Source organism: Peribacillus sp. FSL E2-0159 (genome assembly GCF_038643155.1).
GTDB classification, from domain to species: Bacteria; Bacillota; Bacilli; order Bacillales; family DSM-1321; genus Peribacillus; species Peribacillus simplex.
In genome coordinates, this window is sequence record NZ_CP152053.1 from 609216 (window position 1) to 666886 (window position 57671).

The window sequence follows — 57671 nt, forward strand, 5'->3', positions numbered from 1 at the left end:
TGGATCTTTTGATTGACTTGATCAATCAAATGAACGGTATTGGTTGTATCGGTTTGCATGGCTTGAATGATTTCAGAGATTTCTTTCAGTGAGTTTTCCGTCTGTTGGGCCAACCTTCAATGCGGATTGATACCAATCCCTTTGTCTTGGGTCGAAGTCAGCCGGTAATTCAGCTTTTGGGAATAATAATGTTTTTCCATCTTTCTCTGTGCTAAGGTATAAGCCATTTATTTCAGAATTGCTCGACTGTGTATGGGAAAACTCATCCATTATGGATTCGGGGTTTTTATCATAAGTACTCATGATAGGATACTTACCGATCCTATCCAATTGATTTTCCGTTTTTTAAAAGAAGATTTCGAAAGAATCGTTCATTGACTTGACTTGCTCTTCCGTCGTTCCGGTAAGTTCCTGGGTCGTCAACTCGATACTATTTTTATAGCTCAAGTAAGAGATGGCCATTCCGCTTATCATGATCAAAGCTAAAAAATGAATCAATATTTGTTTTTTTAGCGAATTAAAATAACAGTCTGTCAGTCTTTTCATATGGACAATTCTCCTTATATACGCCAAATTAATTTAAGCTTCAATAGATATTTCGGTCTGCTTTGACTTTTTTGAAGTTTCAAGTTAGAAAATTCCCAATATTAATTTTGACGTGAGTCGACGACATATGTTCTAGGTATGAGGGGGGGATATATAGTTGATAAAAAAAGAGCTGACTGCGATGGTCAACTCTTTCATTCATTCATTCATTCATTGATTACTATTCGACTTGGATATTTTTTGTCCTGCCCATATACCATGTGTAAAACTCGTCAGCATATTCAACGGATACATCTTGGAGCCTTGTGTGGTGTACAGGCTTGGAGCGGTTGGTTGTTTCAATTGTGGCAAGCCCGAAAAGCTTTTGCAGCTTCGAACGTTCCACCTCAATTTGAATGACCTTGCTTCTTTTGGTAATGAATAGTGATGTTTCCAAACTTCCGGATTTGAACTGAATGAACTCATCATTTAACAAGTAACGGCTATTTTTGTAATCCATTATTCTCAATGTATAAATGAGGACGAGTAGAATCAGCGAGATATACCATAGGGAGGGTTTGAAATAATAGATTGCCAATGTTGTAAGAATCCAGAAAAAGCTGGGCCGCAGCATTCTGATTTTGAAGGCCTGTTTCGATAATGACTCCATTGACCGTTTCACTTTGTATGCGGGTAAAATCTCTTCTACCATCCCATATGCCCGATCAATTGATAAAAAAGGATAGAGGGTATTTGTTTCCAGCTCTTCATCACCCGTGCTTCCTGCACTGATCAGTTTCACTTCTGCCAGCCCAATCAATCTTTTAATGATTGATTGGGTTATTTCGACTGCTTGTACTTTTTCTTTCTGAATGGAAAAAGCAGATTCATCCAGTACGCCTTTCTTGATATATATACGCTCGTGATCGGATGAAATTTCATATTTTCCATATTTAACGAAGGTGGAAACGATTCCGAAGGTAACGGCGACACAAATGAGGCCCGCAATAACGATGGTTATGATCCACCACGTATCCAATAACTTGGCAAGGAACCCTTCGGCATTCTCCAAATCGATAAAGTCATCGATTGTATTATATAACGTAGCCAATATCGGGATAAGAGCCAGGAAGCTGAGTGATGTAAAAGAAGCTTTCAGCACATCTTGTTTGCTTGGCGTGAAATGGATCGTTGTTTCATTGATTGGTTCCATATCCTCAGCTATTCGTTCTTCGGGAATATCCACTTCGATAAGCGGAAGTTCCTCTTTTGAAGCATATTCCCCCTCAAGCCGTTCGGCCTCTTTTCGGGAAATCATCTCAAAAGGTACGGTACCCTGATCACCAGTCATCCCCGTTTCGAATGTTAAAGAGGTTAATCTGAAAATCTTATGAAATAACGTCGTGCGTTGCTGCACATTCTGAACCTTATGAAGCGGGACAGTTCGATACGATTTCGTGATAAGCCCTGAAGTAATATATAGGGTACCTTCATTGATTTTGTATGTATACGTATACCATTTAAGGATGACATATATGACTTTCCAAATCAGATAAACCAGAAAACCGATTTGGAGTACCTTCATGTACATCTTTTCAGAACCGAAATTTAGGACATATAGCATGATTATGAAAAACACATTTCCTTTCAGCAATTTCCAAAATTCGTAAGGGATTTTGAAAGGGTGTAATCGTTTTGCTTGTTCTTCCATCGTTAATCCACTTCCTTAATTTTTGCGAAATGGGCAATTTTATCTCTTAATTCATACGCCTCTTTCTCGGGGATGGCAGGTATGTCATGAGAGTCGCCCATTGTTCCGATGCTTAGGGAATAAAGGTTATATTTTCGCAAAAACGGTCCTTGGTTCAATTTGACGGATTGAACCTTCGTCATCGGAATGAGTTCATGCGTTTCACTCCAGGCTCCACGCTTTGTTTGAATGAACTCTTCGTTCACGTCGTAACGCCAATACTTTTGCAATAAAATCGGTTCAATGAAGATGGACCAGATTGCATTTAAAAAAGATAATACGATAAGTCCGTTTAAAATCCATCCAATCCATTCTTTCCAAGTGAAATAATCATCAACAAATAATAGGATGCCAAGGACGGCGAGGATAATAAGATTGGTAATGGCTTCAGTCATCCGCCAAACCTTGACTGATTCTTTGGAAATTTTCTTCGTTGGCGCCTGTATCTTGGAATACATATATTCACTCCTTACTATGTCTTTATACTTATACGGATTATCTTACAAAAAAGTTCCCTATTATCCGTACATGTAAAAGCAAAGTCTGGAACACTGATGGATTCCATGGAGTAGCGGCCGAATAATCCTGCGGTCACCTGAGTATGTATAAACTAGTGGATCTTTTCTTTTTATATGACCGTAAAATGGACAAGATAGAAGTGGTGAGTTTTTAGAGTGGGAGTGATAGGTTTGACATATAAAAGGAAGTTGAGTTTTATATTCTTCCTGTTTTGGATTTGTTTTTTTGATGGAGAATCGATGAAGGCTGCTAATGAGGAAGGAAACCTTGGGCAGAAAATTCAACAAATATTGAGTGATTCGCCGGGATTGGCTGGGGCGTTGACGGGAATTTCCATCCGTTCAGCTGAAACGGGGGAAATGATTTATGAAGCGGGGGCGCAAACGAGATTGCGGCCTGCTTCGAACCTTAAGCTATTGACTGCAGCAGCTGCGCTGGATACTTTAGGGGAAGATCATGCTTTTCAAACGGAACTATACATAAAAGGAGTGCAGGGTGGCCATGTTCTGCAAGGGAATGTATACCTGAAGGGAAAAGGCGATCCCACCTTATTGGAAAAGGATTTTGATGAGCTGGCAGCTTCACTGAAGCATAGGCAAGTTAAGTTGGTTCATGGGGATCTTATAGGCGATGATTCTTGGTATGATGATGTTCGCTATTCCCAAGATTTAGTTTGGAGCGATGAACAGGAATATTACGGAGCAGCCGTTTCAGCTTTAACCGCTTCCCCAAATGAAGACTATGATACCGGTACCATCATCTTGGAGATAACCCCTGGGGAAAAGGCTGGTAAAAGGGCAACGGTGAAGCTGAAGCCGGAAACGGATTACGTGAAGGTCATCAACAAAACGAAAACTGAATCGGAAGACGGCGAAAAGAAAATTGAAGTCGAACGGTCTCATGGCACACAAGTCATTACGGTGACCGGGACCATTCCGGAGCATGCCGGTGTGACCAAAGAGTGGATCTCGGTGAAAGATCCAACAGAATATGCTCTGAGCCTATTTGAAAAATCAATGAAGAAACATGGAATTAAAGTGTTGGGAAAAAGGAAAAAAGGGAAAACGCCAGTAGGAGCGGAAATGATTGCGACTCATCAGTCCTTGCCGCTTTCACAACTGCTTATTCCTTTCATGAAATTGAGCAATAACAGCCATGCCGAGGTTTTGGTGAAAGAAATGGGCAAAGAGGCAGAAGGGGAGGGAAGCTGGAAAGATGGTTTGAAGGTTGCTCGAAATCAGCTGAAGAGTATGGGTCTCAATATGCAAACGATCATGATGCGTGATGGATCTGGCATTTCCCAAGTCAATATGATTCCAGCGAATGAAATAACGAAGCTGCTGTATGCCGTACAGGAAAAAACGTGGTTTCCTGCTTACTTGAATGCTTTGCCGATTGCAGGCAACGAAAATCGGATGGTGGGCGGTACGCTAAGAAAGAGGATGAAAGGGACATATGCAGCTGGGAATGTTCGCGCAAAAACAGGGACGATTTCAGGAACGAGCTCCTTATCAGGTTATGTGACGACCAAAAGGGGGGAAAAAGTCATATTTTCGATCATCTTGAATAATTTTGTAGAAGAAAAAGGCATCACGGCAATCCAGGATAAGATAGCCGTAATGCTCGCAGAACAGGAAAACCTATTGGGGAATGGCCATTAGTACCCATAGAAAGCTAAGTTTGAAGTTCAGAAAAATCTGCGAGAAATAGATAGGCATCTGCCAATTCATTTTCTTCGGCAAATTCGAATTGGCAGCATACAGCCGATAAGCCATTTTTCTTTGCTGCCTTGATGTCGGGTTTCACTCGCTGGTCCGAATGGCGTATTCGAATCGATGGTCGTTGCAAATTGGATTTTATTCAATACCAGCACCTTCTTCTTAGTTTTTTTCATTTTATTCCCTCAAGGAAGGAATTTAAGGGAGGATGAATAGAAATAAGAAGTATAGGAGGAATGCTTATGAACTTTCCAACACTTAATGGACAGTATACGATTAGCAGTCTTATAGCTGAAATTCACGAAATTTCCAAAAAACGATTTCTCTATATAGTGGCCATAGATGGCCGGGGCGGATCTGGAAAAAGTACACTCGCTTCCCGTATTCAAGCAGAATGTCCAGGTAGCGCGGTCGTTCATATGGATGATTTTTATTTGCCATCATCGGATAGGATTCAACTGCCTCCATCCCAAAAGCAGGTTGGTGCGGATTATGATTGGGAACGGGTTTATAACCAAGTTCTGAAACCGCTTATAGAAGGGGAGGAAGCAAGGTATCAAAGGTATGATTGGGAAACGGACACTAAGGCTGAATGGCATGAGGTTCCTGCTAAAGGCCTTGTCATTATAGAAGGAACGTATTCTATCCGAAAAGAATTGGCAGGATACCATGATTTCACGATTTGGGTGGAATGTCCCCGTGATCAGCGTTTGAAAAGGGGCCTAGAGCGGGATGGTGAAGATGCGCGTCAAATGTGGGAGGATAATTGGATGGTTCAAGAAGATCTCTATGTGGTCGCGCAAAGGCCTCAAGAAAGAGCGAAACTTGTTGTGGACGGAACGAGCTGAATCCGGAGATATCTGGAACGCGCTTTTAATTGTAAGAGTTTACCTATAAAATATATTGTATGTCTAGATAAATTTCTGGGGAGCCGGAAACATGGGGGGAAACTATGTTTACTAATGAAGAACAAGCTGCCGTATATAAAGCCATTTATAACCGAAGGGATATCAGGAGTTTTTTGCCTAAGCCCATTTCAAAGGATATACTCCGCAGAATTTTGGATGCTGCACATCATGCGCCGTCTGTAGGATTCATGCAACCTTGGAGTTTCATCGTGATTTCATCTCAGGAAACCAAGAACAGTTTGGCATGGGCAGCTGATAAAGAAAGAAGGGCACTCGCAATTCATTATGAAGGAGGTAAAGAAAATAAGTTTCTTAGTTTGAAAGTGGAAGGGTTAAAAGAAGCACCATACACCATTTGTGTTACATGCGACCCGACACGGGGCGGCTCCCATGTTTTAGGGAGGAACTCCATTCCAGAAACCGATATCCTATCCACAGCCTGCGCGATTCAAAATATGTGGCTGGCTGCCTGTGCGGAAGGATTGGCAATGGGATGGGTAAGCTTTTATAAGAAAAATGATATTCGCGATATTTTGGAGATTCCGCCGCATATAGAACCCGTCGCACTCCTGTCGATTGGCTATACGGATCAATATCCGGATAAACCCATTCTTGAACTTGCTAATTGGGAAAAAAGAAGGCCGATGGATGAACTTATTTTCAAGGATAAATGGGGGAATAAATAAAACTATATATTATGATTCAAAACTCGTTTATTAAGCCCCTGGTTCAGGGGTTTTTTGTTGTGAGGAAATGATTTTAAAAAAAAATGAAATGAAGCAGTGAAAATATAGAAGACTCTTACGATAGATACATCCTTAGTAAGAGTCTTTTAAATACGTTATTCCGTAATGTTGGCACAACATAAAAAAACAAAATTTGGTTTGATTTTAATATCTGCGCCGTTGTGAAGATCCTGGTATACCGAGATCTTCACGGTATTTTGCAATAGTACGGCGGGAGATCTTCGTCCCTTCATTTTCGAATATTTGACAAAGTTTCTGATCTGAAAAAGGCTTTATTTTATCTTCATCGGCAATCAAGACCTTTATTTTTTCTTTGATGGTGGTCGTTGAATCGGTTGCTTGGCTGTTCACGCGGTTTAACCCTCTAGTAAAGAAGTTCCTTAGTTTAAAGAGGCCATGAGGAGTCTGGATATATTTATTGCTCGTCGCCCTGCTGATTGTTGATTCATGAAGCTGAAGTTTTTCCGAAATGTCCTTCAATGTCATAGGTTTTAATCCCCTAATTCCCTTCATGAAAAACTCTTGCTGTTCGTCCACGATTGATGCTGTCACTTTGTAAAGTGTCATTTGCCTTTGTTCGAGCCCTTTTAAAAGTAATCTGGCATCATTTATGTGCCCTTTTATATAATCTTTAGCTGGATTAACAGGATTCATAGCGATTTGGTTCTTGTAGTAAGGGTTGATGGACAGTTTAGGTGTGCAGCTATCGTTGACCGTTATCAGAAAACCTTCTTTTTCTTTTTCCACGTAAACGTCCGGAACGATGTAATGAGTCATATCATTGGAAAAGCGACTGACGGGACGCGGGTTTAACGTACGGATTAAATCCGAGGCCTCTTGTACTTCCTGAATGGTCACTTGGTAAAGGGTGGCAATTTTCCTGAAGCGTTTTTCTGCTAAATCCGTTAAGTGCTTTTTAACGATCTTATACGCCAATTCATTGTGATCCTCATGCTCACGCAGCTGAATGAGTAAACAATCGGTCAGATCTTTAGCCCCGACTCCAATTGGGTCAAGGGATTGCAATACTTGAATCATATTTTCGATTTCTTCCACGGATACGGAAAAATACGAGGCAGCCCAATTGGCATCCAATTCAAGAAATCCATAATCATTTAAGTTCCCAATCAAAAATTGGAGTATCTGTTTTTCAAATGCTTTCAACGAACTTAGTAAACTCAATTGTTCCAGTAAATGGCTTTCCAGTGTTTCTGTGTTGATTGAATAATTGTTGATTGGATTGTAATCATTGTCTCCGTTGAAACCTTTACTTATAGAGGAGGATCCACGTATCTGAGAATTTATTTTTTGTGTCCGAATGCTAGATTCAGTAAGTGATGCGAGGGGTTCTTTAAAGCTAATTTCGAGAACGGGATTTTCGTGTGCCTGCCGGTTTAGGAAATCTAATAGTTCATGGGTGGAATATTGAAGGATATTGATCGATTGCTGTAATTCAGGGGTTAATGACAATTTCAAGGTTTGCTTTTGGTGCAGTTCAAATCCTACCTGCATATATATCAACTTCTTTCGTTTAGATTAACATAGCGGCTCAAACGGAATGAAAAAATATTAACATGATAATAATACAAATCTTCCGAAAATTCAACATTTCGCGTCAGGTTTTATAACATCATTTAGAAATTAAAGAGAGAGATTCGAAAAAATGCATGTGAATTAGTATTTAATCTAATGAATGGGAATTAAATGATTCGAATGCGAATCAAATGATTTATGTATGAATCAACACACGCTTCTATTGATTTATTTATGAATCACTTTAACTTGAATACCTTTAATATAAGGCTCATATAATTTGGCATGCATCTTGCTATATCTATATATATAAATATAAAAATAACTAGCTTGAAAAAAATCCATTACATGAGAAGGGTGTTTTTTACATGATTAAAGAGAAGACGGGTATACAGGAATTAATCGATTTGGATAAAAAGCATTTTATTCATCCGACTACGGCAATCGAACAACAGCAGGCAGATGGTCCAAGTTTCATCTTTAAGGAAGGGAAGGGAATATATCTTACGGATGTCACGGGCAGGACTGTCATTGATGGCATGGCTTCACTTTGGAATGTGAATATTGGACATGGACAAGAAGAGATGGCTGAAGTCGCGAAGGAACAAATGACGAAGTTAGCTTTCACCTCAAGTTTCGCCACTTTCAGCAATGAGCCGGCAATCCGTTTAGCGGCCAAGATCGCTTCCATCGCGCCTGGGGATTTGAATGCAGTTTTCTTCACTTCAGGTGGATCGGAGTCGAATGATACGGCCATCAAACTTGCTCGTCATTACTGGCTTTTGAAAGGGCAGCCTAATCGTCAAAAAATCATTTCACGCTCGAAATCTTATCATGGAGTGGCAATGGGAGCTACAAGTGCGACTGGCCTGAAGCCGTTCCGTGACTTCACGAATTCAATCGCACCGGATTTTTACCATGTTGACGGTTCCTCCATTGAGGAGTTGCGTAAGGTCATAGAACAGGAAGGACCGGAAACGATTGCGGCATTTATCGCTGAACCGATTCAAGGGGCCGGTGGCGTGAACCTTCCTCCTGAAGGCTATTTTAAGGAAGTAAGGGAGATTTGTAATGAATACGGCATTTTAATGGTGACGGATGAAGTCATTACAGGTTTCGGAAGAACAGGGACTTATTTTGGGATTGAACACTTTGGTGTTGTACCTGATATGATGTGCTTTGCAAAAGGTGTGACGAGCGGATATGCACAGTTAGGCGGGGTCGTCCTGAATGATAAGATGCATCAGGATTTCATTGCCCTTTCAAAAGGTACGCTTTTACACGGCTACACATACAGTGGCCATCCTATGGCTTGTGCGGTTGCTTTGAAAAATATTGAAATAATTGAACGTGAAAACCTTATAGAAAATTCGAAACAGCGTGGTGAAGAGTTGCTTGCCGGCTTTAAGAAGCTTCAAAGCAAACATCCGATTGTTGGTGATGTTAGGGCACTTGGACTAATTGGAGGCATCTCCATCGTAAAGGACAAACAAACAGGCGAAGGCTTTGAGACACAGCTTGCTCCAAGACTGGTTGCTGAAGCGGCGAAGAATGGTTTAATTTGCCGGTCTGTTACGTTTGATCAAGATACACTCGTATTCGCACCGCCTTTAATCATTACTAAATCGGAAGTCGAAAGAATAATTGAAATCCTTGATGAGACATTTACTGCTGTCGAAAAAGAAATTTTATAAGAGGTGAAAGTGATGGTCATGACGGAAACGCTGAAAAAGAAATTATTCATTAATGGTAAATGGCAAGAAGCTGAAAAGTTCACGACACTAAAGTCTCCCTATAGCGGGGAAGTTCTAGCGGAAATTCCTTCAGCAAGCCTTGAAGATGTCGAGTTGGCAATAGAATCAGCCTATCAAGCTAGAAAAACAATGGCAGCTTTACCTAGTCATAAACGGGCTGCCATCCTTGAAAAGCTCGCGAGTCTATTGGAAAGCCGCAAAGATGAGGCAGCTGAAATTATTGCTAAAGAGGCAGCGAAACCGATTAAAACGGCAATGGTTGAAGTATCTCGCACGATTGCCACATATAAATTTGCAGCAGAGGAAGCAAAAAGGATTCATGGAGAAACATTGACGATGGATGCTACAGCTGACGGAGAAGGAAGGATAGGATACACAGTCCGTGAGCCTCTAGGCGTTGTGGGTGCGATTACGCCTTTTAATTTTCCGATGAACCTGGTTGCCCATAAAGTAGGACCGGCCATTGCGGCGGGAAATACACTTGTCCTGAAACCTGCTAGCCAAACACCACTATCTTCACTATTTCTTGCTGAACTATTAGCCGAAACGGATTTGCCGGCAGGTGCGTTTAATTTAGTTACCGGAAGCGGTTCGGTAATTGGTGATAAATTAGTCACTGATTCACGGGTGAAGAGCATTTCATTTACTGGAAGTCCAGCTGTTGGAATCGGGATCCGTAATAAGGCCGGGTTAAAGAAAGTGAGTCTTGAACTAGGTTCGAATGCAGCTGTCATCGTCGATAAAGGGATCAATATCGATAAAATCATCCAACGCTGTGTATCGGCAGCATTCGCTTTTCAAGGGCAGGTCTGTATTTCCTTACAGCGCGCATATGTTCATGAAGAGGTATATGATGAGTTCGTCAAAAAATTCATAGAAGCAACGAATGGCTTGAAACTAGGAGATTCTTTGGACCCGTCGGTGGACATTTCGGCATTGATCAGCGCTGGTGATGTACAGCGAAGCCTGGATTGGATCGGTGAAGCTAAACAACACGGTGCAATTGTTGCAGCAGGAGGTAAATCTGAAGGAAATATCCTGCATCCCACTGTGTTGCTGGAAGTGGATGCAATGCTTAAAGTATCTTGTCAGGAAGTCTTCGCTCCCATTGTTTTGATCAATAAGGTTTCGTCTGTTGAGGAAGCGATTGATTTGGTCAATGATTCCGAATTTGGATTGCAGGCCGGGATATACACAGAAAATATCAATCTGGCTCTTTCTGCCGCAGAAAAATTGGAAGTCGGCGGTGTTATCATTAATGATATCCCAACTTACCGTGTCGACAACATGCCATATGGAGGAGTCAAAAAAAGCGGAACGGGCCGCGAAGGGCTAAAATATGCCATTGAAGAAATGACGGAAATGAAACTGGTCATTATTAACCGAAATTAATCAAAAAAAGAGTTGAGCAGCTGCTCATCTCTTTTTTTTTTGAGCTGCGGTTTTCATTTTTCTATGAATTTTGAAAGAGACTGAGATGAAGGATTGCCCAAATGTTATGCAAAAATGAATAGGTAATTCACGGTTGAATTTAAATGAGACAGGAAAGGGCAAAAAAACGAGAGTTACCTAATATTTCAAACTGGCATGAATCTTGCTCATATCTAATATATAGGTAGATAACTTAAAACCGAGGAGGAATTTACATGCAGGAAACTTTGCAAAATAATACGAAAAAAGAAGGAACGGGAGCACTGGACTTAAAGATGTTCATCAATGGGGAATGGGTGAATTCAACTTCAGGTGAGAAGAGGGATGTATTGAATCCGGCCACGGGGGAAGTTATTGCCAAAGCTGCGGAAGGAACACAGGAAGATGTGGATGCAGCGGTCGAGGCAGCAAAATATGCATTCTATGAAGGTGGTTGGTGGGGAACTCCTGCAGTGGAAAGAGCGCGCATTTTATTCAAAATAGCCGACAAAATAGAAGAAAAAGCTGAAGAACTAGCTGCGTTGGAAACATTGGATAATGGGAAACCATTACGTGAGGCTCGTTATGATATAGCGGATTCAGCAGCCTGTTTTAGATATTATGCAGGATTGGCTACAAAACCGACAGGTCAGACTTTTGAAGTTCCTGACGGTCAGCAAGCGATGGTCGTAAGGGAACCAATCGGTGTATGCGGGCAGATCGTTCCTTGGAATTTCCCTCTAATGATGTCAGCCTGGAAACTGGCTCCGGCACTTGCTGCAGGAAATTCCGTTGTGTTCAAACCATCTGAGGTCACTCCGGTGACAGCGGTCAAACTATTTGAAATCATGGATGAAGTCGGATTGCCAAAAGGTGTCGCAAACCTTGTTTTAGGAGCGGGGCCAGTTGTCGGACAAGCCATTGCCGAACATGAGGAAATCGATAAAGTAGCCTTTACAGGAGGAACGGCAACAGGACGTAAGATCATGGAGGCTTCACTGGGTAACCTAAAGAAAGTGACATTGGAGCTCGGCGGGAAATCGCCTAATATCGTATTTGCGGACTCTGACTTTGAGACTGCCGTTGATTATGCTCTATACGGGATTTTCTGTAATCAAGGACAAGTGTGTTCAGCAGGCTCCCGTTTATTGTTGGAAGAGTCTATTTACGATCAGTTCATTGCAAGTCTTACTGCGAAGGCGAAAAAGATCAAAGTAGGTTCAGGTTCTGATGAAAACAGCCAGATGGGACCTATCGTTTCAGAAGCCCATATGAACAAAATATTATCGTATATCCAAATCGGAAAAGAAGAAGGTGCCAAAATAATCGTCGGTGGAAATCGAATTAAAGAAGAAGGCTTGGATAAAGGTTACTTTGTCGAACCTACTATTTTTGTTGATACGACACCGGACATGCGGATTGTACAGGAAGAAATTTTTGGACCGGTGCTTGTCGTTCAAAAGTTCAAGGATGAAGCGGAAGCTCTTCGACTTGCCAATGATACGAAATATGGTTTAGCGGGAGCGGTGTTCACGAATGATATCGCAAAAGCGTACCGTGTCATTAAAAAAGTGCGTGCCGGCATCACGTGGATAAACTCATATCATCCGACTTATAACGAAGCTCCTTGGGGAGGGTTCAAGCAAAGTGGAAATGGACGCGAACTGGGAACTTTCGGTTACGAAGCTTATACGGAAGTGAAGCAAATCAATAACAACTTGGATATCCAGCCAACAGGTTGGTTTGATGAAGAGTAAGTAGCATGATGAAAAGGCTGTTCCTTGTGGAACAGCCTTTTTTGTGGAATCGGAGATATATTCTGATTTTCGCAGATAAAAAGCCGGAATCGGAGATAAATTCCGAAATTCGCAGATAAAAATGCCGGAACCGGAGATATAATCCTAAATTCGCAGATATATTAATAGATTGCTAAACATTGATTTACTTTTGTTGGACTTTTTCAAGATCCACCCGTCCTGAAAAGAAAACGGCGCCATTACCCATATCTGAGAGTCGATCTGGGGTAAGGGAATTGATGTGTTGTTTTGTTTCAGGTGTGTTCTGCCACAAGCCTTGGCTGACAAGAACGCCAGGTAACACATTTTCACCGGGAGCAGCGGTAAGTATACATTCACCGCGACCGTTCCAGATTTTAACCGTATCTCCGGGGGCTATCCCCATTGTTTTGGCATCAGCGGCATTCATGTGCAGTTTCGGTTCCTTTTCCAATGAGATATGTTTGGCATTATTTGAAAAGGTTGAATTCAAGAAATTGTGATTAGGAGCCGGAATGAATAAAAATGGCAGGTCGCTGTCTTTTATGATTGGCGTATATGTTGGCAAAGGCTCGTATCCATCCTGCTTCATCCGTTCGGAATAAAGTTCGATTTTACCGCTTGGTGTTGGGAGTTTTCCTGGGAACATCGGCTGCATCTTGGCTTTGACAAATTGATTCCTTGAAAGGGTGTCATAGGTGATGCCTTCTAAATGCGGGTTATCGGGAAAATTCAGTGCCTGCCGTATCATATCTTCCTCTGAATCTCTAAATGCTTGTTCCCCAAATCCCATTCCAACAGCTAACAGTTTGAACAATTCAACATTCGATTTCGACTCGCCATATTTTTCGACTACAGGTTTTTGTAGTTGGACGTAATTATGCCAGTATGAATTATAAAAATCCTCCGTTTCATAAGATGATGTGGCAGGAAGGACGAGGTCAGCAAACATGGCCGTTTCGGTTAAGAATAGATCATGTACAACTGTGAATAGATCTTCCCGCATTAGACCTTCCTGCACCTTATTTGCATTCGGAGCTACAAGTGCTGGGTTGGAGCCGTATACAAACATGGAGCGAATCGGGTTTTCTTTTTCCAGAAGAGCTTGACCGATTTGGTTCATATTAATGGTCCGAGTAGCTTTATTATGCAATAAATCAGGACGTCTTAAGGCATTTGTATTAAAAGCCAGATATCCTGAATTCCCTTTGATGGCTCCTCCGCCTTCCACCATCCATTGGCCGGTAAGTGCAGGCAGGCAGGCAATGGTACGTACAGCCATGCCGCCATTGTCATGGTGCTGCAGGCCATTTCCTATCCGAACGAATGATGGACTTGTGGTGCCGTACATCCTAGCCAATTCATATAAGTCATCAATCGGAACGCCAGTGATCACGGATACTGTCGCAGGATCATATTGGCGGACGTGTTCGCGCAATTCGGCTGCACCCACTGTGTATTCATCGAGAAAGGGCTGGTCGACTAGATTCTCGGCATATAGAATATGCATTAAACCGAGGGCGAGCGCACTATCGGTGCCAGGCAGAATTGGGATGAACCAATCAGCCCAATTGCCGGTTTGATTTTTATGTACGTCAATGACAACTACTTTGGCCCCGTTTTTTCGGGCTTGTTGGGCAAGCGTAACTTGGTGCATATTTGTGCTCACAGCGTTAATGCCCCACATGATGAAAAGCTTTGTATGAATCGTTTCTTCTGGGTCGGTGCCGAATGAACCACCCATTGTATAGTTGTATCCGACTGAGCCGGCCGCGTTACAAATGGAACGCTCGAGCATGCTTGCACCGAGTTTGTGGAAAAAACGGCGATCCATCCCCTCTGCGCTGAGGTTGCCCATGTTTCCGTAAAAGCTGTAGGGGAGTATGCTTTCCGGTCCGTGCATTTTGATCAGGTCTTTCCATTTGGAAGTGATTGTGTCAAGGGCCTCTTCCCAACTGATTGGAGCGAAATTCCCTTCTCCTTTCAGACCGATGCGTTTTAATGGCTGCTTTAAGCGCTTGGGGTCATATAGGCGGGCAGTCATGTTTCGGACTTTGTTGCAAATATTCCCTTTGGTGACTGGATGATCAGGGTCACCTTGAACTTTAATGATTTTCCCATCTTTTTTGTGCAGCAGTAAACCGCATTGATCAGGGCAGTCAAGAGAGCAAACAGAGGGAAAGACTCCATCTGGCTGATTGATATAGGATTGCATGGATTATTCCTCCTAATAATTTAATCTAATAAAATGAATTTTCTTAATTATATTGAAAGTGAAATTGTTGATAGGTGCAAGAACTTCTTAACATATGTTTTTTTTTCTGATAAGCTTACAAGATGAAAATTAACCTATAAATAGGAGGATTCATTTTTGGAATATGGAATTATAATATCAATTGGAATATACATGGCAGGCATGCTGTTAATTGGTTATTTGGCCTATCGGAGAACGGCCAACTTAACCGATTACATGCTTGGCGGCCGGAACTTGGGCCCAGCTGTAACTGCATTGAGTGCAGGTGCTTCCGATATGAGCGGCTGGCTGTTGATGGGTCTTCCCGGTGCAATGTACATAAGCGGATTAAGTGCTGGCTGGATTGTCGTCGGCCTGTGTGCAGGGTCATATTTAAACTGGTTATTCGTGGCACCAAGACTTCGGACATACACGGAAGTGGCCGGCAATTCGATTACGATTCCCGACTTCTTGGGAAATCGATTTAAAGATGGCTCCCGTGTCTTAAAAGTGGTATCAGCATCGGTCATTTTAATTTTCTTCACCTTTTACACCTCTTCAGGCATGGTAGCAGGCGGTGAGCTTTTCCGCTCGGCTTTCAATTTGGATTACCGGTGGGGCATCTGGCTGACGGCGAGCGTCGTTATTCTTTATACATTATTTGGTGGATTCCTGGCCGTTAGCTGGACGGACTTCGTACAAGGTACAATTATGTTCATTGCCTTAATTCTAGTACCAGTTGTCACGATTGTAAATATTGGTGGCTGGGATCCTACCTTCAATGAAATAAAATCGATTAACCCGAACTTATTGCATGCATTTGAAGGAACATCTACCATTGGCATCATATCTCTTCTAGCATGGGGGCTTGGTTATTTCGGGCAGCCTCATATAATCGTTCGATTCATGGCGGTTTCATCTGTTAAAGAATTGAAAAGTGCACGGCGAATCGGTATGGGCTGGATGATTTTTGCTATCGTCGGAGCGATGTTCACCGGATTGGTGGGAATAGCTTATTTTAACCTGACAAACAGTCCTTTAGGGGAAAAAAATGCTGAGTCCGTCTTCATCATTTTGGCAAAAGAACTATTTCCTTCTTTAATTACAGGCTTCTTGTTGGCTGCGATTTTAGCAGCGGTCATGAGTACGATTGCATCACAGCTGTTAGTATCGGCAAGTGCTCTGACCGATGATTTCTATAAGCAGTTCATTCGGCCAAATGCATCTGATAAGGAATTAGTGCTGGTAGGTCGGTTTGGTGTATTGGCGATATCCGCCATTGCCCTATTATTGGCTTTTAATCCAAGCGGTACGATCCTTAAATTGGTGGGTTATGCATGGGCTGGTTTTGGAGCGGCATTCGGTCCTGTCATTCTGTTAAGCCTGTACTGGAAACGGATGACGAAATGGGGAGCCCTGGCGGGAATGATTGTCGGTACGGCAACCGTGATCGTCTGGGATATGATCGATAAGTTCGCTGAAGTATACGAAATCATTCCTGGTTTCATCGCTGGTTCAATAGCGGTGGTCGTTTTCAGCTTATTATCGGCCAAGCCTACAAAAGATATAGAAGAAGAATTCAATCAAGCCATTAAAAACCTCTCTTGATCATTGAAGTTCCAGTTAAAATGCTGCTGGATTTTTTAGCGATATAAAACAATGAATGCAATATATATGGTACAATATCCATAGAGTCCTTATGTTGAAAACATGAGGGCTTTTTTTGAGTGATTTGGGAATAATAAACCAAAAACAATACAAAGGAAAAAACATGAACCAATCTCATAAAATTGCATGTAAAGTGGCTATTATATATATAATCATTGGCGTCTTATGGATTTTCGTTACGGATTACATCTCTATGACACAGGCAAGGGCAGATGTTCAGATATATGCAATGTTTCAGCATTCCAAAGGGTGGATGTTCATTTTCATAACCGGGCTTTTCCTATACTTCATAATCAGGTATTGGATGGGGAAAATGTTGAGGTCTCAGCAGGAATTCATTCTGAAGGATGAACAGTATCAGTCGTTGTTCAAGCATAACCCGGATTGTGTCCTTGAGCTGAATCTCGAAGGAAATGTCGTTTCGATAAACCCGGAAGCTGAAAAACTGTTAGGTCATAATAGTGACAATTTGAAAGGCAAGAATGCGAATCATCTCATCAACTGGAATGAAAGTGATAAAGTATCTGTATTCTTTATGCAGTCCCTTCAAGGGGAGGCTGTAAAATTCGAAACGACCATCCAGAATAGTAGTGATGAAAAAAGGATAATCCGTGTAACCTTTTTACCGATCATCGTTCAAGCGGAAGTGCTTGGAGTATATGCAATCGTTAGGGATATTACTGAATTGCGGCGCGAAGAGGAATTGATGATCATGTCTGAAAAGCTATCTGTAATCGGACATCTGGCTGCGGCCGTCGCACATGAGATAAGGAATCCGCTGACATCGTTAAAAGGATTTGTGCAGTTAATGGATATGACCCAGGAAGTAAACCCGCTGCATTCTGATATCATGTTGAAGGAAATTGACCGAATTAATATTATCTCAAGTGAACTTTTGGTACTCGGGAAGAAACAGGATGTCGCATTTTGCAGGATCGATCTGGCCGACAGTTTACAACAGGTATTCACGTTGATGAAAGCAGAAACGAATTTGAATAATATCGAAATGGGGTTCAGGGTTAAAACCGCCGAACCGATTTATATTATGGCTGATTCAATTGAACTTAAACAGTTGATAATCAATATCGTCAAGAACAGCATTGAAGCGATTGAGGATAATGGGGAGATTGACATATCGCTGCAAATCATCGATGGACAAGCTGTGGTCAGCGTGAGTGATAATGGCATGGGTATGGTGCCCGAGCGACTTGAACGGATTGGTGAGCCTTTTTATTCGACGAAGGAAAAGGGCACAGGGATCGGGCTTGCAATTTGCCGGAAGATCGTTCATCGCCTTCAGGGGGAAATGCATTTTGAAAGTGAGATAAACAAAGGGACGACGGTTACAATTCGTATTCCGTTGGCTACTGGACAAGAATAAATGGTACTATGAAAAGATAGGAAAAGTTTTATATTAAAGGAGAACGATATGAGCGAATTACCTGCATTAGTGAACGATAGAAAACCATATATACAAGAGGTCTGGAAAAAGTCCGGATTCGGACAACTTACCCCGATTCAAACGAAAGCGATTCCCGTGATTGTCGAGGGAAAAGATATCATGGCCGAATCACCGACTGGTACAGGAAAAACATTAGCATATTTACTGCCATTGCTGGAAAAGATAGATCCTGAAAAAAAATCGCCCCAAGCTTTGATTCTGGCATCATCACGAGAACTGGTCATGCAAATCAATGAAGAAATTCGCATTTGGTCAGAGGGAAGCGGCATAACGGGTGCAGCATTCATCGGCGGTGCTAATGTGAAAAGGCAGTTGGACAAACTGAAAAAGCATCCACAGGTGATTGCTGGAACACCGGGACGGATTTACGAATTGATTGCCCAAAAGAAATTGAAGATGCATGAAGTTAAGACGATAGTACTTGATGAAGGTGACCAATTGATCACTCCGGAGCATATGGGAACGATCAACAATATTATTAAAACTACGCTAAAAGACCGGCAAATCATGGTTTTTTCAGCTACCCTGCCAGAGGAAACGGAAAAAGCGGCCCGGGGATTCATGAATGAACCCGAAATGATCAAGGTCGATAAGCATGAAAAAATGGAATCAAAGGTGGACCATCTTTACTTTGTTGTTGAGAGACGGGAAAAGTCCAAGATTCTCGAGAAAATCACAAGACTTAAAGATGTGAAGGCCCTTGCCTTCCTGAATGATATAGCAGAGCTGAGCGTCTTACATGAAAAGTTGAGTTATAAAGGTATTGAAATGGGCGTGCTTCACGGTGAATCCAATAAAGTTGACAGGGAGAAAGCGCTGCGCAAGCTTCGTTCCGGAAAATCCCCAATGCTGATAGCAACGGATGTAGCGGCAAGGGGGCTTGATATTAAAGGTCTTACTGCGGTCGTTCATATTGATATGGCTGACAACGTTGAACAGTATATCCATAGATCTGGGAGAACTGGGCGTGCAGGTGCAGATGGCACTGTCATTTCAATCGTAACGGAAAGAGAAGAGCGAGAGTTGAAAAAAATGGCTCGTGAACTGGAGATTCCATTAACGAGAGTAACCTTCTATGGTGGAAACATCGTAGTCGATGAATGATTCGGAAAAAGGGACGGCCATGGCGGCTGTCTCTTTTTTTTTAAAATGCACGTTAAGATTAAAAATTAAAAAGTTGCTCATTTTGCAGAATCCACACCTACCAGTGAACAGGCTCATCCAGCAAGAGGTAGCCAGATAGGACACCGAAAAAGCGAGCTAGAAATAGGAAAGCGCTTGTTTTTGCTGGATCACCCTTTTGTAATAGGAAATACCAAACCGAAAATTGAACGATGGATGCCATGATGGCCAGCCAAGACAAAATAATGATGGATGCCTGGGTAATCTTGAAAAAGGGCAATTCAAAAAGAAATGATCCAATGAGCAGGAGAATACCCCCGCACCGCATTTGATAGGCTGTCATGACCCAAGTGTCGAAAGTATGTCCCAAATTTTTCATAATAGGGTTGATATGGACCAAGAAATGGCTTACATCAATCCAAGGAGGGGGCCGGTCTTCAAATCAAGATGTGCGCCCATTGTTATAAAGACGCCGATTAAGCCGAGCAGAACCCCGACCATTGTGTTAGGATGAAACGAATCGCTACAAGTAAATTGGGGAAGTATACGCTAAACCAATTTTTCCTATTGCGAATGATGACCCCATTAAAGCAGTCGTTAAAATGACCAGAAAACCAAAAATGAATTTGTTCATCTGTTGAACACCTAAAATCTTCCATTATAAATATTTGATTGTGAAATAGTATCACATTTACTAAATTCAAGAGTTCATTAATGGGGGATAATCATGAATGAAAACGCTTCCTTTATATGGTTTTTTGACATATGATAGCAATAGACATAGGTTAGGAGGAGACGGTATGACAGGAAAGTATAAACAGTTTGAAACTGCAGTCATCCATGAAGGATATGACTCGAAGAAACATTTAGGAAGCTTGGCAACACCCTTATTCCAAACCTCGACATTCACTTTCGAAAATGCCGAGCAAGGGGAACGGCGATTTGCTGGTTTGGAAGATGGATATATTTATTCTCGCCTTGGAAATCCAACGGTACAAGTGCTTGAAGAAAAGATTGCCGCTTTGGAAGGTGGGGAAGCTGGCCTTGCTTTCGGTTCAGGGATGGCTGCTGTTTCAGCAGTACTTTTTGCGTTAACAAAAACAGATGACCACATCCTGTGCTCACAGGGGTTATATGGTTGTACATTTGGCCTTCTGCAGCTAATGAAAAATAAATACCGCATCACTCATGATTTTTGTGAAATGGATACAGAAGAACAGGTAAGGAATATGATCCGGCCGGAAACGACCTGCATATATGTAGAAACCCCAATCAATCCGACGATGAAATTGATTGACTTACAGATGGTGGTGAGAGTTGCGAAGGAATATAATGTGACGGTCGTAGTCGATAATACGTTTTCGACGCCCTACCTACAGAGGCCGCTTGAATATGGCTGTGATATCGTCCTTCATAGCGCTACGAAATATCTTTGCGGGCATGGGGATGTCGTTGCGGGCCTTGTCGTCGGTAAAAAGGAATTCATGAATCATGTAGCTGGAACTACACAGAAAGATATCGGTGGAATCATTTCACCATTCGATGCTTGGTTACTATTGCGGGGGTTAAAGACCTTGCCTGTCAGGATGGACCGTCATTCGGACAATGCAATGGCAATCTTTCAAGAACTTAAGAAACATCCAAAGGTGAAAAAGGTATATTATCCAGGTGATGATGCTTCACCGAATCATTATATAATGCAAAAACAGATGAAACATGGCGGCGGCCTTATCTCTTTCGAATTGCATGGCACAAAACAGGATGCACAGGAATTCCTCAATAAATTGAAACTTATCAAAATTGCTGTAAGTTTGGGGGATGCCGAAACATTGATCCAGCATCCCGCTACCATGACGCATTCTGCCATTCCTAAAGATTCGCGTGAACAAATGGGCATCAGTGACCAACTGGTCCGTCTCTCAGTTGGCCTTGAAGCTTGGCAGGACGTCTGGGAAGATATTCAGCAAGCATTTTAACTACCATATTCCTTATTCAGTTCCTTCTATTTTTAATGAATATGGTGATGGATACGATAAAAGTGATGGCTGCCAGGATATAAGAAACGTCTGTGATTACCGGATAGGCGGCGCTATTTCGTATCCCGATCCCTATGAACGCCCAAACAAATACGAGAGGATAGCACCAATCCCGGTTTTTACCTGCAAAGACAAAGGCCAGGATTGTTGCTGCAATCAGCAGGATGATCGTCCAGGTTAAACTGGAAAGCCCAAAACTGTCCCATTTGATATAGGTGAGGTAATAAGAAATGTCAGCGATGGTTGCAACACTTACCCAGCCTGTATAAACGGAAAACGGAAATAGGTCGAAAGTAGTGTGCTCCACTTTTTTTATGTTTGTATAAATGACCATTAAAGTGGCCGACAGAGCAATGATAATGAATACGGATAATAAAAAGTGCTCATAGTGCCAAGCCAAAAGCCAAGCGCCATTTAGGACACAGCTTAAAGCGAACCAAGGGAAGGATGCCTTATAAGCAGGGCTGTTTTGATGTTTACTTAAAAACTGCCTGAATACCCAGATGGCGAGCAGAAAATAGATTAAGCCCCATATGGAAAATACATAACCGGCAGGAGTGAAAAGGACATCCAGTTTATCGGAAATCTCTCCTGATGTTTGGCCGTTCAATGGCAGGAAATTGGCTAAAAAATTCATCGTGACGACGAACAGATAGAAAATCAAGTTAATGATGGAAATAATCATGGGCTTCCTCCTTGTATGAATTGTGATCCTGCTAACCTTATTCCACATATTTAGCCTGGTTAACCTTTTTGGAGCACACCGGGGGTACTTGGGGGTCATTTTTTCATAAAGAGAGGAAGTTCCTGTAACAATTGAACCATTTAAGGTTAGAAATTTTACATCTTCACTTTATGGTGATAAAATATTCAAAGATTCATATTATTTTAGTCCTTCGGGGTCGGGTGAAAATCCCAACCGGCGGTGATGAAGAAATTCTAAGCCCGCGAGCCTGTTAAAGGCAGGATTTGGTGAGATTCCAAAGCCGACAGTACAGTCTGGATGGGAGAAGGACGTGTGGAACCCAAGTGTATACGTACGCCTAATTTTTCGAAATGAAAATATTAGGCTTTTTAGGTATACAATTTTTTTCACTCATTTCTCCTGCTAACTCCTTAGGTCATCCTAAGGGGTTTTTTATATTTTATAAAAGGGGGAAAAACATGTTTACGGGAATCATTGAGGATATCGGTACCGTACATTCCTTGAAAAAAGGAAAAAGCAGTATGGAGTTATCGATTCGTTCTGAAAAAATCCTTGAAGATGTGCATCTGGGGGATAGTATTTCAGTCAACGGAGTTTGCTTAACGGTAACGTCCTTCACTAAAAGTTTGTTTACGGTCGACGTGATGCCGGAAACGGTCAAGGTTTCCTCGATCCGGACGTTAAAATTGGGATCACCTGTTAATCTCGAACGAGCCATGAGTGCACAGGGAAGGTTTGGCGGTCATTTTGTTTCAGGTCATATCGACGGAACCGGAACAATCATAAAAAAAGAACGGAAAGAAAATGCCGTATATTATGTAATCCAATTGGAAGAAGGGCTTAGTACCTTTTGCATTCCAAAAGGTTCCGTGGCCATTGATGGAACGAGCTTGACGATATTTGGAATCGAAAGGAACCTTTTAACTGTATCATTGATTCCATTGACTCATCAGGACACCATATTGGGACAAAAAGCGGCTGGCGATATCGTTAACATCGAAAACGACATGATAGGGAAATATATAATACATCAAATGAAAAATGGCAATCCAAAACCAGGACTGAATTTAGAGTTTTTGGCAGAGCATGGATTCTAATAAAAGGGCGGTGTAATGATGTTCCATACAATAGAAGAGGCAATAGAAGATTTGAAGGCTGGCAAGGTAGTAATCGTATCCGATGATGAAGACCGTGAAAATGAAGGGGATTTTGTAGTGTTGGCCGAAAAGGCGACACCGGAAGCGATTAATTTCATGGCGACTCATGGACGTGGTTTGATTTGTACAACCATCACTGAAGAACTGGCAGAGAAATTGAAACTGCATCCTATGGTAGGAGAAAATACCGATCATCATGGCACTGCTTTTACGGTAAGTGTCGATCATAAAAGCACCTCTACAGGAATCAGTGCTTTTGAAAGGTCCTTGACCATCCTCGAGCTTCTTAATGAAGATTCGGTCGCTGAAGATTTCCAAAGGCCTGGTCACACTTTTCCGATAGTCGCTAAAGAAGGCGGCGTATTAAGGAGGGCAGGACATACGGAAGCATCGGTGGACTTGGCAAAGTTATGCGGTGCCGCTCCAGCTGGTGTCATTTGTGAGATCATGAATGAAGATGGGTCGATGGCCCGTGTATCCGATTTAGAAGTCATCGCTGATAAATTCAACCTGAAATTCATTACGATAGCCGATTTGATTCGGTATCTTCAACAAAATGATACAATCGGGAAACAGGAACTTGAACTAAACATCCCAAAAGCTTGAAGGATTTTAAGGAATTAAATCTTAACATGAAAAAAATGATATTGTTTTTAAAAATTAGGAGGAATTGGACATGGGGAAAACTATTGAAGCACAATTAATCGGATCAGGATTGAAAGTCGGTATCGTGGTAGGAAGATTTAATGAGTTTATCACAAGCAAGCTTTTAGGAGGGGCATTGGATGGCCTTAAGCGTCATGGTGTTGATGAGAATGATGTTGACATCGCGTGGGTCCCGGGTGCTTTTGAACTTCCGTTAATTGCTAAGAAACTTGTGAATACAGGTAAATATGATGCCGTAATCGGTCTTGGAACGGTAATCAGAGGTGCTACTTCACATTATGATTATGTCTGCAATGAAGCAGCTAAAGGCATGGCTTCCGTTTCATTGGAAACAGGTGTACCGGTTATCTTCGGTTTGCTGACAACTGAGAATATTGAACAAGCCATTGAACGTGCAGGAACAAAATCAGGTAACAAAGGCTATGAAGCTGCGGTTAGTGCCATTGAAATGGCCAACCTTGGAAAATTGATAGAACAGTGATTTCACATAAGGAAGTCGCAGGTTAACATTCCTGCGGCTTTTTTTTGTTGTTCCGGATCATGTCAACTTTCTTAAACCATTAAGCAATTCTTCATAGTTCGTAAAGTTCCTAGCTATTGATGATTAGCGAATGCTGATCTTCGGCACTCGCCGCAACTTCTACATGGGAAGCGGCATTCTCTTCTATGATGAAATCTACATTGGCTTCATTTGTTGCTGTGCACTTCCTCGGATTTTGCCATTATCAAACTGGTCTATTCTAATATTTGGTTGATCTCTTTTGTGACTTCCTCGATATTTTCCCTTCTAGTATGGACGTTTTTTTGAAGCCCGTTATAAAAGTCGGTCAATCCTTTAACGGACCGGGTGATTTCATTAAGCATGATCGATTGTTTGATTTCATCTGTCCTACTCTTTTCTAATTCTAACAACGAGACGTATATGGATGCGATTCCAATCAAACTTAGAAGTAGAGTGGTATAAATTATGGGAAATAAAGAATTATTAGGGGATTTTCGATAAAAAAACAGAACAAAAGCATCACGTAATGGAAGCATGATAAAATATGCGGATATGATTATGCTACAATTGTAAAGATTGCAATTGAAATTCATGTCTTTAGGGAAAAGTAAATTTATTAGTTATTAGGAGGGGTTTGTGTGTACCATCTCTTTACACATAATGATTTAGATGGAGTCGGCTGCGGCATTGTAGCTAAGCTGGCATTCGGGGAAGAAGTAGTGGTTAGTTATAATTCGATTGGTCGCCTTAATCAGAATGTAGGAGCATTTCTTGAACAGGCTAAGATTGAAGATACATTGATCGTAACTGATCTATCGGTTGATGAAGATAACGAAAAAATGATTACTCAGTTTGTGGAAGATGGAGGCAAGGCGCTGCTGATTGATCATCATAAGTCAGCACTTCATTTGAACGAACATGATTGGGCATCTGTAACTGTCGAACAGGAAGATGGTAAACAGACGGCAGCGACATCATTATTCTATCAGTATGCAGTTGAAAATAAATTGCTGGAACCTTCAAGCATTGTCGCTGAATTCGTTGAATTGGTCCGTCAATACGATACCTGGGAATGGGAAGTCAATAAAAATACAACGGCAAAACGATTGAATGACCTGTTTTTCATGATTCCGATAGAGGAATTCGAAATGAAAATCGCAAATAAGCTTTCGACAGCTGAAAGCTTTACTTTTGATGAAGTTGAGCAAACCCTTCTGAATGTTGAAGAGAGTCGGGTAGATCGGTACATAAACAGGAAAAAAAGGGAAGTCTATCAGGCTACGGTCGGACCCCATACAGCTGGTGTGGTACATGCAGAGTCATACCACTCAGAATTGGGTAATGAACTGTCGAAAGAGTTCTCACATCTGGATTATATAGCCATCTTGATGGTAGGAAGTAAAAGAATCAGCTTCCGGACAATCCACGATGATATAGATGTTTCTGAGGTTGCTGGCAAGTACGATGGGGGCGGCCACCAAAAAGCTGCTGGTTGTACCATGTCCGAAAAGGCATATAGCCAATATGTCGAAAAGACATTCCATGCCGAGCCACTTAAACGGGACGCACATAAGAATCAATTGAATGTAAAAGAATCCCCAGAGGGTTGCCTATATTCAACGAGAGACAAACAGGACATATTCATCTATGAGGATGAAGAAGAGGAATGGATTGTTGAAATCAACGGAAAACAACAGAAAAAAACATTCGATACATTTGCGGAAGCGGAAAAGTACATGAAGCGGAAATACTCTGCATGGCTGGCTCATGATGAAAGATATGAAGAGTTTGTCAATAAGGGATGAATAGGAAAGCGGCTGTCCGAATGGGACAGCCGCTTTTCAATCTTCCATTGTAATTCATGATTTACCTTTTAAGCGGGACAGGATGAACGATCGTGCGCGATGGTTTTTTTGGAATGGAGTTTTGACGATGAAGTATCGCATTAATTTCTCCGCCGATCACAAAGATCAAACCACTTAAATATAGCCATAGCATCAAGATGATGACGCCTCCTAAACTCCCGTAAGTGGAAGAGTAGTTGGCAAAGTTACTGACATAGAATGAAAATCCAAGTGATATTCCCAGCCAAAGTACAGTTGCGGTCAATGCCCCTGGGATGACATGTTTAATGGGAAAACTTTTATTCGGTGCAAAGCGATATAAAAAGGCCAGGACAAGTGAGATGACCACAACTGCGATAACCCACCGTAATAAGCTGAATAATATTTGCATTTCTTCAGGGATCGGAATGACTTGCTGTAATAAATCGATGATGACCTTTCCGAAGACGGGGAGACCCAACATGACGATGAATGCTACAACAAGGCTTAATGTCAATACAATGGAAATGATGCGGGCTTTGATGAAATTCCTTGTTTCTTCTACATCATAGGCAATATTCATGGAATGGATGAACGCATTCATTCCGTTGGAAGCCGACCAAATGGTGCCAAGGAAACCCAAAGTCAGTAAGCCGCCGTTCCGTTCAGATAATATGTTGATGATATTCTTCTCGATGACTTCCATCGTTTCCGCAGGCATGAAGGTTTTTATCGTGTTAAGGGCTGTCTGAATATCGATGTTCAGATAAGGTAATATGGACAGAAGTAAAATGAGCAAAGGGAATAGTGCCAGTAAATAGTAATAAGCTTGTTCTGCTGCCAGCCCGGTTACACGATCTTCCTTTATTTCTTTAATCAGTTTCTTTGAAAATTTTATCGACTTATTCATCTGGGCATCACTCCTGAATAGTTACTTAGGTTATCTGCTTCTTTTCCCTCTGTTCATGTATGTTAATCCTAAAAAGAAAAGAAATTGAAAGCTCTAATCCGCTCGCTTGTAGAAGCTTGTGAAAATTCATAACCTGCAACTGCTCCAGCGATCGATTGTAACGTGGTTGATCCATTTGTCCTTTATAACCAAAAACAAATTTGGAAAGAGGAACATTAAGGATGACCAACCTTAGCCAATTCACTTACCAATGCCCTTTATTAAAATTTTTAAGAATTAGGGGAATGGCGAGTATCATGCCTAGAAGAACCGGGAGTGAAGATTCGTACTGCAAGTATACCTAAATCACGAAAGTTTGACGATTAAATGTAAATAGGTGCTGTTGATACTTTAAGCCTATGAATAATTACGGCCAAACACTACTATTAGGAATGATTTTATGCCCTTTTTATAACAAGTATAATTATATTAGGAAAATCATGGAAGTGAGTTGTAATTGGTAAACAGAAAAGAGGCCAGACAGCAATGGATGTCTGGCCTTTTTTCACTATTGAACTTCTTTTCCTTGTTCCTTTTGAACCTTCGGAGGGGTCCATTTGAAGACTTTATTTAGGATATTATAGATGTGTTTGGATTCTTTTGTAAGGATCGGCCCAAGAATCGCTAAGGTCAAAACATAAAGTGCCGCAAACGGGGTTAGTATAGGCATTAAACCGCCAGCAATGCCTAAGTTGGCTAAAATGATGGAGAATTCGCCGCGTGAAACGATCGTTAAACCGATGTTTGCGGAAGCTCTGTGAGATAAACCGGATTTGCGTCCGGCAATCATACCAGCGGCAAAGTTACCGATTATGGTGATGATGACGGCTCCAAGAACCATCCAGACAGCTCCACCAAGGGTCGTCGGATCGATACTCAAGCCAAAGCTGAAGAAAAATATGGCCCCGAAGAAGTCTCTGAAGGGAATGACAAGTTTCTCAATCCTGTCGCTATGTTCCGTCTCAGAAAAGACTAGGCCGAGCAGTAATGCACCGATGGCTTCCGCAACATGAATCGTTTCCGAGAAACCGGCAATGAAGAATAGTAATGCGAACACAACGATGATAAAAATTTCATCGGAGGTTATATTGAATAATTTGTTAAGGACCCCAGATGCTTTCCGGGCGATAACGAAAAATATCAGCATATACCCAATCGCGATAAATGTAGAAAGTAATGTTCCCCAAACGGAACCAGAAGAGCTTAATACCAATCCGGATACGACTGATAAATAAACAGCGAGGAAGATATCTTCAAACATGATGATGCCAAGGATTAGCTCGGTTTCATTGTTACCGGTCCTTTTAAGGTCCACAAGTACCTTTGCCACAATGGCACTTGAAGAAAAACTGATGATCCCGGTTAATATCAGAACCTCTTTTAATGGAAGACCGAGCAGGAAACCGTACAGCAAGGCCATTCCCACGTTGATTAAAATGTAATAGGTTCCGCCTGTCACGATATTTTTCCCGGACTTCATAAGCTTTTTGACGGAAAATTCAAGCCCTAGGTAAAACAGAAGGAATAAAATACCGACACGACCGAGGAAAGCTATGATTTCATCACTTTCAATGAAACGCAGGTCAATTAATCCGAAGTGCGGGGCATGGGGTCCAACGAGCATCCCGATGATAATTAATAGTGGAACATTTGATATTTTGAATTTACCTGCAACGAGAGCAGCTAATGCTACTAGAAGTAGGGCAGTTCCTACTTCAAAGACTAAATGGTCCATATGAGCTTAGTCACTCCTTTCGTCGGTCAATAATTCTCTTATAAGGTTACGGATATCTTTTCTTTCACCGGATATCACAAGGGTATCGCCTGTTTCGATGATGGAGTCAGGACCAGGATTATTCAGTTGTTTTTTTCCTTTTTTAGAATGGGCGATGACGGTCACGTTATAATTGCTCCTGATATCAATCGATCCAATCGTTTGATTAATGGCCTTTGAACCCGGTTCGACTTTGAACCATTCAATCACCAAGTCACCCAATGACATTTCAATCGTTTCAAGTGCTTGTGGTTTATAAACCATGCCGCCTATGATGGAAGCCATTTGCCGGGATTCCTGATCGTTAAGGGTGATGCTCGATATGACGTCTTCATGTTCATTATCAAAATGGTATAATTCCCGACGGCCATCATCGTGAATGACGATTACTAACTTTTCATCATTTCTCGTTATGATTTCGAATTTTTGGCCAATACCAGGAAGTTCACTTTCTCTAATTTTCACTGGAATTCCTCCTTAAAATGTTGGTTAGAGTTAATAGAAGATAACAGAATGTTTATAAGTTAACGTCAATGTTCGTCTTGAATTTCTTCTCCTTTGATATGCCGATGTATTTTAATGTCTCCGATGGACTGGAATGATGGTAGTGCTTCTGTATCAAGGCCAGTGACACTCCTTGTTTATAGGCATGGTAGCCAAAAGTTTTACGCATCGAACTTGCTCCGAATTTGCCTGTCAGCCCTGCACCTTCCACAGCATCATGGATGATTCGATGCGCCTGTTGACGTGTAATCGGCTTTTTTGTCTTAGGGGAAAGAAATAAAAATTGACCTTCGATAACCTTCGAGCCTTTAAGGTATTCTTGTAAGGCGGTACGGACTTTCAGGTTCAAATAAATTTGGTTCACTTCGTCATTTTCCGTCCGTTGCTCATAGAACTCCTTGATTTTGCCCGTTTCATCCAGAACGCTGGCGACGGTGATTTCGAGCATTTCATTTATCTTCATACCTGTATTGATGCCGAGTACAAACAATAAATAATCCCGACTGGAGTGAGCGCGTAAGTATGTTTTTATTTTGCTGATTTGATTGATATCCTTAAAGGCTTCTACATATTCCATAAATCTTCTCCTCTTGCCAATGTAACATAATTACATTATAACACAAGTTATGTAACATTTCATGCGTTAAGTCCTATTAAGGCTTCTCCAAAAAGCAAAGTACTGTTGAACCAAAAAAAGCTTTTTCTTATTCTCTACACAATCAAGTGAAAATATATCAGTTTCTTTTAAAGCAAAAAGGGGTTTGTCTACATTTTTTTATGGCTTGTACAATGTGGGCGTGGGTTGTAACGAGAGGCACTAAGCTTTCCAGAGGCGGTCCGGGATCCCCCTCGGCTTTCAGCGAGGCTGTTGAAAAACTAACGTTTTTGAATTAGTTATTGTTTTTTCAACAAAAATAGATCACTTCCTGTACGATAATGAACAGGAAGTGATCTATTTCTTTCATATTTATTTACTTTTCTGCTTTTATTTTCGTGAGAATTCGTTTGAGGTTGACTGCGAAAGTGGCTGTTGCTCCTTGCATGCCAAATAGACCCGCTGATGATGCTTCATCATACCCGTGTCTGTGTAGTCGGATAACGATTTGAAATGGCGTTTATTCACAGGATAAATCGTTATGTATTATTGATATGTTTAACTATGGAATTAAACTTTATATTCCACTTTCTCACAAGGATATTAAACGTTAATTTAAATAATTTAAATAAAATGAAATATCCTAATAATGTCCCTGATATATTGAAGATTACATCATCAATATCAACAAATCTAAAAGTATATCCTGCATATAAAGCTGTTAGTAGTTGACCAGATTCGAGAATTATTCCAGTTAATACACCAGCTATTAAAATTTTCTTAAATGAGGCTCTAAATAAGGAGGGTAATCCAAAGCCTAGTGGGACAGTCATTAAAATATTAAAAAAGCTCAATTTAGTAAATTCATATTTAAATGGGATTAAATTCATTTCTTTCCAAACGTTTTGCCCCCCAAATGCTTCTCTTTGATCATCATCTACATAAATGGGAAATTGAGTGAGGTTTATAACATTACATAAATAAACATACATAATTGTATAGAATAAAAGATAGGTATAACTTTTTTTGAAACTTAATTTTAGTATTAGTGCCAAAATGATATATAAAATTATAAAACTGTAAAGAATCCAACCGCTGAAATGATAAACCATTTTAGAGACCCCCTATCGTAAAAATATTATATTAATAAAGAAAGAACTTATAAAGAATTATAAGCTCTTTCCAGTTGTTTTAATTTGATATTTTTCCTGAACCTTTTATATTTCTACCGTCATCAACTCTAAAAATTTGCAAATAATACTTAGTACCCCCACCTAGACCAGAATAGCTACCTGACAGACTAGAAGAAGTACCATTTTTATTAGGTGTAGCTTTTATTGTACCAAAACTGTTACCTGAAGTCTTATTCCATAATTGATAAGTTATGGGGTTAGGACCTACAGGGCTAGGGTCAGAGCTATATTGATAATGTGTACCACTTAATTTTGCAGTTCCTTTATTTAAATTAAAATATTGACCGTTTTTACTTCCATCAACTATTCGAAGATTCATTGTAAAGCTATAAGCGTTAGTTGCTGCAAAAGCAAAAGAGGGCATTGCTATAATAATTGATAATATACATATCACTGAAACTGAAAATAATTTAGTTTTCAATAATTACACCCTTTTTTATATGTGACCACATATTACCTATTTGTTAACAAGGACTATAGTATCGTAAATATCCACAATTTACGTCTCAATTTTGAAATGTTCTGTTTCAGAAAAGAACAATAGTAAACTGATGTTTGAATATTTAATTTTATCGAGTTGAGGTATAACCATGAAAAAACAATCTTTTACATAATCACAATGTTTTTTTTATCGCATGCGATTCTAGTAGTAAAGAAATTAAGGTGAAATTTAATGAAGATGAGTTAAAAAAACTATGTGTCTAATATCAGTATTTATGATAAGCCTAAAAAAAGTCGCAATTTTAGACAGCGTTATTAATGATCAGCAACCTGCATTAAATGGACAAATTGTTGCTAAATATGACGTAATTAATAAAAAAATTATACAAAAGATTTATATGGTCATGGAACTTCAATTGCAAGCATCATTGCCGCAAAGGAAAATGAAGAACGGTGCAAGGAATTAATCCTTTAGTAGAAGTATACGATGTAAAAGTAATTGATAACGAAGGGAGGGATAAGATGTTAAGCATTGAAAGAAATCCAAAAAATCGAGTATATTTAGAACTGCTTGTTTTATGCTTTGATGTGTGTGATGAATTTCATCTAGTTGTTAGAAACAATATGGGTTCGATACGAGGGTTAGAAGAAATTATAAATAAGTTAAAAGTGTCATTAATAGAAATGAGATGCGAGTCAACATGGGCTAGTACCACTCTTGGTGATAATCAGACAGCAAATGTTTATTATTTTCACGCTGACGAGAATGCAAAGAAAATTACAAAATCGATTTATCAGGGGGGAATGCCAAGTTTACCTGAAGATTTGTCATTTTTTAAACAAGGAAAGGTTTGGTTGGCTACTTCTTCGCATGAAAAACAATGATTATTTATCCTGATAATGATACCGAAGCTTCTAGGATTAAGGATATTGAAGGCTTAAGAATTCAAGAATTGGAAGATTAACAAATGGGAGTTTTCCTTGATAATAAAATAAGGGTGAATCCTATATACCTTTACAAAGCATGAAAGGGTCTCAACTTAAATGTTGAGGTCTTTTTTCTTTGTATTAGATACGCAAAAAAGGTTGCTGGAGGACGGCGCTATGGGGATAGGTGTATCATGTAACCAAGGTGCTCGCATCAAGTGTAATTTTGTATAGGATGAAACAAGTCCTTCCATTCCATGTTTCAGATAGTAACCCATCTTTTCAGAGGGGATAAACCTACATGTCTTTCTTGAGCAATGAATTTATATTTTTTTTCCTTCACAATTACTCTAAAACTGCATTTGATTTTTCGTCTATCGTATATTTAGTAAAAAAACTGCACCTCCAATTGTTAGATGTTGTCTAACAATTGGGGTGCAGTTCAAAGACAGCCCCTTATTTTTAGTACACGGCTTTTTGTAATTTGTGAATGACCTCAAGTGAAAGCCCGGTTCCGATGGCAACCGATTCAAGCGGGTTATCTGCAAGTTGGACTGGGACGACAATTTCATTCGTCAGCCATTCTTGTATCCCGTTGAGAAGTGCACCCCCGCCGGATAAGATTACACCTTGATCGACGATATCCCCGCTCAATTCAGGAGGACAATCTTCCAAAGTGGCCCTGATTGCTTCCAGTATATGAAGAAGCGATTCCTGAATGGCTTCCTGGATGTCAGTGGACGATATTGTAATCGGCTTTGGAAGACCCGTTACAAGATCGCGGCCCCTGACTTCCATGGTGATCACGGAATGTTTAACGAGTGCGTAGCCGATTTCTTTTTTTATTTCCTCGGCTGTTCTTTCACCAATCAGCACATTATGTTTTTTTCTAACATATTGGCTGATATCTTCATCCAATTGATCTCCGCCAATTCTGATTGAATTGCAAGAAACGACGCCGCCATAAGAGATGATTGCGACCTCAGTCGTTCCGCCGCCGATATCAACGATGACATTGGCAATGGGCTCTTCGACAGGCAGGCCCGCACCGATTGCTGCTGCTACTGGTTCCTCGATAAGGTGGACCTGTTTCGCTCCGCAGCTTTTGACTGCATCCTGAATGGCCCTTCTCTCAACTGATGTGGAACCTGATGGTGTACAGACCACTACACTAGGTTTGCGTATCGATAAACCTAGAGCCTTACTTGCTTTTTTCATGATTTCCCGAAGCATTTGCGCGGTTACATCAAAATCCGCAATGACACCATCCTTAAGCGGACGGATTGCCACAATATTTCCAGGTGTTTTCCCGATCATGTTTTTTGCATCCACACCGACTGCCAATACTTTATTAGTCTCTATATCAATGGCCACCACAGATGGCTCATTAAATACGATTCCTTTATTTTTACTGTAAACTAGCGTATTTGCAGTTCCTAAGTCAATGCCTATTTCTGTATTTGATAACATCTAGTCACCCCTCCATAAGAGTTTGACCCCTATATACTCATTCTACCTTTTATATCGAGTTTGTGGGGGTGGGAAATCTAGTAAATGGTGGAAGTGTTGAGATGTTCCTTTTCATAGAGCGAAAACATGATGAAATATAAAAGTGCACTGGTGATGGCAAGCACGCCAAAAACGAAAAATGTCCAATTGTAACCAATCCATCCTTACATCGGAATTTATTGGCGCCAATTGTAAAACGTAAACTGGATGCTGCAAAATATTGTTCCCTCATATGTGCCGTTTTTAATATATTTCACCACTGTCCCCCTCGCCCAAGTCGAAAACAAGTGTGGATGGCAGCTTTGAATCAGCTTATTTTATGTTAAGATATAGATGAAAATCCGCTTAGATAAAGAAGGTAATTTTGTGAGTGCAAATTTAATCGAGAGTAAGAGTTTTAGAGTCATCTTTACAGCTTTTTTAGCTTTCCTGGGTGGTTATGCGTTTGATAGCCTTGGAATATACCTGCCATGGATGCTTGGACCATTATTCGTCGTGATGATCGCGAAAGTGAAGTTAAGGAAGTACCTGTTATGGACTAAAACCTTTAGAAGTACTGGATTGGTCATTCTAGGTTTACAACTGGGCAGTTCATTCACGAAACAATCGTTAAATGAGATGGTTGAATATCTGCCTGTTATGCTTTTTACGACAATCGCAATTATTTCATTTACAGTGTTGACTGGCTGGTTTGTCGGAAAACGAATGAACTTATCCTTAGGCACATCCATGCTTGGTAGTTTTCCTGGAGGTCTTTCCCAGATGGTGGTCTTAAGTGAGGAAATGAAGGATAGTGATGAAACGGTTGTAGGTTTCATGCAAACACTTCGTGTCATCCTGGTAATATCCATTGTTCCTTGGATTGTAACACATGTAATGTCAGTTGAATCAGGTGCGGTAATGGCCATATCGGAGCGGCCGTTTTTCTTATTTGAATATGATTGGAAATTAGCCATCATGATGTTGTTAATCTTGCTATTATTCATCTTCATCACAAAGAAAGCGAATTTTCCACTCCCTTTTTTGCTAGGACCTCTCATGGCCGCAGCACTATTCAATTTAGTGGGCCCAGGTGCCCCGCAGATTCCTGACTTTTGGTTGAACTTGTCACAATTGTTGATCGGCGCACATTTAGGCTACACACTGAAGGTTGATAATCCCCGGCTTTTCAGAAAGATGTTCGGGGCCGTATTCGTCAGTAATGTTCTATTGATTGGATTTTGTTATTATCTTTCCATTCAGTTTGCCCCGATCCTATCTTTACAGGCGAACGAATTATTTTTGAGCATGGCGCCAGGCGGCGTCGCCGAAATGGCTGTCACAGCCATGTCTGTGCATGTGGATTTATCCGTTGTCACAAGCTTTCATTTATTCAGGATCTTATTCATTTTATTTTTTCTGTCACCCATCATAAAATGGTTGATAGGAAGAAAACAGGTAAAACAAGAACAGGGACAAAGCTGAGAGGCTTTGTCCTTTTTTCTTTTCGAAAAACAGAAGAGTGAAAAGAACATATGTCAGGTGTTATGCGGAATTCACGAGTAAAAGTGGAGAACTCACGAGTAAAATGCTGAAACTCACGAGTAAACCGCCAAAGCTCACGAGTAAAAAAACATATTCCAGACGTTATGAGAAAATTACGTACTAACATGCTTGTAATTCCATTCTCGAAAGAATATTGTGCCCGAACCATTGAAATGTGCTGTTTAATAAGCTCATGTAGGCAATGAAGTTGGTAGATTTTATGATGATTTAATGAAAATAGAAATCGAATAGTAAAATAATCCTCATTTTTTTTGAACTTCATCCGATATAAGGAGGAGACGAGACTTTAAATGAATGGGTGAGTATTATGGATATAACATCAGTTTTGGGCGTAGTCCTGGGTATTGTGGCCATCTTAGTCGGAATGGTGTTGAAAGGTGTTAGTGTAACGGCGTTGATTAACCCGGCGGCTATTTTGATCATTATTGTAGGAACGATAGCTGCTGTCGTAACGGCTTTCCCTTTGTCGGAATTAAAAAGACTACCAAAAATATTCAAGATTTTATTCTTTGAACAGAAATTGACAAAGCCTGAAGATTTAATAAAAACCTTTTCGGAATGGGCGGTCATTGCCAGGAAAGAAGGCTTATTGGCATTGGAAAGCATTTCGGATCAAGTGGATAATACCTTTTTGAAAAATGGCTTGAATCTTGCAGTCGAAGGTCAAAGTGCCGATTATATTCGTGATATTTTAGCAGAGGAAATTGACGCGATGGAAGAACGTCATTTAAGCGCGGCAGCGATTTTCAGTCAAGCCGGTACATACGCACCGACGCTTGGCGTATTGGGTGCGGTAATCGGGCTGATTGCTGCATTGGGTAATATGGCTGACACGGAGGCATTGGGACATGCCATATCTGCCGCGTTCGTCGCAACCTTGATGGGGATATACACGGGGTATGTGTTATGGCATCCATTTGCCAATAAGCTCAAACGGAAATCGCGGCAGGAGGTCCGAATCAAAGAAATGATGATAGAGGGTATTTTATCGATCATCGAAGGGGAAGCGCCAAGAACGATTGAACAGAAATTAACATCATATTTGCCTGCAGGAGATCGTAAAAAGTGGTTAGAAGGCGGTGTGAGAGAAGATGGCTAGGCGCAAAAAGAAACAAAGGCATGAAGAGCATATCGATGAATCATGGTTGGTTCCATATGCCGATATCTTAACATTGCTTCTCGCGCTTTTTATCGTCTTGTTTGCTTCAAGTTCGGTTGATGCAGTAAGGTTCCAGCAGTTGTCCAATGTATTTAACCAGGTTTTTACAAGCGGTACGGGTTTTATGGAGTTCCCAAGTGATTCCCCCAGCAATGAGCCGACGTCACCAGAACAAAGAACAGGTGCAGAAGATCTTGAGAAGCTAGGGAAAAACGAGCAAGAAGAACTTATGGAAGTTCAGGAGCGTGTAAATGCCTACATCCAAAAGAATGATTTAACGGATAAATTGGGAACGGACCTTACGGATGAAGGCATGCTGATTTCAATTAGGGAAAACGTGCTGTTCGAATCGGGTGTGGCGGAGGTGAGAAGTGAAAACCGAAAAATCGCTATGGAAATCTCGGACTTACTGGTCATGGACTTACCCAGAAACATTATCGTAAGCGGACATACCGATAATATTCCTATTAAAAATTACCAGTATGAATCCAACTGGGATCTGAGCGTGATGCGTTCCGTTAATTTTATGAAACTTCTCCTCGAAAATAAAGAGTTGGATCCCGAAATGTTCAGTGCTAAAGGACATGGGGAATTCAAGCCGGTTGCTTCTAATGGAACGAAAAAAGGAAGAGCGAAAAACCGGAGAGTTGAAATCCTAATTGTTCCACGGACAGAGATAAATGAGTGAAAACCTGTCAGGAATGGACGGGTTTTTCTTTTTGAAGGAGAATATATGGAAAGAGAATATACAAATGTGATGGAAGAGATCGTTGTGACATGGGTGCAGGTTTTAATGTCAGGTAAGGAATACCAAACATTTTGTTCATGCAGGAAATGTAAAAATGACATCATCACATTATCATTGAATAACCTGCCTAATTACTATGTAACCACGGAAGAAGGGCGGAAAAGGATATTTGGAAATTTGAATACAGAAGAAAACAGGAAATGGATCAATAAAAGAATCATCAGTGCGATACACGTTGTTGGCCAATATCCTAAACATTGATTTAAAGGCTGCCTTTATCTTTTTTCTGATATTTAAAAAAGGTGGACAACAACCGCCGAAGGAATGTCGGAAATATAGCGGTATTTCCTCATAAACAAAAGGGACAATCAATTATGTGTTTTATTTAAGGTGGCAGAGGGAACATAAATAAAGTACAAAGTAGGTTCATTCGATCAAATATTGAGGAGATGAATGATTATGGGTAAAAATATCGCATGTGTAGTAACGAATATGTTTGAGGACTCGGAGTATAGTGAACCGGCAAAAGCATTTGAAGAAGCCGGCCATACGGTAACGACGATTGAAATGATAAAAGGGAAAACTGTTAAAGGGAAACAAGGGGAGGTAGAAGTCGAGATTGATGAAAGCATCGACTCGGTGAAACCAGAACAATTCGATGCATTATTCATCCCAGGTGGGTTCTCGCCTGATCAATTGCGTGCTGACGAACGCTTCGTATCTTTCGCAAAATCGTTCATGGATGCTAAAAAACCTGTATTTGCAATCTGCCATGGACCGCAGTTGCTGATTACAGCCAAGGCACTTGAAGGACGCCACGCAACAGGATATACATCCATTAAAGTCGATATGGAGTATGCAGGTGCCACATATTTGGACAAAGAGGTTGTGGTTTGCGGCAACCAGCTTGTAACCAGCAGGACACCCGAAGATCTTCCGGCATTTAACCGGGAATCGCTCAATTTATTGAAATAATGAAAAATCCCGGCAGCTGCCGGGATTTTTCATTTTAAAGGATTCATATACTTCCATCTTTGCAGTAAAATAAAAGGAGAGACGAATAAAAAAGGAAGTGTCACGATTGATCGTATTAAAATCTGCACGTGAAATTCAAGCGATGCATGAATCGGGTAAAATTTTGGCAGCTTGTCATAGGGAGATTGCAAAGTTGATTGTTCCTGGGGTGACAACATGGGAAATAGAAGAATTTGTTGAAGGATTCTTAAAAAAACATGGTGCGAAGCCGGAACAAAAGGGTTACAAAGGGTATGAGTATGCAACATGCGCTAGCATAAATGAAGAAATATGTCATGGTTTCCCTCGTAAGACCCCTTTGAAAAATGGAGATATCGTAACGATTGATATGGTCGTCAATTATAACGGGGCCCTTGCTGACTCTGCCTGGACGTATACGGTCGGTAAGGTTTCAAAGGAAACCGAACATCTAGTGCATGTGACGAAGGAATCTTTATATAAGGCGATTGAAGTATGTGTGGAAGGAAATCGGATTGGAGATATTGGTCATGCCATACAAACGTATGTCGAAGCCGAAGGCTTCTCTGTCGTTCGTGATTTCATCGGACACGGGATAGGAAATGTCATTCATGAAGAGCCGCAGGTTCCGCATTATGGACTGCCGAATAAAGGTCCGCGTCTTAAGGAAGGCATGGTATTCACCATCGAGCCAATGGTAAACGTGGGTACATATAAAGCAAGCCGGAATCCGAATGGATGGACGGCATCCACTGCAGATGGGAAATACTCGGCTCAATACGAGCATACGATTGCCATTACGAAAAACGGTCCACTTATTCTTACCGAACAATGAACATAAAAAACAGCATCGATTATGATGCTGTTTTTTCATTTTAATCAATTGGGCGTTCCAAAGAATACAAATCTTCTTCGATATTTCCTAATCTGTCCTCAATGACTTTTTTTGCATCTTTGATACCTTCATTATAAATAAAGGGAGCGATATTTTCGAAAATGAACTGCAAGTGATTTTCAGCAGCGATTTCTCCGATTTCCTTGCCATGTTCCTGATATACATATTCTTGGATACTTTCGATCATCTTACGGCGTTTTTCTATTGGAAATTGAATGAACATTGTGACCTCCTTCATATTTGTTCTAAAAGCCATGTAATGAATTGATCCGAATCCAAAGGGAAGACGGGTACTGAAGCATGATTCCTGGTTCGTTCCAGGCACTCAGGCCAAGCCACCGCTGCTTTGACATTAGTAAGCTGTTCCAATAACAGAAGGTCACTTTCTTCTTTGATTAAAATGACCTTAGGAAAGTCCTCTTGCTTATAACCTTCAATTAAAATCACATCAGGGAGAAATAGACACAGTAATTGAATCAGCTCAGTGATAGGGGCTTCCCCCTTGAAATTGCCGAGCAACTCGATTGTTCCATCTCCTTCAACAAGTGAAGCGGCCGCCCCAGCCTGAAAGTGTTTATTGGAATCCTTCATGCCCGTGACATCCGGTTTTCCGCCATGTCCATGATGTTTTAAAACGGCTGTCTCTAATTTTGCTGCACGAAGCTTTTTGATTATATTCGATATGAAGGTCGTTTTTCCTCTATTTTGGTAGCCAACCACCTGAAAAATAAATGGCTTCACCAAGGCCATTTGCATCCTTCTTGGTCATCTAGAAGCAGGATGTCCACGAAATCTCCCGTTTGGAAACCACGGGTCCCGCCAGGTAAGACGGTCAGTGAATTGGCACCTGCCAAGCTTGTTGTAATATTGGATTTATCCACACCGCTAGGAATTACCTTCAACTGGCCGGATTCGTAAAATAATCGAGTCCGAAGCAGACGTGAGAATGGATTGGGTTTTAAGAAGTCCTCTGCCAATTGTGCCGTCTCTTTTCGTAAATGCGGATGTTCCGAAAACAGCATGGTGCGGATGATTGGTCTTGCAAATAGTTCAAAGCCGACATAACTGGCGGATGGATTGCCGGATAAACCGAATAAAAATTTGTTATTATATACCGCTACGGTCGTCACGCTACCGGGGCGCATGGCCACTTTGTTAAATAAGACATCAGCGCCAATTTTTTGATAAATATCCGGGAGAAGGTCAAAATCACCGACAGAAACTCCTCCTGTTGTAATGAGCAGATCTACTTCCTCCAAGGCAGTTGAAATGGCCTCGAAGCTTAATTTGAATTCGTCCTTAAGCTTTCCATAAAAACGAACTTCTCCTCCGGCCCTCCGAATTTGGGCGGAGATGGCATGTGAATTGCTGTTGCGAATTTTCCCGGGCTGCAACGGTTCATTAACATCAAGAAGTTCCGAACCCGTAGCGAATAATCCGACGACAGGCTTCATGGCAACTGGGACTTCGGCATAACCAAATGTTGCCAGCAAGCCGATGATCCCTGGATTGATCGCTGTTCCTTTTTTTACAAGAACATCGCCTTTCTTTGCATCTTCCCCTTGAAAAGAAACGTTTTCGCCTTCCTTAAGTGAGCGTTTAAATGATATGTATTTCTTTCCGTCTTTTTCGAATTCCTTCGTAAGCTCGAGCATGATTACGGCATCACACTCAGCTGGCATCTGAGCTCCAGTCATGATTCTTGCCACTTGATTTTTTTGTACAGGAATAGTCGATACCATACCCGCAGCCAACTCTTCAACCACTTCGAACTCGAGAGGGTTATTTATGGAACCTTTAGCCGTATCCTTGGACCTTAGGGCGAATCCATCATATGGCGAACGGTTAAAATGCGGAACATCATTGGTAGCTACTATATCTTGAGCCAAAAAACGGTCTTGGCTTTCCTCGAGGGGAATCAGTTCCATACGTCCTATTAATTTATGCTTCATCACTTTTTCCACTGCTTCTGCAATACTGATGGGCGTTCTTCTTTCTACCATGCTTACAACTCCTGTCGGTTTTCAATTTCTATATCAAATGTAGCAGAATTTTTTTGAAAATGAAAAAAATCCTCACCGGTATGGGAGGATTTGAATGTTACTTATTACGCAGTCTTCCAAGTTCTTCAGCGATCGCTTCCATTTCACGGACACTGAAATTCGTTTTTTTCATCACCATTGTATAAATATCGTGCAGCTCTTCGTACATTTCGATATCAAAATGGGTCGATTTGATTGCACCGAAGTTCATCACCTTTAATTTATCCTTGATTGCTTCGATCATAAACTCGACACTTTCGGCTGTATTTTGCGTTAAATCCATTTCCCTCATCCTTTCATACGTTCCTAAATTATTTTCATCTTTGCATGATTACCTCTAGAAGTCAATGAATATTCGGGTGGAAAACGAAGCTTGATTCTTGATTCACTTGGTCATCTCCCGCGTTTTAAAGTGAGAGAGTTTGGGAAAAGATAGGAAAAAACTTTTTTAAACATTGTATAATGGAGATAGCTACCATTATCCATCACTAATATATGACGAGGGGGAGAATATATGAGCAACATTCGAGAAGAATATAAGTGTGCTAAGAAAAGTAAATTTATGCAAGCGGTCTTTATTGGGGCGTTAGCTGGGGCTGCGATAAGCCTTTTTGATAAGGATACGCGTTATTCTGTATTGGAAAAAAGCAAAAGCTGCATGAGTAATATGAAAGAATTCGTGAAGAATCCCAATGGGGTGCTTAAACAAGTAAGTGAAACATCATCTAAGGTCCGTTCCACTGTTGAAAAAATTTCTGATGATGTATCCTTCATTTCCCAAAAGGTGGAGGAAATGAAAGACATTCCATCACAAGTTGCCCAAGTGGTGATGGAGACGAAGGAAGTTTTTGCTGCAGAGGAAGAAGAGTCGTCTTCAAGTCAACAGGAACCGATTTCCTTAAATTAGAAAATGGGGTGGAGGTATGGCCAATAAAAAAGAATGGCTGAAAGGCTCATTCTTCAAGACATTCATAAAACGGTTACAGGTGGATGATGTGTCAGGGCTTGCCGCACAGCTGTCTTATTTCTTCTTACTCTCCCTGTTTCCGTTACTTATTTTTTTATTCACTTTATTGGCCTATCTGCCATTTTCCCAAGAAGATATTTTAAACACCGTCCGTACATATGCGCCTGACGATTCGATGAAAATCATTGAGTCTAACCTAACTGAAGTGATGGAAGCGAACGGGACATTATTGTCGTTTGGTGTCATTGGAACGATATGGTCTGCTTCGAATGGAATGAATGCAATCATTAAAGCATTTAACCATGCATATGGTGTAAAAGAAAGTCGAACTTTCTTTATTTCCCGGGGAATGTCGATTCTTCTTACTTTAGCGATGATTTTTGTTTTTATTGTCGTTTTATTGCTGCCGGTATTCGGAAAACAGATCGGAATATTCCTATTTGCTGAAATTGGACAATCCGATGAGTTTCTTACGATTTGGAACCAACTTCGCTGGGTGATCAGTACGCTTGTATTTTTAATTGTGTTCACCATCCTTTATTGGATTGCGCCCAACATAAAGCTGAAATGCATAACCGTAATGCCTGGTGCTATATTTGCAACGGCAGGATGGAGTCTTGCTTCCTTTTTGTTTTCTTTTTATGTGGAGAACTACGCAAATTATTCCGCAACATATGGAAGTCTTGGAGGGATAATCGTATTAATGGTCTGGTTTTATTTATCAGGACTCATTATCATACTGGGCGGGGAAATAAATGCGCTCATAAGTGAAAAGGAAAAACCAGAATGTGTATGAGCTTCCTGGAGTTCCCGTAATAGCAAGCAAACATGCTGCGGATACTATTCAAGAAATAACAACTTTTGAAGAGGAGGAGTTCTTTCATGAGTAAAAAGGATGGCAGCACAAAGCAAAAAGGGAAAAAAGGTTCGAACCATAAAACATCAGGTTCTGCAAACGGTAAAAACGGATATCACTAAATGAAAATATCATAAAAAAAGGGAGCCTTGGAAGGCTCCTTTTTCATGTTTAGTTTCTCAAAAGTCTTAAGCTGTTCAGTATAACGAGAATTGTACTTCCTTCATGGCCGATGACACCATATGGGAGGTCTAGGAATTGAAGGAAATTGGATGCTATCAGGATCATGATGACCGAAATGGAAAAGATGACGTTTTGTTTAATGATTCGATTCATCTTCTTGGATAATTTGACTGCTTCCGCAATGCGCGGCAGGTCATTTTTCATCAGAACAACATCTGCTGTCTCCAAGGCAACATCGGTGCCTTCGCCCATTGCAATTCCGACAGATGCTGTTGCTAATGCAGGTGCATCATTGATGCCATCCCCAACCATTGCTACAGTGCCGAAATGTTCTTTCAGCCTTTTCACTTCCGTCACTTTAGTTTCTGGTAGGCATTCGGCAATATATGCATCAATATGGCTTTCCGACGCAATCGCTTTAGCCGTTTTTTCACCATCGCCTGTCAGCATGACAGTATGGATGCCCTCATTTCTCAAAGCTTCGATGGCAGTAACGGTTTCTTCACGCACGACATCTTTCAAAGTGAGTATACCGGCAATCCCTTGATCATCTTTTGCATAAACGATTGTCTTACCTTGTTCAGCCAATGTCAGTGCAATGCCATTTTGGAATCGTTCTGCTTCACTGCGACCGACGAAATCAGCTTTTCCGACTTGCCAAAGCACGCCATTGATATATGCTTGAACCCCATTACCTGAGATATCTTCCATGTTATCCGGTTTAAAGAGGTCTTTTTGCAATTTCGTTTTGGCATAACGTACGATCGATGTTGCCAAAGGGTGATTCGAATAATTTTCAACAGATGCAATATGAAATAAGAAATCTTCTTCGTTTAAATCTTCGCGGATAATGACATCCGTTACTTCCGGTTTTCCTTTTGTCAATGTACCGGTTTTATCTAAAGCAATTGCCTGCAGGTTACCTAGATTCTCAAGGTGGATGCCACCTTTAAATAAAATGCCATGACGAGCACCATTTGAAATGGCAGAAAGTGTAGCCGGCATAATAGAGGCCACAAGGGCACAAGGAGAAGCGACAACGAGCAGGATCATCGCTCTGTAGAATGTTTCGGTCCAGCTCCAACCCAAAATGAAATGGGGGACGAACATCATTAAGCCGACAACCGTCAAAACCACTTTTACATAAGTCCCTTCAAACCGTTCAATGAACAGCTGGGAAGGGGACTTTTCACTTTGAGCGGATTGAACGAGGGTGATGATTTTTTGAAATAATGTTTCACTTGCTGGTTTGGTGATTTCCACGGTAATCGTACCACGGAGATTAACCGTTCCGGCAAAAACTTCATCGTCCAATGATTTACTTACTGGTATGGATTCGCCAGTGATGGCGGCTTCATCGATATTGGTACGACCGTCTGTGATTTTCCCATCTGAAGGAACTCTCTCACCGGGTTTCACTAAAATCAGATCCCCGACATGCAGCTGTGAAACGGATACAGTTTCTTCATATCCGTTTGTGATGAGCAGTGCTTCCTCAGGCTGTAAGTCCATAAGTGCCGAGATTTCTTTATGGCTTTTATTCATCGTGTATGTCTCAAGGGCACCGCTTAAAGCGAAGATGAAAATCAATATGGCACCTTCCGTCCAGTATCCGATGACCGCAGAACCGATGGCCGCGAAAATCATCAGCATCTCAACATTCAATTCCCGGTCGGCAATCGTATCTTCTATGCCTTCTTTTGCCTTGGCATATCCACCAATCAAGAAAGAAGCTAAGTATATGACAATGGAAGTGGACTCCATTCCGTTCTTTGAAAGGGCCCAGCCCAATACTATTAATAATCCGCTGAATAATGCAGCAATAAGTTCTAGATGAGGTTTGGCTTTTTCCAACCAAGAGGTTTTGCATGTAGCCGGTTGGGTTAAATGTTTAGTATCTGTAGTCATAAGATTCCCTCCCACATTCTTCTCTATTTTGTGTAAATGATATAGATTATCATTTGTATGATATCTAATTGAGAAAGATAATCAACGTCATTTCTCTGGATAAAATATGAAAGCTGCCACCGTAATTGCGATGACAGCAATGTTTTCAAAGGTTTATAAACTTGATGTCCTTTTTGTTATTATTATAATACCACATATCTTATTCAGAAATAAAGAAGAATGATTCTAATCTAGTAAAAAATATAAAGTATCGCCTATCCAATATAGTCACTATTGATAAAAACCTTTCAAATTGAATAATAAAAGAAGTAGTCCAGATAATAAACTATACTACATAACTGAAGCAGGCATTTTCTCTTTAAACAATGCCAATGAAATGAAGACAAGCAAAAGCATGATACTGATCATGTAGAAAAAATTCCCACCTTGTATATGTTCAATAACCAGGCCGCCAAAGAATGGACCGCCGATGCTGCCGAGACTAAAGAAAATACTGCATAATAAATTTCCAGCAGGTAATAGGTTTCGAGGCAAAAGATCTGCCATATAACTGATTCCCATCGAGAAAGTCGAACCAACCATCATTCCGCCAAACATAAAGCAGAGGAAAAGGCCAAGCACTGAAAAGGAGTAAATCCCTGCAAGTGTGAATATGGTAAACCCTGAAAAAAGGATCGTCAGCAAGGTCTTTCGCCTGCCAAAGCGGTCACTGATCATTCCCAAGGGAATTTGTGTAAGCAAAGTCCCTGCAGAAAATGCCGGAATGATGATGGATACTGCGGTTAAATCGATTCCGGAGCGCAGGGCGAATACAGGGAAATTGCTATTCAATGATGCTTCAAGCACACCAAATGTGAAAGGAAGTAAAAAAGCGACCCAAGCTATGCGGCTCACTTTCGTAAACCTTTTGAGTGTGCCAAGGAATGATGTGTTTTCAGAATCATCTTGTTCAGGCAGCTCATTTCTAATAAGGAAAACAGTGGACCAAGTTAGAAGGCTAAGTATGGATGTGATGATGAAAGGCAAAGCCTGATTAATCTCGAGAAGCTTCGTCATCAGCGGGCCAACCATGAAGCCAAGACTGAAGAAAAGTCCATAAATGGCAAGATTCCTTCCACGCTTTGCTATTGGTGAAATGGCAGTGATCCATGTCTGGGTAGCAAAGTGAAGTGTATGATCGCCGATTCCAATGAAGAAACGCAGTACGAACCAAAACCAGAATGATTCCCAAACAGGAAATAAGGCAAGTGATACAATGACAGTTATCCCGCCAAATAATATCAATGGCTTATACCCGTATTTACGGAGTGGTGCTTCCATAAAAGGAGAAATCAACAGAATTCCAATATAAAGGGAGGCTGCATGAAACCCGTTTAGGGATGAGCTAATTCCGTCATTTTCAAAAATGATGGCAATGATCGGCAGAAGCATCCCTTGAGAAAACCCCGATATGCCGACAATTAAGATTAAAACGCTAAAAAGCAATTTATTATTCATATAAAATCATGTCTCCTAAGAAATGTATACCTTCTTGATGTTACATCTTAGGAAGAGGATTAATCAATAGAAATTTGGGTAAATATTGACAAGTGAGAAGTGATGATAAAATTTTCCTTTGTCTTCGCCTGAAGATTATGTATGATAGTTTTTGTTACATAATAAGAACTATAGGATTGTGAGGAGAAGTATCGTGAATAAAATATTTTTGGGGCTTGTCCTGTTAGGCGTCCCTTTATCTGTCATTGGGTCATTATTGCATTGGCCGAGTGTAATCATGTTCATAGTATATTGCTTAACAATCGTGGCGCTTGCAGGCTTCATGGGCCGGGCCACTGAAAGCTTAGCGATCGTTATGGGACCAAGGATTGGCGGTCTTTTGAATGCAACATTTGGTAATGCAGTAGAATTGATCATATCCATCTTTTCATTAAAGGCGGGGCTTGTGGGTGTCGTGTTGGCGTCTTTGACTGGTTCCGTTTTAGGAAACTTATTGTTGGTGGCAGGACTTTCATTCTTTGTCGGAGGGACAAAATACAAACGGCAGAAATTTAATGTATTCGATGCCAGGCATAATGCCGGTCTAATGATTTTTGCAGTTATTGTAGCCTTCGTCATACCGGAAGTATTCACACAAAATATGAGTGAATCAAGCACGATGTCGCTAAGTGTCGGAATTTCCATTATTTTGATCTTATTATACCTTGCTGCATTATTCTTTAAATTGGTTACTCACCGGGGGGTATATCAGCATACGGAGAAACCCGAGGAACATGAAGAGGAAGTACCGGAGTGGAGCAAGAAAAAGGCAATTATCATACTTGCTGTCGCTACATTGGCTGTTGCGTACGTATCTGAAAAACTTGTCCATACTTTCAGCGAAGTAGGGGAAACCTTCGGATGGTCGGAGTTATTCATCGGTGTCATTATCGTTGCAATCGTAGGTAACGCGGCAGAGCATGCGTCCGCCGTCATAATGGCCTATAAAAACAAAATGGATGTCGCAGTGGAGATTGCCGTTGGTTCCACGCTTCAAGTAGCGATGTTCGTAGCTCCTGTACTGGTACTTATTTCGTTAATGTATCCAACGCATATGCCGCTTGTTTTCACAATGCCAGAACTGATATCAATGGTTACAGCAGTCTTTCTGATGATCATGATTTCAAATGATGGGGAAACGAACTGGTTTGAAGGTCTTACCTTATTGGCCGCATACTTCATTATGGGAATTGGATTTTACTTATTATAAGAATGCAGGCCTTCCGATGTGGGAGGTCTTTCTTTTTATAAAATTAAAAAATAGAAATGACTCTGCTCAGGTTAGATTTAGCAGAGTCATTTCTATGTTAATAAATTACCATTCATAAGTTATTCCAAAATTTTTCATCATGCTTTTGTAAAAGTTGAGAAAATATTCTAGAGTGTCACACCATCCTTTTACATCAGATTTAAGTATAGGCGAATTCGTTTTCTGTCATCCTTTAAAAGGGTGTCATGGATTGTTCGATAAGCATACCTCCTGAAGGTTTAATAGGTATGAACGATTTCGCCTCCTTTTTATAATGTAAAATAAGTATAACCGATTTGAATAGAAAAGTAAATATTCTGAACTTTACAAATTTATTACAAAATCGAAATCGGATTGAAATGTATAGAATGTTGGCTAAAAACAAAATCTATAACAAAATGATTGAACCCCTCAAAAGGAGTGCGACAGAATGAGAAGAACTATTCTTATTACGATGATTGGCCTAATTGCCTTTATACAGGCGAATGTAAGTTTTGCAGCTGATATACCAGGAGACAAAGCAAGTCCGAATAAGGTGAATATCCCACCTTCCGTATTGAATATTACAAAGGAGAATACGTATCCGAACCCGACCCAGGATCTTCCGATGCTGCAGCCGAGTAAGTTTGCCGAACAATTGATCGATTCGTCGGATATCAAGATTGAAAATCCAGAACTCATCCATATGTTGAATGAATCGGCAATTGCAAAAGCTCCGCTTGCTTTTGGTTACAGGGCGACCATTTACCTTGGCCATTGGGCATTGAATTATGAGTCTTCGGAATCGGCACCAAACTGGGAATACCAAAAGATCAATACGAATTACTATGATAATCGCGGCGGTGAAGTTCCATACAAGATCCGTTATGTCCAGGAAAGTCAGAAGGCAGTGAGTGGCGGTCTGACAGCGAAAATCCCGAAGGCAGAGGATGTTCAAAAGATGATGCTGTTAAAAGCCACTGAGAAAACGAATTTGCCATTGGCTTTTGAAACGATCATCGGAGCTGGTACGAAAAAAGATGAAGTATACAATGTTGCTTCAAATAGGATTGGTTACTTATCCAGTTATGCTTCTGCCGTCAATGAAAAAGGCAAGGTCACATATGGGGAAGTGTATTTGAACCTAAAAGGAAATAAAAGAACCATTACGATAAAGAATATCACTTCACAAGGCATCGGTGCATGGATACCGGTTCAGGACCATGTTTCCTTCAGCTTTACAGTTTCTCAGCAACCCAGGTAAATTGAAAAACTCGCCGGATTGGCGAGTTTTTCTTCATATGGTTGACTTCCTGACCCTGAAGTCCTCTTTCGGGTAATATGCATTTTTGACGAGAACATTCGGGCCTAGACATTTGACTGCCGGGCAGTGGCAATTCAATTCATTGGCCAGTTTCGAATTCATCCATGTGTCATATGATTCGGTCAAGGGCTGGTCTTTGATATTCCCTAATGTAGGCGCGTCCCCGAAATCGGTCACGATCACTTCCCCGGTGAAAATATTGATGTTCAACCGGGAACGTCCATCAGGGTCATTTCGAACAGTCACTTTATGTGAACCATAAAGGCGTTGAAGCAGCTTTATATCCTCTTTACTGTTATTGCAAGGATAAAATGGCAGGGTACCGAAAAGCATCCAAACATTTTCATCACGGATATCAAGCAAATGATGAATCGCTTCACGCATATTGTCCAATGATAATGTTTCAAGTGCCGAAGCGAAATCGCTTGGATACATCGGATGAATTTCATGCCTTTGACATCCCATTTCATCGACGATCTGTCTGTGAATATGCTCAAGATGAGGCAATGTCCGTTTATTAAGCATCGTTTCTGCAGATACCAGCACACCAGCTTTTGTCAGGGCACGGGAATTTTCGATCATTTTATCAAATAATTTCTTTCGCTGTTCCCGAGATGGTTTTCGGTCCATCATGGCAAAGCCGATATCAATGAATTCGTCAATCGTTCCCCAGTTATGGGAAATGTGCAGAACATCCAAATAAGGAATGATTTCCTCATACCGTTCCAAGTCAAGGGTCAAATTGGAATTGATTTGTGTTCGGACCCCGCGGCTACGGGCATATTTCAATAAAGGCAAAACATAATTCTTCACTTGTTTTCTTGAAAGCATCGGTTCCCCGCCAGTGATGCTGAGCGAGCGGAGCAAAGGGATCTCATCAAGGCGCTGAATCAGTAATTCCAGCGGCAGTGCATCCGGGTCCTTGGGCTGAAGTGTGTAACCGACGGCACAATGCTCACAACGCATATTGCAAAGAGTGGTGGTGGTGAACTCCACGTTGGTGAGGCTGAGTTTTCCATATTGTTCAACGTCCATATATGCTTCCCAAGGATCATACTTGGGTGTAATTGGTGTTAAAAGATCTTGCTTGATTATTGACATATTTAAAACTCCTTACGTAATAATGCACTAACCCATTATGAACAATGGGGACAAAAATTGTCAAATTGCGGAGAGCTGGATTTATAGCTTGGCATTGCACTTTCAAGCAGATTTCGTTACGATGAAAGAAGAACGGAAGGAGAGTGCCTTATGGGAAAATCCATTACAGGTAAAAACGAACAATTAACATACTTAAAAGAACGCCTCACGATGTTCATGGAAGTTCTTGATCATATCGAACCGGAAAATACGGAGTTGGAAGATATAGACCGTTTAATCGGCATGATAGATGATTTGGAAGGCAAAGTGGAACAATTCAAAACCCGGGAAGACTAATATCTGTTTCGATAGTATGATTTTTTCAAAGTTAATATTCATGAAGGGATGACGAGAAACCTGCGTCATCCCTTTTTAATATCAAATCTTCATCTGGAAATAATTGGTGATGAAATTTGACTCATGGGCTATTTAAGGGGTTTTATCATTTCTCTCCAAAATGCTGTTCATTAAGAAAAATAATTACTTGTTTTCGAAAGATTATGTTAGATGTATAATAAAACGGGTGTTGAATCATTCGCTATTTATAGAGAAGCAGGGAAATGATTAAATCTAATCTAGGGGAAATAAGAGGGGGAAGAGAAATTTGGATATTCAAAAATTCCAAGAAAGTATGTACAGTCTTATCGTTGAAACTTCAACGAATCTTCCAAAGGATGTTCGTCGTGCGGTCAAAAGTGCAAAACAACGTGAAAATGCGGGTACTCGTTCTGCATTGAGCTTGGCCACCATCACGAACAATATTACAATGGCTGACGACAATGTATCACCGATTTGTCAGGATACTGGTCTGCCGACTTTCAAAATAAAAACTCCAGTTGGCGTGAACCAACTTGAAATAAAAAAAGCAATTCGAAATGCAATCATTTTAGCGACAAAAGGCGGAAAACTTCGTCCAAACGCAGTCGACTCTTTATCGGGCGAAAATAGCGGGGATAACCTTGGGGAAGGTCTTCCTGTCATTAAATTCGATCAATGGGAAAAAGACTATATTGATGTTCGTCTCATTTTAAAAGGGGGCGGCTGTGAAAATAAAAACATCCAATACAGTCTGCCTATGGAGCTTGAAGGATTGGGGAAAGCGGGCCGTGATTTGGACGGAATCCGTAAATGTGTCCTTCACTCTGTCTACCAAGCACAAGGACAAGGCTGCAGTGCCGGCTTCATCGGCGTTGGTATCGGAGGGGACCGTTCATCCGGATATGATCTGGCTAAGGCTCAACTTTTCCGCAGTAATGAAGATGTGAATCCGAATGAAGACCTTCGTAAACTTGAAGATTACATCATGAAGACAGCTAATGAATTGGGTATCGGCACGATGGGCTTTGGCGGCGAAACTACACTGCTTGGATGTAAAATCGGTGTTATGCACCGTATTCCGGCAAGCTTTTTCGTATCCGTTGCTTACAACTGCTGGGCGTTCCGCCGTTTAGGAGTGAAAGTCAATCCTGAAACAGGCGAAATCAATGAGTGGTTATATCAAGAAGGCGAGAAAATCGACTTTGCTCTAGAAGCAGAAAAAGCAGCGAAGGATGAAGTGGCAGCCGCTGCAGAATCGGACGTTGAAGCTTCCCGTGAAATCACCCTGCAAGCACCAATCACGGAAGAACAAATCCGTGAATTAAAAGTTGGTGACGTAGTTCATATTAACGGCAGAATGTATACAGGCCGTGATGCCATCCACAAGCACTTATCTGAAAATCCTGCACCAATCGACCTAGATGGACAAATCATCTATCACTGTGGACCAGTTATGTTGAAGGACGAAGAAGGCAAATGGCATGTGAAGGCTGCCGGACCAACAACAAGTATTCGTGAAGAACCTTACCAAGGCGATATCATGAAACGATTCGGCATCCGTGCAGTTATTGGTAAAGGCGGAATGGGACCAAAAACACTAGAAGCACTAAGTGAACACGGCGGCGTTTATCTAAATGCAATCGGCGGGGCTGCTCAATATTATGCAGACTGCATCAAATCCGTCGAAGGTGTGAACTTCACCGAATTTGGTATTCCAGAAGCGATGTGGCATCTGAATGTTGAAGGATTTACTGCTGTAGTTACCATGGATTCACATGGAAACAGTCTGCATAAAGACGTTCAGCAATCTTCATTGGAAAAATTGGCACAATTCAAAGAACCAGTATTTAAATAATTATGGAAAAAGACGCTCACCAAACGGTTGAGCGTCTTTTGCATATCTTACTCTTCGATTTGCGGCAGTGGATCGATCCTTGTTGCATCCTCTAAATTCAATCCACTTTTCACAAAATGAACAAACACTCCACCACCTAAACCAAGACAACCAACAAAGCCTAAAGTGATAACCCATTCAAGCATTTCATTCCCCCCTTGCTAAATGTATATGAAAAAAAAGGCGAAAATTACCTCCGAAAAGTACAATCTTTTGGATTGGTCGCACATACATTAGAAGAGAAAGGGGGGATTTTCATGCAGAATAGCTACTTATTATTCTTTGTCGCCATGTTAACTGGTTTTGCTTTCATCCAACTTCCTGTGGCAAACACTATTTTCTCCGGTCTTGAAACATTCCTAGACGTAGTTGGAATTGTAATCGTTCTCATTTTCGCTATCGCCATTATTTGGAAGGCGGCACAAGCGTTATTTAAAGGATAAACAAAACATGGAGGGCCAATCCTTTTCGGAGGAAAGGCCTTTTTTTGCGTTTGATAAGGTTTTGTCGGGAGAGACGTGAAATTAATTCAACTTACAGCGAGAGTAATTCGCCCCATGGGGCTAAAATTCGACCTTCACAATATCATGCATATAAATCTCCATGTTCCAAACAATAAGAAAAAAGAACATGGGGGATATTCCAATGAAAAAAATGGTGATTTTATCCGCTTTTATATGCTTGATATGCACTATGGCTAGCCCAGCTTTTGCAGAATCCTATAACTGGGGTTTCAATAAAGGAAAAAATGGGACACCTGCCGATGCCGGTAAAAAATTCAATGAAATGCTGCCTGAATATGAAGCGATTTATAAAGGGGATACAAAGAAAAAAGTCGTTTATTTAACGTTTGATAACGGTTATGAAAATGGCTATACGGCCCAGATTTTGGATGTTCTAAAAAAACATGGTGCTCCTGGAGCTTTTTTTGTCACGGGACATTATTTAAAAACGGCACCTGAGCTTGTTGTCCGTATGGCTAATGAGGGGCATATCGTAGGAAACCATTCATGGAACCATCCGGATATGACCAGTGTGACGGACGATGTGATTCGCACGGAGCTTGAGCGGGTAAAAAGAGAAACGGAAAAATTAACGGGGCAAAAGGGAATGAATTACTTAAGGCCGCCTCGTGGAGTATTTAATGAGAGAACAATGAGCATCGCAAAAAAAGAAGGGTATTACCACATCTTCTGGTCACTGGCATATAAAGACTGGATTGTTGATCAGCAAAAGGGTGCCGCGTTCGCACACGATGAAGTGCTGAAGCAGATTCATCCCGGCGCGATTTTATTACTGCATACAGTGTCGAAGGATAATGCGGAAGCGTTGGACTCAATTCTGACGGATCTTGAAAAACAGGGGTACACATTCAGTGGCCTTGATGATTTAATGATTGAGAAACAGTTGCCTAACCGAATGCTTTATTAAAATGAGAAGCGGGTCCTGTAGTGATAATTCAGGTCCCGCTTTTATCCATTCTCCTCAATTTCAAGTAATATTTCAGGAAACATGCTATAATACGTGGAAAACTGCTAAAGGATGGATCGCTTGTGTGGACAGAAAAATTACAGGTTCAAGGACCTTATAATTTCGATCTAGTTCTCGAACGATTATCGTTAGACCCACTTCAGGTAGTTGATTTTACTAACAGGACGGTAAAAGTTCCGCTATATATAGAAAAAGAACCAATCGTTTTGCAGGTTCAGGCAATAGGAAATATCGATGAACCATCTTTTATCATCAAAGGTCATTCAGAGGTGTACAAGTCAAAAGCAATCGAACGGTTAAAAAAGGTTTTTCATTGGCATCAGCCATTAGAAGGCGTTTCCCGGCATTTCCGGGAATCCGATTTGCGGGAAATCTTCGAAGAGCACCGCGGTACTGCCATAGTCTTGGACTTCGATTACTACAGTTGCCTCATCAAATGCATCATACATCAGCAATTGAACTTATCCTTTGCCCATACGCTCACGGAACGATTCGTTAAAACCTTCGGCTACCAGATGGAAGGTGCCTGGTTTTATCCTACACCGGAAACAACCGCCCAACTTCAAATCGAGCAATTAAGAGCCATTCAATTCAGTGGCCGGAAAGCGGAATACGTCATCGGACTTTCCGAGCAGATCATTCAGGGCCATCTCAACCTTGATATAATGGAAAAGCTATCCGATCAAGAGGTTATGGATACACTAATAAAAATACGCGGTATCGGTAGATGGACGGCTGAAAACTTCCTGCTTTTTGGGCTTGGTCGGCCGAACCTATTTCCTAAAGCCGATATTGGCATTCAAAATGCCTTGAAAATATTATATGGCTTACCGCAAAAGCCAACCCAAGAAGAAATGGAGTCCTATAGTGTGAAATGGGCTCCATATCTAAGCTACGCTTCCCTCTATTTGTGGAGAAGCATTGAAAAACGGAGTGAAAAGAAATGACAAACATTCAAGATACAAAACTAGAAGTGAATCAAACCCTTCCCCTTACGATTAAACGGCTTGGCATTAACGGGGAGGGAGTCGGTTATTTCAAAAAGAAAGTCGTCTTCGTCCCAGGAGCATTGCCTGGTGAAGAAATTGTAGCTTTGGTCACAAAGGTTCAGCCAAACTTCACCGAGGCGAAAATAAAAACCATCCGTAAAGAATCACCGCATCGCATTGCAGCGCCATGTCCGGTTTACGCTGAATGCGGCGGATGTCAGTTACAGCATTTAAGCTATACCCAGCAGCTTATTGAAAAACGTGATATCGTCATTCAAGCGATGGAACGTCATTCGGAATTCCCAGTTTCTTCATTAAATGTAAAAGAAACGATCGGCATGGAAGATCCTTGGAATTACCGCAATAAAAGTCAGTACCAAGTTGGCCAAAAAGATGGCAAATTGATTGCTGGTCTTTACGGCTTGAATTCCCATACATTGATCGATATCCCGAATTGCCTTGTACAGCATAAGGCAACAAATAAAGTAACACGTACAGTGAAAAAGATACTAAAGAACCTGAACATCTCGATTTATAACGAAAGAAAAAGGAAAGGTGTTATCCGTACAGTCATTACACGGGTAGGCTTTGAAACAGGTGAAGTGCAGGTTGTCCTCGTTACAGGGGCAGAGGAAATTCCACAAAAAGATCAGTTGCTTAAACAAATTAGGGACCAACTGCCAGAAGTGAAATCGGTCGTTCAAAACATCAACAACCAGAACACATCACTTATCTTTGGCGAAAAAACGATTCACCTGGCAGGCGAAAAAGTCATCAACGAAACATTGGGTGACTTATCATACGAACTATCAGCCCGTACATTCTTCCAGCTTAACCCGGTCCAAACTGTTCGCTTATATGATGAAGTGAAAAAAGCAGCAGCCTTAACGGGCACGGAAAAAGTGGTGGATGCTTATTGCGGTGTTGGAACCATTGGGCTATGGCTGTCTGAAAATGCCAAGGAAGTCAGAGGAATGGACGTCATTAAAGAATCCATTGAGGACGCCAAGAAAAATGCCGAAAAACATAAACGCAACAATGTATACTATGAAACAGGCAAAGCCGAGAATATCCTTCCACGCTGGACCAAGGAAGGCTGGAAACCGGACGTACTGGTCGTCGATCCGCCAAGATCCGGCTGTGATCAATCTTTACTGCAGACAATCTTGAAAGTTAAACCGAAAACCATAGTGTACGTATCATGTAACCCGTCCACATTGGCGAAGGACTTACAAGAACTGGGCTCTTCTTATCGTGTGGAGGCCATGCAGCCGGTGGACATGTTCCCGCAAACGAGCCATGTTGAAGTAGTTACCTCGTTGAAGTTGATTAAAGAATAAGCAGAGTGATCCGGGAATCTGTAAAAGGTTCTCGGATTTTAATCTGCGTTTATTTCCATCCATTTGTGAAATAATGAAAGTACTGTGAAAATCGAGAAATACATAGGAGGTTTTTGGATGCATAATCATGATATATTAATTCGATTAAGATATGCGCTGGATATTAAAAATAAAGATATGGTAGAAATATTTAAACTCGGGGAGATTGAAGTGACAAGAGAAGAAGTCATGCAGATGCTAACCAAGCCAAAAGATGATTACTATGATGAATATGATGATGATATGGATGAAGATGAAGATGGGATAAACTGCAATAACATGATGTTAGAGTCCTTTTTAAATGGTTTGATCATTTTTAAAAGAGGGAGACAAGAACCAAAACCTGGTCAGCCTCAAAGTCAGGCACCGGCTGTAAAGAGTAAGGAAAGTGTGAATAATATCCTTCTGAAAAAACTGAAAATAGCATTGACATTAACCAGTGAGGATATGATTGATATCTTGGAAGAAGCAGGAGTCATGATAACTAAAGGAGAATTAAGCGCTATATTAAGAAAAGTGGGTCATAGGAATTATAAAGAGTGCGGGGATCGATACGCCAGGAATTTCTTAAAAGGATTAGCTTTGAAATATAGAGGATAAGGGTTCATTAACGGTTTTTATCAGGCGCATCATGATAATTAGGCCTTGATTTCGGGAAAAGCACTTTTCCGATTTCAAGGTCTTTTTCTATTCGTATGAACGTTATTGAAGACATTAGAAAGTGCGAAATATTTAAAAAAGCAGAAGGCATCCCTAAGACACCTTCTGCATAATCATACAAGTTCATTAACCTTTTAAAAAGTCTGGTTTTGCAAAATTGGGGTTGGGATATTTATAGAAGCCTTCTCCTGCTTCTCTTCCGATTTTCCCTTTATCGATATACTCTGTTTTGAATAGATTAGCCAGCTTTTCAACATCTGGATCACCTGTCGTCTTCGCTTTTGCAAGTGAAATATTATAAGCGGTAATGAAGGTTCACGAGCAGCTTAAAGCCGAAGTTGACGGGGAAGATCTAGCTGGTGTCCTCATTGTTTATCAAGATAGGTGCGTTATATGTATAATACATTAAAGAATCGCGATATCTTTCCAAATACAAGACCAATGCAACATACTTTCAAGTGGCCTGCGGTATATATGCTTCATTATCGGTGCTTCTAATGGATCAAATCCA

At 41.0% G+C, this 57671-nt stretch carries 55 protein-coding genes, 2 pseudogenes and 1 riboswitch (1 of these 58 only partly in view); of the genes and pseudogenes, 32 read left to right on the forward strand and 25 right to left on the reverse strand.

All coding sequences use genetic code 11. The features are described 5' to 3' along the window. The 4 genes from NYE63_RS03005 to NYE63_RS03020 form a co-directional block, all read right to left on the reverse strand. Positions 1-113: the 5' end (the start) of a hypothetical protein gene (locus NYE63_RS03005; protein WP_342604019.1), read on the reverse strand. Its footprint begins 310 nt before the window's first position; only the first 113 of its 423 coding nucleotides appear in the window; it begins with the start codon at positions 111-113; its stop codon lies off the left edge, out of view. Between the two features lie 232 nt (positions 114-345). Further along, entirely contained in the window at positions 346-546 is a 201-nt protein-coding gene (locus NYE63_RS03010) for a hypothetical protein (RefSeq protein ID WP_342604020.1), read from the reverse strand. 220 nt (positions 547-766) lie between these two features. Continuing rightward, a complete protein-coding gene (locus NYE63_RS03015) occupies positions 767-2236 on the reverse strand; it encodes a PH domain-containing protein (protein WP_342604021.1) in 1470 nt (489 codons plus the stop codon). A 2-nt stretch (positions 2237-2238) separates the two neighbouring features. Then, positions 2239-2733 carry a PH domain-containing protein gene (locus NYE63_RS03020; RefSeq protein ID WP_342604022.1) on the reverse strand — a complete coding sequence of 165 codons (495 nt, stop codon included), beginning with the start codon at positions 2731-2733 and terminating at the stop codon, positions 2239-2241. A gap of 231 nt (positions 2734-2964) precedes the next feature. Between NYE63_RS03020 and dacB the strand changes: the two genes are divergently transcribed. Then, positions 2965-4455, forward strand: a complete 1491-nt coding sequence (gene dacB / locus NYE63_RS03025; RefSeq protein ID WP_342604023.1) for a D-alanyl-D-alanine carboxypeptidase/D-alanyl-D-alanine-endopeptidase — start codon at positions 2965-2967, stop codon at positions 4453-4455. A gap of 65 nt (positions 4456-4520) precedes the next feature. Here the strand turns inward: dacB and NYE63_RS03030 are convergent, their stop codons facing one another. Continuing rightward, positions 4521-4688 carry a hypothetical protein gene (locus NYE63_RS03030; protein ID WP_342604024.1) on the reverse strand — a complete coding sequence of 56 codons (168 nt, stop codon included), beginning with the start codon at positions 4686-4688 and terminating at the stop codon, positions 4521-4523. Positions 4689-4754: 66 nt separating this feature from the next. On the opposite strand from NYE63_RS03030, the gene NYE63_RS03035 reads away from it, so the two are divergent. After that, a complete protein-coding gene (locus tag NYE63_RS03035) occupies positions 4755-5360 on the forward strand; it encodes a uridine kinase (RefSeq protein WP_342604025.1) in 606 nt (201 codons plus the stop codon). A gap of 104 nt (positions 5361-5464) precedes the next feature. Continuing rightward, positions 5465-6106, forward strand: coding sequence for a 5,6-dimethylbenzimidazole synthase (gene bluB / locus NYE63_RS03040; RefSeq protein WP_133351777.1), 642 nt, complete (start codon positions 5465-5467; stop codon positions 6104-6106). Between the two features lie 204 nt (positions 6107-6310). Here the strand turns inward: bluB and rpoN are convergent, their stop codons facing one another. Continuing rightward, positions 6311-7678: an RNA polymerase factor sigma-54 gene (gene rpoN / locus NYE63_RS03045; RefSeq protein WP_342604026.1), complete on the reverse strand. Its 1368-nt coding sequence runs from the start codon at positions 7676-7678 to the stop codon at positions 6311-6313. A gap of 389 nt (positions 7679-8067) precedes the next feature. Between rpoN and NYE63_RS03050 the strand changes: the two genes are divergently transcribed. From NYE63_RS03050 to NYE63_RS03060, 3 genes are all read left to right on the forward strand, one after another. Beyond that, on the forward strand, positions 8068-9393 hold the full coding sequence (locus NYE63_RS03050) for an aspartate aminotransferase family protein (protein WP_342604027.1): 1326 nt from the start codon (positions 8068-8070) through the stop codon (positions 9391-9393). Between the two features lie 12 nt (positions 9394-9405). Beyond that, positions 9406-10845, forward strand: coding sequence for an aldehyde dehydrogenase family protein (locus tag NYE63_RS03055; RefSeq protein ID WP_342604028.1), 1440 nt, complete (start codon positions 9406-9408; stop codon positions 10843-10845). Between the two features lie 254 nt (positions 10846-11099). Further along, positions 11100-12620 (forward strand): aldehyde dehydrogenase family protein, encoded by a 1521-nt coding sequence (locus NYE63_RS03060; RefSeq protein ID WP_342604029.1) that lies wholly within the window; start codon positions 11100-11102, stop codon positions 12618-12620. 184 nt (positions 12621-12804) lie between these two features. Here NYE63_RS03060 and NYE63_RS03065 read toward each other — a convergent pair whose 3' ends face one another. Further along, complete coding sequence (locus tag NYE63_RS03065; protein ID WP_342604030.1) at positions 12805-14853, reverse strand: molybdopterin oxidoreductase family protein; 2049 nt, start codon at positions 14851-14853, stop codon at positions 12805-12807. A 156-nt stretch (positions 14854-15009) separates the two neighbouring features. On the opposite strand from NYE63_RS03065, the gene putP reads away from it, so the two are divergent. The 3 genes from putP (at position 15010) to NYE63_RS03080 (ending at position 19105) form a co-directional block, all read left to right on the forward strand. Then, positions 15010-16479, forward strand: a complete 1470-nt coding sequence (gene putP, locus NYE63_RS03070; RefSeq protein WP_342604031.1) for a sodium/proline symporter PutP — start codon at positions 15010-15012, stop codon at positions 16477-16479. A 115-nt stretch (positions 16480-16594) separates the two neighbouring features. After that, positions 16595-17920, forward strand: coding sequence for an ATP-binding protein (locus NYE63_RS03075; protein ID WP_342604032.1), 1326 nt, complete (start codon positions 16595-16597; stop codon positions 17918-17920). Between the two features lie 48 nt (positions 17921-17968). Next, on the forward strand, positions 17969-19105 hold the full coding sequence (locus NYE63_RS03080; RefSeq protein WP_342604033.1) for a DEAD/DEAH box helicase: 1137 nt from the start codon (positions 17969-17971) through the stop codon (positions 19103-19105). 97 nt (positions 19106-19202) lie between these two features. On the opposite strand, the gene NYE63_RS03085 is transcribed toward NYE63_RS03080, so the two are convergent. After that, positions 19203-19502, reverse strand: a complete 300-nt coding sequence (locus tag NYE63_RS03085) for an EamA family transporter (RefSeq protein WP_342604034.1) — start codon at positions 19500-19502, stop codon at positions 19203-19205. 421 nt (positions 19503-19923) lie between these two features. On the opposite strand from NYE63_RS03085, the gene megL reads away from it, so the two are divergent. Then, positions 19924-21099 carry a methionine gamma-lyase gene (gene megL, locus NYE63_RS03090; protein ID WP_342604035.1) on the forward strand — a complete coding sequence of 392 codons (1176 nt, stop codon included), beginning with the start codon at positions 19924-19926 and terminating at the stop codon, positions 21097-21099. Between the two features lie 16 nt (positions 21100-21115). On the opposite strand, the gene NYE63_RS03095 is transcribed toward megL, so the two are convergent. After that, positions 21116-21844 (reverse strand): TspO/MBR family protein, encoded by a 729-nt coding sequence (locus NYE63_RS03095; RefSeq protein WP_342604036.1) that lies wholly within the window; start codon positions 21842-21844, stop codon positions 21116-21118. A 203-nt stretch (positions 21845-22047) separates the two neighbouring features. Further along, positions 22048-22178, forward strand: a riboswitch (FMN riboswitch). 145 nt (positions 22179-22323) lie between these two features. On the opposite strand from NYE63_RS03095, the gene ribE (NYE63_RS03100) reads away from it, so the two are divergent. From ribE (NYE63_RS03100) to NYE63_RS03115, 4 genes and pseudogenes are all read left to right on the forward strand, one after another. Further along, entirely contained in the window at positions 22324-22962 is a 639-nt protein-coding gene (ribE, locus tag NYE63_RS03100) for a riboflavin synthase (protein ID WP_342604037.1), read from the forward strand. A gap of 18 nt (positions 22963-22980) precedes the next feature. After that, positions 22981-23619 (forward strand): annotated as a pseudogene (ribB, locus tag NYE63_RS03105) (3,4-dihydroxy-2-butanone-4-phosphate synthase); the annotation flags it as partial. Between the two features lie 79 nt (positions 23620-23698). Next, positions 23699-24169 carry a 6,7-dimethyl-8-ribityllumazine synthase gene (ribE, locus tag NYE63_RS03110; RefSeq protein ID WP_048685088.1) on the forward strand — a complete coding sequence of 157 codons (471 nt, stop codon included), beginning with the start codon at positions 23699-23701 and terminating at the stop codon, positions 24167-24169. A gap of 659 nt (positions 24170-24828) precedes the next feature. After that, positions 24829-25995, forward strand: coding sequence for an oligoribonuclease (locus NYE63_RS03115; protein WP_342604038.1), 1167 nt, complete (start codon positions 24829-24831; stop codon positions 25993-25995). Positions 25996-26056: 61 nt separating this feature from the next. Here NYE63_RS03115 and NYE63_RS03120 read toward each other — a convergent pair whose 3' ends face one another. The 6 genes from NYE63_RS03120 to NYE63_RS03145 form a co-directional block, all read right to left on the reverse strand. Next, positions 26057-26923 (reverse strand): YihY/virulence factor BrkB family protein, encoded by an 867-nt coding sequence (locus NYE63_RS03120; RefSeq protein ID WP_342604039.1) that lies wholly within the window; start codon positions 26921-26923, stop codon positions 26057-26059. 547 nt (positions 26924-27470) lie between these two features. Next, the gene (locus NYE63_RS03125) at positions 27471-28697 is read right to left on the reverse strand and encodes a cation:proton antiporter (RefSeq protein WP_098370480.1); all 1227 of its coding nucleotides are present in this window, start codon (positions 28695-28697) and stop codon (positions 27471-27473) included. Positions 28698-28703: 6 nt separating this feature from the next. Further along, positions 28704-29201, reverse strand: a complete 498-nt coding sequence (locus NYE63_RS03130) for a cation:proton antiporter regulatory subunit (protein ID WP_063234692.1) — start codon at positions 29199-29201, stop codon at positions 28704-28706. Between the two features lie 52 nt (positions 29202-29253). Further along, a complete protein-coding gene (locus tag NYE63_RS03135) occupies positions 29254-29817 on the reverse strand; it encodes a tyrosine-type recombinase/integrase (RefSeq protein WP_063234693.1) in 564 nt (187 codons plus the stop codon). Between the two features lie 557 nt (positions 29818-30374). Continuing rightward, positions 30375-30947: a VanZ family protein gene (locus tag NYE63_RS03140; RefSeq protein ID WP_342604040.1), complete on the reverse strand. Its 573-nt coding sequence runs from the start codon at positions 30945-30947 to the stop codon at positions 30375-30377. A 79-nt stretch (positions 30948-31026) separates the two neighbouring features. Continuing rightward, the gene (locus NYE63_RS03145) at positions 31027-31449 is read right to left on the reverse strand and encodes a hypothetical protein (RefSeq protein WP_098370484.1); all 423 of its coding nucleotides are present in this window, start codon (positions 31447-31449) and stop codon (positions 31027-31029) included. Positions 31450-31991: 542 nt separating this feature from the next. Between NYE63_RS03145 and NYE63_RS03150 the strand changes: the two genes are divergently transcribed. Next, on the forward strand, positions 31992-32354 hold the full coding sequence (locus NYE63_RS03150; RefSeq protein WP_342604041.1) for a stage III sporulation protein AH: 363 nt from the start codon (positions 31992-31994) through the stop codon (positions 32352-32354). A 504-nt stretch (positions 32355-32858) separates the two neighbouring features. Here the strand turns inward: NYE63_RS03150 and mreBH are convergent. Beyond that, positions 32859-33866: a rod-share determining protein MreBH gene (gene mreBH, locus NYE63_RS03155; protein ID WP_342604042.1), complete on the reverse strand. Its 1008-nt coding sequence runs from the start codon at positions 33864-33866 to the stop codon at positions 32859-32861. Positions 33867-34271: 405 nt separating this feature from the next. Between mreBH and NYE63_RS03160 the strand changes: the two genes are divergently transcribed. From NYE63_RS03160 to map, 6 genes are all read left to right on the forward strand, one after another. Then, positions 34272-35369: an AbrB family transcriptional regulator gene (locus NYE63_RS03160; RefSeq protein WP_342604043.1), complete on the forward strand. Its 1098-nt coding sequence runs from the start codon at positions 34272-34274 to the stop codon at positions 35367-35369. Between the two features lie 388 nt (positions 35370-35757). Next, positions 35758-36549, forward strand: a complete 792-nt coding sequence (gene motA / locus NYE63_RS03165; RefSeq protein WP_342604044.1) for a flagellar motor stator protein MotA — start codon at positions 35758-35760, stop codon at positions 36547-36549. Further along, positions 36542-37297, forward strand: coding sequence for a flagellar motor protein MotB (gene motB / locus NYE63_RS03170; RefSeq protein ID WP_342604045.1), 756 nt, complete (start codon positions 36542-36544; stop codon positions 37295-37297). Before motA ends, motB begins: the two co-directional genes overlap by 8 nt. Before the next feature lie 45 nt (positions 37298-37342). Beyond that, positions 37343-37618: a late competence development ComFB family protein gene (locus tag NYE63_RS03175; RefSeq protein ID WP_342604046.1), complete on the forward strand. Its 276-nt coding sequence runs from the start codon at positions 37343-37345 to the stop codon at positions 37616-37618. Positions 37619-37816: 198 nt separating this feature from the next. After that, the gene (locus tag NYE63_RS03180) at positions 37817-38332 is read left to right on the forward strand and encodes a type 1 glutamine amidotransferase domain-containing protein (RefSeq protein WP_342604047.1); all 516 of its coding nucleotides are present in this window, start codon (positions 37817-37819) and stop codon (positions 38330-38332) included. A 106-nt stretch (positions 38333-38438) separates the two neighbouring features. Next, a complete protein-coding gene (gene map / locus NYE63_RS03185) occupies positions 38439-39185 on the forward strand; it encodes a type I methionyl aminopeptidase (RefSeq protein WP_063234699.1) in 747 nt (248 codons plus the stop codon). Between the two features lie 40 nt (positions 39186-39225). Here map and NYE63_RS03190 read toward each other — a convergent pair whose 3' ends face one another. The 4 genes from NYE63_RS03190 to NYE63_RS03205 all read right to left on the reverse strand — a co-directional run bounded on the left by NYE63_RS03190 (position 39226) and on the right by NYE63_RS03205 (position 41570). Beyond that, entirely contained in the window at positions 39226-39468 is a 243-nt protein-coding gene (locus NYE63_RS03190) for a DUF2164 domain-containing protein (protein ID WP_063234700.1), read from the reverse strand. A gap of 11 nt (positions 39469-39479) precedes the next feature. Continuing rightward, the gene (gene mobB / locus NYE63_RS03195; RefSeq protein WP_342604048.1) at positions 39480-39995 is read right to left on the reverse strand and encodes a molybdopterin-guanine dinucleotide biosynthesis protein B; all 516 of its coding nucleotides are present in this window, start codon (positions 39993-39995) and stop codon (positions 39480-39482) included. Then, positions 39983-41248, reverse strand: a complete 1266-nt coding sequence (gene glp, locus NYE63_RS03200; protein WP_342604049.1) for a gephyrin-like molybdotransferase Glp — start codon at positions 41246-41248, stop codon at positions 39983-39985. The genes mobB and glp overlap by 13 nt, the downstream gene beginning before the upstream one ends. A gap of 97 nt (positions 41249-41345) precedes the next feature. Continuing rightward, positions 41346-41570 (reverse strand): DUF1128 domain-containing protein, encoded by a 225-nt coding sequence (locus tag NYE63_RS03205; protein WP_034305672.1) that lies wholly within the window; start codon positions 41568-41570, stop codon positions 41346-41348. 231 nt (positions 41571-41801) lie between these two features. Here NYE63_RS03205 and NYE63_RS03210 point away from each other — a divergent pair, with 231 nt between their 5' ends. Further along, positions 41802-42194, forward strand: coding sequence for a YtxH domain-containing protein (locus tag NYE63_RS03210; RefSeq protein WP_342604050.1), 393 nt, complete (start codon positions 41802-41804; stop codon positions 42192-42194). 16 nt (positions 42195-42210) lie between these two features. After that, a complete protein-coding gene (locus NYE63_RS03215; RefSeq protein ID WP_342604051.1) occupies positions 42211-43050 on the forward strand; it encodes a YihY/virulence factor BrkB family protein in 840 nt (279 codons plus the stop codon). Between the two features lie 231 nt (positions 43051-43281). Here NYE63_RS03215 and NYE63_RS03220 read toward each other — a convergent pair whose 3' ends face one another. Both NYE63_RS03220 and NYE63_RS03225 read right to left on the reverse strand, forming a co-directional pair. Continuing rightward, on the reverse strand, positions 43282-45201 hold the full coding sequence (locus NYE63_RS03220) for a heavy metal translocating P-type ATPase (protein ID WP_342604052.1): 1920 nt from the start codon (positions 45199-45201) through the stop codon (positions 43282-43284). A 330-nt stretch (positions 45202-45531) separates the two neighbouring features. After that, positions 45532-46698: an MFS transporter gene (locus NYE63_RS03225; RefSeq protein WP_342604053.1), complete on the reverse strand. Its 1167-nt coding sequence runs from the start codon at positions 46696-46698 to the stop codon at positions 45532-45534. Positions 46699-46888: 190 nt separating this feature from the next. On the opposite strand from NYE63_RS03225, the gene cax reads away from it, so the two are divergent. Beyond that, a complete protein-coding gene (gene cax / locus NYE63_RS03230; protein ID WP_342605669.1) occupies positions 46889-47947 on the forward strand; it encodes a calcium/proton exchanger in 1059 nt (352 codons plus the stop codon). A 469-nt stretch (positions 47948-48416) separates the two neighbouring features. Beyond that, on the forward strand, positions 48417-49229 hold the full coding sequence (locus tag NYE63_RS03235) for a YfkD family protein (RefSeq protein WP_342604054.1): 813 nt from the start codon (positions 48417-48419) through the stop codon (positions 49227-49229). A 33-nt stretch (positions 49230-49262) separates the two neighbouring features. Here NYE63_RS03235 and yfkAB read toward each other — a convergent pair whose 3' ends face one another. Continuing rightward, the gene (gene yfkAB / locus NYE63_RS03240; RefSeq protein WP_342604055.1) at positions 49263-50390 is read right to left on the reverse strand and encodes a radical SAM/CxCxxxxC motif protein YfkAB; all 1128 of its coding nucleotides are present in this window, start codon (positions 50388-50390) and stop codon (positions 49263-49265) included. A 150-nt stretch (positions 50391-50540) separates the two neighbouring features. Between yfkAB and NYE63_RS03245 the strand changes: the two genes are divergently transcribed. Further along, positions 50541-50726: an SE1561 family protein gene (locus NYE63_RS03245; RefSeq protein ID WP_034305661.1), complete on the forward strand. Its 186-nt coding sequence runs from the start codon at positions 50541-50543 to the stop codon at positions 50724-50726. A gap of 307 nt (positions 50727-51033) precedes the next feature. Further along, positions 51034-52602 carry a fumarate hydratase gene (locus NYE63_RS03250; protein ID WP_342604056.1) on the forward strand — a complete coding sequence of 523 codons (1569 nt, stop codon included), beginning with the start codon at positions 51034-51036 and terminating at the stop codon, positions 52600-52602. A 47-nt stretch (positions 52603-52649) separates the two neighbouring features. Here NYE63_RS03250 and NYE63_RS03255 read toward each other — a convergent pair whose 3' ends face one another. After that, entirely contained in the window at positions 52650-52787 is a 138-nt protein-coding gene (locus NYE63_RS03255; protein ID WP_342604057.1) for a hypothetical protein, read from the reverse strand. Between the two features lie 111 nt (positions 52788-52898). Between NYE63_RS03255 and NYE63_RS03260 the strand changes: the two genes are divergently transcribed. The 5 genes from NYE63_RS03260 (at position 52899) to NYE63_RS03280 (ending at position 57100) form a co-directional block, all read left to right on the forward strand. Beyond that, positions 52899-53084 carry a hypothetical protein gene (locus NYE63_RS03260; protein WP_342604058.1) on the forward strand — a complete coding sequence of 62 codons (186 nt, stop codon included), beginning with the start codon at positions 52899-52901 and terminating at the stop codon, positions 53082-53084. Between the two features lie 202 nt (positions 53085-53286). Continuing rightward, positions 53287-54072: a delta-lactam-biosynthetic de-N-acetylase gene (gene pdaA / locus NYE63_RS03265; protein ID WP_342604059.1), complete on the forward strand. Its 786-nt coding sequence runs from the start codon at positions 53287-53289 to the stop codon at positions 54070-54072. A 122-nt stretch (positions 54073-54194) separates the two neighbouring features. Continuing rightward, on the forward strand, positions 54195-55079 hold the full coding sequence (locus NYE63_RS03270) for a DNA-3-methyladenine glycosylase (protein ID WP_342604060.1): 885 nt from the start codon (positions 54195-54197) through the stop codon (positions 55077-55079). Then, a complete protein-coding gene (gene rlmD, locus NYE63_RS03275; protein WP_342604061.1) occupies positions 55076-56461 on the forward strand; it encodes a 23S rRNA (uracil(1939)-C(5))-methyltransferase RlmD in 1386 nt (461 codons plus the stop codon). Before NYE63_RS03270 ends, rlmD begins: the two co-directional genes overlap by 4 nt. A 117-nt stretch (positions 56462-56578) precedes the next feature. Next, positions 56579-57100, forward strand: coding sequence for a DUF1456 family protein (locus NYE63_RS03280; RefSeq protein WP_342604062.1), 522 nt, complete (start codon positions 56579-56581; stop codon positions 57098-57100). A 186-nt stretch (positions 57101-57286) separates the two neighbouring features. Here NYE63_RS03280 and NYE63_RS03285 read toward each other — a convergent pair. Continuing rightward, positions 57287-57466, reverse strand: a pseudogene (locus NYE63_RS03285) (3-hydroxyacyl-CoA dehydrogenase); the annotation flags it as partial. Positions 57467-57671: the final 205 nt, after the last annotated feature.

Excerpts from the sequence above, each read along its gene's own strand:
- NYE63_RS03010 (WP_342604020.1), bottom strand. The coding sequence starts at position 546 with ATGAAAAGACTGACAGACTGTTATTTTAATTCGCTAAAAAAACAAATA.
- NYE63_RS03015 (WP_342604021.1), bottom strand. The coding sequence starts at position 2,236 with ATGGAAGAACAAGCAAAACGATTACACCCTTTCAAAATCCCTTACGAA.
- NYE63_RS03020 (WP_342604022.1), bottom strand. The coding sequence starts at position 2,733 with ATGTATTCCAAGATACAGGCGCCAACGAAGAAAATTTCCAAAGAATCA.
- NYE63_RS03030 (WP_342604024.1), bottom strand. The coding sequence starts at position 4,688 with ATGAAAAAAACTAAGAAGAAGGTGCTGGTATTGAATAAAATCCAATTT.
- NYE63_RS03035 (WP_342604025.1), top strand. The coding sequence starts at position 4,755 with ATGAACTTTCCAACACTTAATGGACAGTATACGATTAGCAGTCTTATA.
- bluB (WP_133351777.1), top strand. The coding sequence starts at position 5,465 with ATGTTTACTAATGAAGAACAAGCTGCCGTATATAAAGCCATTTATAAC.
- rpoN (WP_342604026.1), bottom strand. The coding sequence starts at position 7,678 with ATGCAGGTAGGATTTGAACTGCACCAAAAGCAAACCTTGAAATTGTCA.
- NYE63_RS03050 (WP_342604027.1), top strand. The coding sequence starts at position 8,068 with ATGATTAAAGAGAAGACGGGTATACAGGAATTAATCGATTTGGATAAA.
- NYE63_RS03055 (WP_342604028.1), top strand. The coding sequence starts at position 9,406 with ATGGTCATGACGGAAACGCTGAAAAAGAAATTATTCATTAATGGTAAA.
- NYE63_RS03060 (WP_342604029.1), top strand. The coding sequence starts at position 11,100 with ATGCAGGAAACTTTGCAAAATAATACGAAAAAAGAAGGAACGGGAGCA.
- NYE63_RS03065 (WP_342604030.1), bottom strand. The coding sequence starts at position 14,853 with ATGCAATCCTATATCAATCAGCCAGATGGAGTCTTTCCCTCTGTTTGC.
- NYE63_RS03080 (WP_342604033.1), top strand. The coding sequence starts at position 17,969 with ATGAGCGAATTACCTGCATTAGTGAACGATAGAAAACCATATATACAA.
- NYE63_RS03085 (WP_342604034.1), bottom strand. The coding sequence starts at position 19,502 with ATGAAAAATTTGGGACATACTTTCGACACTTGGGTCATGACAGCCTAT.
- megL (WP_342604035.1), top strand. The coding sequence starts at position 19,924 with ATGACAGGAAAGTATAAACAGTTTGAAACTGCAGTCATCCATGAAGGA.
- NYE63_RS03095 (WP_342604036.1), bottom strand. The coding sequence starts at position 21,844 with ATGATTATTTCCATCATTAACTTGATTTTCTATCTGTTCGTCGTCACG.
- ribE (WP_342604037.1), top strand. The coding sequence starts at position 22,324 with ATGTTTACGGGAATCATTGAGGATATCGGTACCGTACATTCCTTGAAA.
- ribE (WP_048685088.1), top strand. The coding sequence starts at position 23,699 with ATGGGGAAAACTATTGAAGCACAATTAATCGGATCAGGATTGAAAGTC.
- NYE63_RS03120 (WP_342604039.1), bottom strand. The coding sequence starts at position 26,923 with ATGAATAAGTCGATAAAATTTTCAAAGAAACTGATTAAAGAAATAAAG.
- NYE63_RS03125 (WP_098370480.1), bottom strand. The coding sequence starts at position 28,697 with ATGGACCATTTAGTCTTTGAAGTAGGAACTGCCCTACTTCTAGTAGCA.
- NYE63_RS03135 (WP_063234693.1), bottom strand. The coding sequence starts at position 29,817 with ATGGAATATGTAGAAGCCTTTAAGGATATCAATCAAATCAGCAAAATA.
- NYE63_RS03140 (WP_342604040.1), bottom strand. The coding sequence starts at position 30,947 with ATGGTTTATCATTTCAGCGGTTGGATTCTTTACAGTTTTATAATTTTA.
- NYE63_RS03150 (WP_342604041.1), top strand. The coding sequence starts at position 31,992 with ATGTTAAGCATTGAAAGAAATCCAAAAAATCGAGTATATTTAGAACTG.
- mreBH (WP_342604042.1), bottom strand. The coding sequence starts at position 33,866 with ATGTTATCAAATACAGAAATAGGCATTGACTTAGGAACTGCAAATACG.
- motA (WP_342604044.1), top strand. The coding sequence starts at position 35,758 with ATGGATATAACATCAGTTTTGGGCGTAGTCCTGGGTATTGTGGCCATC.
- motB (WP_342604045.1), top strand. The coding sequence starts at position 36,542 with ATGGCTAGGCGCAAAAAGAAACAAAGGCATGAAGAGCATATCGATGAA.
- NYE63_RS03175 (WP_342604046.1), top strand. The coding sequence starts at position 37,343 with ATGGAAAGAGAATATACAAATGTGATGGAAGAGATCGTTGTGACATGG.
- NYE63_RS03180 (WP_342604047.1), top strand. The coding sequence starts at position 37,817 with ATGGGTAAAAATATCGCATGTGTAGTAACGAATATGTTTGAGGACTCG.
- NYE63_RS03190 (WP_063234700.1), bottom strand. The coding sequence starts at position 39,468 with ATGTTCATTCAATTTCCAATAGAAAAACGCCGTAAGATGATCGAAAGT.
- mobB (WP_342604048.1), bottom strand. The coding sequence starts at position 39,995 with ATGGCCTTGGTGAAGCCATTTATTTTTCAGGTGGTTGGCTACCAAAAT.
- glp (WP_342604049.1), bottom strand. The coding sequence starts at position 41,248 with ATGGTAGAAAGAAGAACGCCCATCAGTATTGCAGAAGCAGTGGAAAAA.
- NYE63_RS03205 (WP_034305672.1), bottom strand. The coding sequence starts at position 41,570 with ATGGATTTAACGCAAAATACAGCCGAAAGTGTCGAGTTTATGATCGAA.
- NYE63_RS03210 (WP_342604050.1), top strand. The coding sequence starts at position 41,802 with ATGAGCAACATTCGAGAAGAATATAAGTGTGCTAAGAAAAGTAAATTT.
- NYE63_RS03215 (WP_342604051.1), top strand. The coding sequence starts at position 42,211 with ATGGCCAATAAAAAAGAATGGCTGAAAGGCTCATTCTTCAAGACATTC.
- NYE63_RS03220 (WP_342604052.1), bottom strand. The coding sequence starts at position 45,201 with ATGACTACAGATACTAAACATTTAACCCAACCGGCTACATGCAAAACC.
- NYE63_RS03225 (WP_342604053.1), bottom strand. The coding sequence starts at position 46,698 with ATGAATAATAAATTGCTTTTTAGCGTTTTAATCTTAATTGTCGGCATA.
- NYE63_RS03235 (WP_342604054.1), top strand. The coding sequence starts at position 48,417 with ATGAGAAGAACTATTCTTATTACGATGATTGGCCTAATTGCCTTTATA.
- yfkAB (WP_342604055.1), bottom strand. The coding sequence starts at position 50,390 with ATGTCAATAATCAAGCAAGATCTTTTAACACCAATTACACCCAAGTAT.
- NYE63_RS03245 (WP_034305661.1), top strand. The coding sequence starts at position 50,541 with ATGGGAAAATCCATTACAGGTAAAAACGAACAATTAACATACTTAAAA.
- NYE63_RS03255 (WP_342604057.1), bottom strand. The coding sequence starts at position 52,787 with ATGCTTGAATGGGTTATCACTTTAGGCTTTGTTGGTTGTCTTGGTTTA.
- NYE63_RS03260 (WP_342604058.1), top strand. The coding sequence starts at position 52,899 with ATGCAGAATAGCTACTTATTATTCTTTGTCGCCATGTTAACTGGTTTT.
- pdaA (WP_342604059.1), top strand. The coding sequence starts at position 53,287 with ATGAAAAAAATGGTGATTTTATCCGCTTTTATATGCTTGATATGCACT.
- rlmD (WP_342604061.1), top strand. The coding sequence starts at position 55,076 with ATGACAAACATTCAAGATACAAAACTAGAAGTGAATCAAACCCTTCCC.
- NYE63_RS03280 (WP_342604062.1), top strand. The coding sequence starts at position 56,579 with ATGCATAATCATGATATATTAATTCGATTAAGATATGCGCTGGATATT.